General features: G+C 70.1%; 55 protein-coding genes and 1 pseudogene (1 of these 56 running past the window's edge). 35 read left to right on the forward strand and 21 right to left on the reverse strand.

Annotation, left to right across the window (positions count from 1 at the left end):
- The 7 genes from QMK24_RS02325 to QMK24_RS02355 all read left to right on the forward strand — a co-directional run.
- Positions 1-345, forward strand: the 3' portion of a protein-coding gene (locus QMK24_RS02325; RefSeq protein WP_283463317.1) for a DUF3151 domain-containing protein. 69 nt of this gene lie to the left of the window's left edge; the window shows 345 of its 414 coding nt (coding positions 70-414); its start codon lies beyond the left edge, outside the window; it ends in the stop codon at positions 343-345.
- A gap of 295 nt (positions 346-640) precedes the next feature.
- Complete coding sequence (locus tag QMK24_RS02330; RefSeq protein ID WP_283463318.1) at positions 641-1,429, forward strand: DUF3152 domain-containing protein; 789 nt, start codon at positions 641-643, stop codon at positions 1,427-1,429.
- Positions 1,430-1,512: 83 nt separating this feature from the next.
- On the forward strand, positions 1,513-2,358 hold the full coding sequence (locus QMK24_RS02335) for a tryptophan 2,3-dioxygenase family protein (protein WP_283463319.1): 846 nt from the start codon (positions 1,513-1,515) through the stop codon (positions 2,356-2,358).
- Positions 2,351-3,712, forward strand: a complete 1,362-nt coding sequence (gene kynU / locus QMK24_RS02340; protein ID WP_283463320.1) for a kynureninase — start codon at positions 2,351-2,353, stop codon at positions 3,710-3,712. Before QMK24_RS02335 ends, kynU begins: the two co-directional genes overlap by 8 nt.
- 3 nt (positions 3,713-3,715) lie before the next feature.
- Entirely contained in the window at positions 3,716-4,690 is a 975-nt protein-coding gene (locus QMK24_RS02345) for an alpha/beta hydrolase (protein ID WP_283463321.1), read from the forward strand.
- A gap of 143 nt (positions 4,691-4,833) precedes the next feature.
- Complete coding sequence (locus tag QMK24_RS02350) at positions 4,834-6,252, forward strand: sensor histidine kinase (RefSeq protein WP_283463322.1); 1,419 nt, start codon at positions 4,834-4,836, stop codon at positions 6,250-6,252.
- Entirely contained in the window at positions 6,249-6,908 is a 660-nt protein-coding gene (locus tag QMK24_RS02355) for a response regulator (RefSeq protein WP_283463323.1), read from the forward strand. The genes QMK24_RS02350 and QMK24_RS02355 overlap by 4 nt, the downstream gene beginning before the upstream one ends.
- Positions 6,909-7,024: 116 nt before the next feature.
- On the opposite strand, the gene QMK24_RS02360 is transcribed toward QMK24_RS02355, so the two are convergent.
- Entirely contained in the window at positions 7,025-7,699 is a 675-nt protein-coding gene (locus QMK24_RS02360) for a Crp/Fnr family transcriptional regulator (protein ID WP_138357072.1), read from the reverse strand.
- A 229-nt stretch (positions 7,700-7,928) separates the two neighbouring features.
- Here QMK24_RS02360 and nth point away from each other — a divergent pair, with 229 nt between their 5' ends.
- The 3 genes from nth (at position 7,929) to QMK24_RS02375 (ending at position 10,825) form a co-directional block, all read left to right on the forward strand.
- Positions 7,929-8,846: an endonuclease III gene (gene nth, locus QMK24_RS02365; protein WP_502962424.1), complete on the forward strand. Its 918-nt coding sequence runs from the start codon at positions 7,929-7,931 to the stop codon at positions 8,844-8,846.
- Positions 8,843-9,520 carry an NUDIX hydrolase gene (locus QMK24_RS02370; RefSeq protein WP_283463324.1) on the forward strand — a complete coding sequence of 226 codons (678 nt, stop codon included), beginning with the start codon at positions 8,843-8,845 and terminating at the stop codon, positions 9,518-9,520. The genes nth and QMK24_RS02370 overlap by 4 nt, the downstream gene beginning before the upstream one ends.
- Before the next feature lie 105 nt (positions 9,521-9,625).
- Positions 9,626-10,825 carry a MarP family serine protease gene (locus QMK24_RS02375; RefSeq protein ID WP_283463325.1) on the forward strand — a complete coding sequence of 400 codons (1,200 nt, stop codon included), beginning with the start codon at positions 9,626-9,628 and terminating at the stop codon, positions 10,823-10,825.
- Between the two features lie 376 nt (positions 10,826-11,201).
- On the opposite strand, the gene QMK24_RS02385 is transcribed toward QMK24_RS02375, so the two are convergent.
- From QMK24_RS02385 to QMK24_RS02405, 5 genes are all read right to left on the reverse strand, one after another.
- Complete coding sequence (locus QMK24_RS02385) at positions 11,202-12,125, reverse strand: alpha/beta fold hydrolase (RefSeq protein ID WP_283463327.1); 924 nt, start codon at positions 12,123-12,125, stop codon at positions 11,202-11,204.
- A gap of 13 nt (positions 12,126-12,138) precedes the next feature.
- Complete coding sequence (locus QMK24_RS02390) at positions 12,139-12,588, reverse strand: phage holin family protein (RefSeq protein WP_283463328.1); 450 nt, start codon at positions 12,586-12,588, stop codon at positions 12,139-12,141.
- A gap of 122 nt (positions 12,589-12,710) precedes the next feature.
- Positions 12,711-14,099, reverse strand: coding sequence for a Na+/H+ antiporter NhaA (gene nhaA / locus QMK24_RS02395; RefSeq protein ID WP_283463329.1), 1,389 nt, complete (start codon positions 14,097-14,099; stop codon positions 12,711-12,713).
- A gap of 288 nt (positions 14,100-14,387) precedes the next feature.
- On the reverse strand, positions 14,388-16,346 hold the full coding sequence (acs, locus tag QMK24_RS02400; protein ID WP_283463330.1) for an acetate--CoA ligase: 1,959 nt from the start codon (positions 16,344-16,346) through the stop codon (positions 14,388-14,390).
- Between the two features lie 146 nt (positions 16,347-16,492).
- A complete protein-coding gene (locus tag QMK24_RS02405) occupies positions 16,493-18,694 on the reverse strand; it encodes a SulP family inorganic anion transporter (protein WP_283463331.1) in 2,202 nt (733 codons plus the stop codon).
- 246 nt (positions 18,695-18,940) lie between these two features.
- Here QMK24_RS02405 and QMK24_RS02410 point away from each other — a divergent pair, with 246 nt between their 5' ends.
- Positions 18,941-20,338, forward strand: a complete 1,398-nt coding sequence (locus QMK24_RS02410) for a polysaccharide deacetylase family protein (protein ID WP_283463332.1) — start codon at positions 18,941-18,943, stop codon at positions 20,336-20,338.
- Between the two features lie 5 nt (positions 20,339-20,343).
- On the opposite strand, the gene QMK24_RS02415 is transcribed toward QMK24_RS02410, so the two are convergent.
- Complete coding sequence (locus QMK24_RS02415) at positions 20,344-21,357, reverse strand: ATP-binding protein (protein WP_283463333.1); 1,014 nt, start codon at positions 21,355-21,357, stop codon at positions 20,344-20,346.
- A gap of 106 nt (positions 21,358-21,463) precedes the next feature.
- Between QMK24_RS02415 and QMK24_RS02420 the strand changes: the two genes are divergently transcribed.
- A complete protein-coding gene (locus tag QMK24_RS02420) occupies positions 21,464-22,285 on the forward strand; it encodes a Fic family protein (protein ID WP_283463334.1) in 822 nt (273 codons plus the stop codon).
- Positions 22,286-22,627: 342 nt separating this feature from the next.
- Here QMK24_RS02420 and QMK24_RS02425 read toward each other — a convergent pair whose 3' ends face one another.
- Positions 22,628-23,461 carry an HAD family hydrolase gene (locus QMK24_RS02425; RefSeq protein WP_283463335.1) on the reverse strand — a complete coding sequence of 278 codons (834 nt, stop codon included), beginning with the start codon at positions 23,459-23,461 and terminating at the stop codon, positions 22,628-22,630.
- A 419-nt stretch (positions 23,462-23,880) separates the two neighbouring features.
- Between QMK24_RS02425 and ssd the strand changes: the two genes are divergently transcribed.
- Together ssd and QMK24_RS02435 are read left to right on the forward strand one after the other, a co-directional pair.
- Positions 23,881-24,990 carry a septum site-determining protein Ssd gene (gene ssd, locus QMK24_RS02430; RefSeq protein WP_283463336.1) on the forward strand — a complete coding sequence of 370 codons (1,110 nt, stop codon included), beginning with the start codon at positions 23,881-23,883 and terminating at the stop codon, positions 24,988-24,990.
- Positions 24,987-25,991 (forward strand): TadA family conjugal transfer-associated ATPase, encoded by a 1,005-nt coding sequence (locus QMK24_RS02435; RefSeq protein ID WP_283463337.1) that lies wholly within the window; start codon positions 24,987-24,989, stop codon positions 25,989-25,991. Before ssd ends, QMK24_RS02435 begins: the two co-directional genes overlap by 4 nt.
- Here the strand turns inward: QMK24_RS02435 and QMK24_RS02440 are convergent.
- Together QMK24_RS02440 and QMK24_RS02445 are read right to left on the reverse strand one after the other, a co-directional pair.
- On the reverse strand, positions 25,988-27,082 hold the full coding sequence (locus QMK24_RS02440) for a TniQ family protein (protein ID WP_283463338.1): 1,095 nt from the start codon (positions 27,080-27,082) through the stop codon (positions 25,988-25,990). The genes QMK24_RS02435 and QMK24_RS02440 overlap by 4 nt on opposite strands.
- 152 nt (positions 27,083-27,234) lie before the next feature.
- Complete coding sequence (locus QMK24_RS02445) at positions 27,235-28,140, reverse strand: DUF5710 domain-containing protein (RefSeq protein WP_283463339.1); 906 nt, start codon at positions 28,138-28,140, stop codon at positions 27,235-27,237.
- Between the two features lie 337 nt (positions 28,141-28,477).
- Here QMK24_RS02445 and QMK24_RS02450 point away from each other — a divergent pair.
- A pseudogene (locus tag QMK24_RS02450) lies at positions 28,478-28,742 on the forward strand (DUF2267 domain-containing protein); the annotation flags it as partial.
- 25 nt (positions 28,743-28,767) lie between these two features.
- Here the strand turns inward: QMK24_RS02450 and QMK24_RS02455 are convergent.
- Both QMK24_RS02455 and QMK24_RS02460 read right to left on the reverse strand, forming a co-directional pair.
- A complete protein-coding gene (locus QMK24_RS02455) occupies positions 28,768-28,941 on the reverse strand; it encodes a hypothetical protein (RefSeq protein WP_283463340.1) in 174 nt (57 codons plus the stop codon).
- Positions 28,942-28,968: 27 nt separating this feature from the next.
- Complete coding sequence (locus QMK24_RS02460) at positions 28,969-29,325, reverse strand: PRC-barrel domain-containing protein (RefSeq protein ID WP_283463341.1); 357 nt, start codon at positions 29,323-29,325, stop codon at positions 28,969-28,971.
- Positions 29,326-29,820: 495 nt separating this feature from the next.
- Between QMK24_RS02460 and QMK24_RS02465 the strand changes: the two genes are divergently transcribed.
- On the forward strand, positions 29,821-30,057 hold the full coding sequence (locus tag QMK24_RS02465; RefSeq protein ID WP_283463343.1) for an XRE family transcriptional regulator: 237 nt from the start codon (positions 29,821-29,823) through the stop codon (positions 30,055-30,057).
- 2 nt (positions 30,058-30,059) lie between these two features.
- Positions 30,060-30,245, forward strand: coding sequence for a hypothetical protein (locus tag QMK24_RS02470; RefSeq protein ID WP_283463344.1), 186 nt, complete (start codon positions 30,060-30,062; stop codon positions 30,243-30,245).
- A 417-nt stretch (positions 30,246-30,662) separates the two neighbouring features.
- On the opposite strand, the gene QMK24_RS02475 is transcribed toward QMK24_RS02470, so the two are convergent.
- Positions 30,663-31,142 (reverse strand): Asp23/Gls24 family envelope stress response protein, encoded by a 480-nt coding sequence (locus tag QMK24_RS02475; RefSeq protein ID WP_283463345.1) that lies wholly within the window; start codon positions 31,140-31,142, stop codon positions 30,663-30,665.
- A gap of 637 nt (positions 31,143-31,779) precedes the next feature.
- On the opposite strand from QMK24_RS02475, the gene QMK24_RS02480 reads away from it, so the two are divergent.
- Both QMK24_RS02480 and QMK24_RS02485 read left to right on the forward strand, forming a co-directional pair.
- Positions 31,780-31,902, forward strand: a complete 123-nt coding sequence (locus tag QMK24_RS02480) for a hypothetical protein (protein WP_283463346.1) — start codon at positions 31,780-31,782, stop codon at positions 31,900-31,902.
- A gap of 50 nt (positions 31,903-31,952) precedes the next feature.
- Complete coding sequence (locus tag QMK24_RS02485) at positions 31,953-32,636, forward strand: restriction endonuclease (protein WP_283463347.1); 684 nt, start codon at positions 31,953-31,955, stop codon at positions 32,634-32,636.
- Between the two features lie 149 nt (positions 32,637-32,785).
- Here QMK24_RS02485 and QMK24_RS02490 read toward each other — a convergent pair whose 3' ends face one another.
- Complete coding sequence (locus QMK24_RS02490) at positions 32,786-33,016, reverse strand: DUF397 domain-containing protein (RefSeq protein ID WP_283463348.1); 231 nt, start codon at positions 33,014-33,016, stop codon at positions 32,786-32,788.
- A complete protein-coding gene (locus tag QMK24_RS02495; protein WP_283463349.1) occupies positions 33,017-33,886 on the reverse strand; it encodes a helix-turn-helix domain-containing protein in 870 nt (289 codons plus the stop codon). It abuts the gene before it with no gap.
- Positions 33,887-34,153: 267 nt separating this feature from the next.
- On the opposite strand from QMK24_RS02495, the gene QMK24_RS02500 reads away from it, so the two are divergent.
- From QMK24_RS02500 to QMK24_RS02545, 10 genes are all read left to right on the forward strand, one after another.
- Complete coding sequence (locus QMK24_RS02500) at positions 34,154-34,651, forward strand: ATP-binding protein (protein WP_283463350.1); 498 nt, start codon at positions 34,154-34,156, stop codon at positions 34,649-34,651.
- 237 nt (positions 34,652-34,888) lie between these two features.
- Positions 34,889-36,202 carry a carboxyvinyltransferase gene (locus QMK24_RS02505; protein ID WP_283463351.1) on the forward strand — a complete coding sequence of 438 codons (1,314 nt, stop codon included), beginning with the start codon at positions 34,889-34,891 and terminating at the stop codon, positions 36,200-36,202.
- On the forward strand, positions 36,199-37,437 hold the full coding sequence (locus QMK24_RS02510) for a bifunctional UDP-sugar hydrolase/5'-nucleotidase (RefSeq protein ID WP_283463352.1): 1,239 nt from the start codon (positions 36,199-36,201) through the stop codon (positions 37,435-37,437). The genes QMK24_RS02505 and QMK24_RS02510 overlap by 4 nt, the downstream gene beginning before the upstream one ends.
- Entirely contained in the window at positions 37,434-37,979 is a 546-nt protein-coding gene (gene dcd / locus QMK24_RS02515) for a dCTP deaminase (protein WP_283463353.1), read from the forward strand. Before QMK24_RS02510 ends, dcd begins: the two co-directional genes overlap by 4 nt.
- Positions 37,976-38,512 (forward strand): dCTP deaminase, encoded by a 537-nt coding sequence (locus tag QMK24_RS02520; protein WP_283463354.1) that lies wholly within the window; start codon positions 37,976-37,978, stop codon positions 38,510-38,512. Before dcd ends, QMK24_RS02520 begins: the two co-directional genes overlap by 4 nt.
- Entirely contained in the window at positions 38,509-39,636 is a 1,128-nt protein-coding gene (locus QMK24_RS02525) for a glycosyltransferase family 4 protein (protein ID WP_283463355.1), read from the forward strand. The genes QMK24_RS02520 and QMK24_RS02525 overlap by 4 nt, the downstream gene beginning before the upstream one ends.
- Before the next feature lie 937 nt (positions 39,637-40,573).
- On the forward strand, positions 40,574-41,617 hold the full coding sequence (locus QMK24_RS02530) for a serine hydrolase domain-containing protein (RefSeq protein WP_283463357.1): 1,044 nt from the start codon (positions 40,574-40,576) through the stop codon (positions 41,615-41,617).
- Positions 41,618-41,837: 220 nt separating this feature from the next.
- The gene (locus QMK24_RS02535) at positions 41,838-42,071 is read left to right on the forward strand and encodes a hypothetical protein (RefSeq protein WP_283463359.1); all 234 of its coding nucleotides are present in this window, start codon (positions 41,838-41,840) and stop codon (positions 42,069-42,071) included.
- Between the two features lie 29 nt (positions 42,072-42,100).
- Entirely contained in the window at positions 42,101-42,292 is a 192-nt protein-coding gene (locus QMK24_RS02540) for a hypothetical protein (protein ID WP_283463360.1), read from the forward strand.
- A 188-nt stretch (positions 42,293-42,480) separates the two neighbouring features.
- A complete protein-coding gene (locus QMK24_RS02545; RefSeq protein ID WP_283463361.1) occupies positions 42,481-42,750 on the forward strand; it encodes a hypothetical protein in 270 nt (89 codons plus the stop codon).
- On the opposite strand, the gene QMK24_RS02550 is transcribed toward QMK24_RS02545, so the two are convergent.
- The 3 genes from QMK24_RS02550 to QMK24_RS02560 are packed head-to-tail and all read right to left on the reverse strand — an operon-like array spanning position 42,705 to position 45,278.
- Entirely contained in the window at positions 42,705-43,838 is a 1,134-nt protein-coding gene (locus QMK24_RS02550; RefSeq protein WP_283463362.1) for a TniQ family protein, read from the reverse strand. The two genes, QMK24_RS02545 and QMK24_RS02550, sit on opposite strands and share 46 nt — an antisense overlap.
- A gap of 11 nt (positions 43,839-43,849) precedes the next feature.
- Positions 43,850-45,016 carry a TniQ family protein gene (locus tag QMK24_RS02555; RefSeq protein WP_283463363.1) on the reverse strand — a complete coding sequence of 389 codons (1,167 nt, stop codon included), beginning with the start codon at positions 45,014-45,016 and terminating at the stop codon, positions 43,850-43,852.
- Positions 45,017-45,023: 7 nt separating this feature from the next.
- The gene (locus QMK24_RS02560; RefSeq protein WP_283463365.1) at positions 45,024-45,278 is read right to left on the reverse strand and encodes a helix-turn-helix domain-containing protein; all 255 of its coding nucleotides are present in this window, start codon (positions 45,276-45,278) and stop codon (positions 45,024-45,026) included.
- Between the two features lie 181 nt (positions 45,279-45,459).
- On the opposite strand from QMK24_RS02560, the gene QMK24_RS02565 reads away from it, so the two are divergent.
- The 5 genes from QMK24_RS02565 to QMK24_RS02585 all read left to right on the forward strand — a co-directional run bounded on the left by QMK24_RS02565 (position 45,460) and on the right by QMK24_RS02585 (position 51,841).
- Positions 45,460-47,205: a TniQ family protein gene (locus QMK24_RS02565; protein ID WP_283463366.1), complete on the forward strand. Its 1,746-nt coding sequence runs from the start codon at positions 45,460-45,462 to the stop codon at positions 47,203-47,205.
- Positions 47,202-47,978 carry a TnsA-like heteromeric transposase endonuclease subunit gene (locus tag QMK24_RS02570; protein WP_283463367.1) on the forward strand — a complete coding sequence of 259 codons (777 nt, stop codon included), beginning with the start codon at positions 47,202-47,204 and terminating at the stop codon, positions 47,976-47,978. Before QMK24_RS02565 ends, QMK24_RS02570 begins: the two co-directional genes overlap by 4 nt.
- Complete coding sequence (locus tag QMK24_RS02575; protein ID WP_283463369.1) at positions 47,975-50,137, forward strand: TnsB C-terminal domain-containing protein; 2,163 nt, start codon at positions 47,975-47,977, stop codon at positions 50,135-50,137. The genes QMK24_RS02570 and QMK24_RS02575 overlap by 4 nt, the downstream gene beginning before the upstream one ends.
- A 1-nt stretch (position 50,138) precedes the next feature.
- The gene (locus QMK24_RS02580) at positions 50,139-51,275 is read left to right on the forward strand and encodes a TniB family NTP-binding protein (RefSeq protein WP_283463370.1); all 1,137 of its coding nucleotides are present in this window, start codon (positions 50,139-50,141) and stop codon (positions 51,273-51,275) included.
- 143 nt (positions 51,276-51,418) lie between these two features.
- On the forward strand, positions 51,419-51,841 hold the full coding sequence (locus tag QMK24_RS02585; RefSeq protein ID WP_283463371.1) for a hypothetical protein: 423 nt from the start codon (positions 51,419-51,421) through the stop codon (positions 51,839-51,841).
- Positions 51,842-51,914: 73 nt separating this feature from the next.
- Here the strand turns inward: QMK24_RS02585 and QMK24_RS02590 are convergent, their stop codons facing one another.
- The 3 genes from QMK24_RS02590 to QMK24_RS02600 form a co-directional block, all read right to left on the reverse strand.
- On the reverse strand, positions 51,915-52,376 hold the full coding sequence (locus tag QMK24_RS02590) for a hypothetical protein (protein WP_283463372.1): 462 nt from the start codon (positions 52,374-52,376) through the stop codon (positions 51,915-51,917).
- A 231-nt stretch (positions 52,377-52,607) separates the two neighbouring features.
- A complete protein-coding gene (locus QMK24_RS02595; RefSeq protein ID WP_283463374.1) occupies positions 52,608-53,261 on the reverse strand; it encodes a hypothetical protein in 654 nt (217 codons plus the stop codon).
- A 29-nt stretch (positions 53,262-53,290) separates the two neighbouring features.
- Positions 53,291-54,889 carry an IS1634 family transposase gene (locus QMK24_RS02600; protein WP_283463375.1) on the reverse strand — a complete coding sequence of 533 codons (1,599 nt, stop codon included), beginning with the start codon at positions 54,887-54,889 and terminating at the stop codon, positions 53,291-53,293.
- A gap of 913 nt (positions 54,890-55,802) precedes the next feature.
- Here QMK24_RS02600 and QMK24_RS02605 point away from each other — a divergent pair.
- Positions 55,803-56,582, forward strand: coding sequence for a site-specific integrase (locus QMK24_RS02605; protein ID WP_283463376.1), 780 nt, complete (start codon positions 55,803-55,805; stop codon positions 56,580-56,582).
- Positions 56,583-56,626: the final 44 nt, after the last annotated feature.

Genomic DNA, 56,626 nt, shown 5'->3' on the forward strand with positions numbered 1-56,626 from the left:
GAGCTGCTCGCCTCCGGAGCGGCGCCCTCCGAGGTAGCCGCGAAGTACCCGGCCTCGTCCCTGGTCTGGGCCCAGCTCGCCGACGACGCCTTCGAAGCGGGCCGGGTCGTCGAGTCGTACGCCTATGCGCGTACCGGCTACCACCGAGGCCTGGACGCGCTGCGCCGCGCCGGCTGGAAGGGCCACGGCCCGGTGCCGTTCGAGCACGAGCCGAACCGCGGCTTCCTGCGCGCGCTGCACGCCCTCGCCCGCGCCGCGCAGGCGATCGGCGAGCAGGAGGAGTACGAGCGCTGCTCGTCCTTCTTGCGCGACAGCTCGCCGACCGCGGCCGACACCCTCAGCTGACGTACTGAGCTGAGCCCGGTTCCCGCCCGGCTCCCCGCCGACTGCCCCTGAAACCGCTGTGAAACGAACAGAGATGCTCTTGACTTGGCGTTCTGCCGAACCCATGTGTGATTGTGAGCGTCATTGTCTGTGAGCACCGTGGGGGCAGTCGGCGGCCGGGGAGGCCGCCACTCCGGTGGCGCCATCAGGGGGAGCCTTGACCCATCACGCACCGGCAGCGCGCGGCGACCAGCGGAGAGGTCGCGGCAGCCGCCAGGGCCGGAGCATGCGCCGGCGCAGGAGGGCCCAGCGACGCATGCGTCTGCTGCTGACCTTCACCGCGCTGGCGGTGCTGGTGAGCGGCGTCGCCGCCTGGTGGAGCGGCGGCTCGGACGACATTGCCGAGGCGGTTCCCCCGACGGCCCCGCCAGCCCAGGTCACCCCGGGCGCCATCGCGTCGCAGGACGATCCGCAGCCGAGTTCGGCCCCCTCGTCGTCCTCGTCCTCTCCCACGACCGGCGGCGGCACGATACCGGTGCCGAAGTCCGGCCCCGGCACCTTCAAAGGAGGCACGGGCAACGGCACCACGGCGGGTCACGGCACCATCCGCACGTACAAGATCCAGGTGGAGGACGGCATCACGCTGTCCGCCGACCAGGTGGCGACGGATGTGGCGGCGATCCTCGCCAACCCCCGCAGCTGGGCCCGGGACGGCAAGCACGGCTTCCGCCAGGTGTCGTCCGGCAGCGCGGACCTCGTCATCCGGATAGCCACGCCCGACACCGCCGACCAGCTCTGTCTGGAGGCCATCCACATGGACACCGAGAACGAGCTGAACTGCGAGGTCCCCGGCGGCGTGGTGGTGAACCTCCGCCGGTGGATGCTGGGCTCGCCCACGTTCACCGGGCCGATCTCCGACTACCGCGCCCTGATCATCAACCATGAGGTCGGACACAGTCTCGGCCACGGCCACGAGGGCTGCCCGGGCCGCGGCAAGCCGGCGCCCGCGATGATGCAGCAGATCAAGGGTCTCAATGGCTGCAAACCGAACGCCTGGCCATACGACGGTCAGGGGCACTACCTCGGCGGCCCGCCGGTGACCTGATGCTCTTGCCGAATCTCCGCACTCGACAGATGATCTCGGCGTGGCCCGGCGACCCCGGGCACGAGATCCTGAAGGGAACGGAAATGTCCGAAACACCAGCCGAGAGTCCGGAGACCCCGAACCTCGACTTCCAGGGCACCACCCCTTACGAGGACTATGTCCAGGCGGACGTTCTCACTCATCTGCAGCACACCCTCTCCGACGATCCCGGCGAGATGGTCTTCCTGGTCACCACCCAGGTCATGGAGTTGTGGTTCACCGTCCTCGTCCATGAATGGCACACCGCGGGGCAGGCGCTCCGCGAGGACGACCTCCCGACGGCGATGGCGGCGCTCAAGCGGAGCACGTACGAACTCGAATCGCTCAACGCCTCCTGGAAGCCGCTCGCGCACCTCACTCCCGGGCAGTTCAACGCCTACCGCAGCGCACTCGGCGAGGGTTCCGGATTCCAGTCCGCGATGTACCGCCGGCTGGAGTTCCTGCTCGGCGAGAAGTCGGCGTCCATGCTCGTGCCGCACCGCGGCTCGCCTCGGGCGCACGCCGAGCTGGAGAAGGCCCTGGACGAGCCGAGCCTGTACGACGAGGTGCTCGGTCTGCTGCACCGCCGCGGCCATGACATCCCCGCCCAGCTCCTCGAACGCGACCTCTCGCAGCGCTACGAGCCGGACCCGGCCGTCGAGCGCGTCTGGCAGCGGATCTACTCCAACCCCCAGGCCACCGGCGGAGAGGCCGAACTGCTGCGGCTGGGCGAGGCGCTGACCGAGGTCGCCGAGCTGGTCTGGCGCTGGCGCAACGACCATCTGGTGGCGACCCGCCGCGCGATGGGCTCCAAGACCGGCACCGGCGGCTCCGCGGGGGTGGCCTGGCTGGAGAAACGTGCCGCCAAGAACGTCTTCCCCGAGCTGTGGACGGCGCGCAGCCATGTCTGACGCCGCCGCCATCGCGGCCGCCGCTTCCGACGACGCCCTGCGAGTGCGTGCCGGGCGGCTGGACGCCGCCGACGGGCTCGCCGGCATCCGGGACCGCTTCACCCTCGACGAGACCGTCTATCTCGACGGCAACTCGCTGGGCGCCCTCCCGGCCGCTGTGGCGCCCCGGCTGCGCGACGTGATCGAGCGCGAATGGGGAAGCCTGCGCATCCGCTCGTGGGACGAGAGCGGCTGGTGGACCGCCCCCGAGCGGATCGGCGACCGCATCGGCCGGCTGATCGGCGCGGCCCCCGGCCAGGTGGTGGCCGGCGACTCCACCAGCGTGAACGTCTTCAAGGCGGTCGTGGCCGCCGTCCGCATGTCGGCGAACGACCGCACCGAGATCCTCGTGGACGCCGCGACCTTCCCGACCGACGGCTACCTCGCCGAATCCGCGGCCCGCATGACGGGCAGGACCATCCGGCCCGTCGAGGCCGGGGCCATGGCGGACGCCATGAGCGACCGCACCGCTGTCGTGCTGGTCAACCACGTCGACTACCGCACCGGGCGGCTGCACGATCTGCCCGGCACGACGGCCGCCGCACACGCGGCGGGCGCCCTCGTCGTTTGGGACCTGTGCCACAGCGCGGGCGCGCTGCCGGTCGGCCTCGACGCCCACGGGGTGGATCTCGCGGTCGGCTGCTCGTACAAGTACCTCAACGGCGGCCCCGGCGCGCCCGCGTACCTGTACGTCCGCCGTGATCTGCAGTCCCGCTTCGACTCCCCGCTGCCCGGCTGGAACTCCCACGCCGATCCCTTCGGCATGACCCCTGCCTACACCCCGGCGGACGGCGCCGTACGAGGCCGTGTCGGCACCCCCGAGATCCTGTCCCTGCTCGCCCTCGACGCCGCGCTCGACGTCTGGGACGGCGTCGCCATCGAGGACGTACGGGCCAAGAGCCTGGCTCTGACCGACTTCTTCCTCGAATGCGTCGCGCGGTACGTGCCGTCCGGCGGCGTCTCGTCGATCACACCCGTCGCGCACGAACACCGCGGCAGCCAGGTCGCACTGCGCTGCGCCGGCGCCGGCGAGGTCATGCGCCGGCTGACCGCACGTGGCGTCGTGGGCGACTTCCGGCGCCCCGACGTGCTGCGCTTCGGCTTCACCCCGCTCTACACGCGCTACGCGGACGCGGAGCGCGCCGCACGCGTACTCGCCGACGTTCTCGAAGAGGTCGGCCGCGAAGGGGGCGTTCTCGATGGGACCGGCCTCGACGGGGTTGTTCTCGAAGACGCCGGCGAAAAGACCGGCGAAAAAGCCAGCGAAGAATCCGGTGGAACGGCCGTCCGGGCCGCCGGCGAAGGGACCAGGTAACCGATGCCGGCCTCCACGCCCGAGCACGCCGCCCACCGCGCGCGGCCCCCGGCCGGTCCCGGCCCGGCGGACGCCGCCGCGAAGCGCGCGGAGGCGGAGGAGGCGTCGCTCTTCGCGCATGCGGCCGTCCGCCCGGACGCGACCGCCGCCTACGGCGAACTGCCGGACCAGATCGTCGACTTCTACCGTCCCCGCGCCGCCCCCGGCGCCACCGGGCGGCCCGCGCCACTCGTCGTGGTCCTGCACGGCGGTGCCTGGCGCGCGCCCTACGACCGCAGGCACATCTCGCCGTTCGCCGCCCACCTCGCCGGGTGCGGGTTCGCCGTGGCCTCGGTGGAGTACCGGCGCGGCGGCGAGGAGCCGCCGTCCGAAGGCGACGGCAGCGCCTACCCGCGCGAGGGCGCGCCGGCCGCGGGCCGCTGGCCGGACACGTTCGACGACATCGCCACGGCCGTCGACGCCGTCCCCGCGCTCGCGATGCGCGCGCTGGGCGCGGACAGCGTGGACCCGCGGCGGGTCGTGCTCACCGGTCACAGCGCCGGTGGTCATCTGGCGCTGTGGGCCGCCGCCCGCAACGCGCTGCCACTCGATTCCCCCTGGCATCGCACTTCGCCTCCCCCATTGCGCGGAGTCGTCGCCCTCGCGCCGATCGCGGACTTCGCGTCCGCGATCCGGCTGCGGGTGTGCTCCGACGCCGTCGTCCAGTTCCTCGGCGGGCCCGAGCACGTCACGGCGCGGCTGCCCCACGCCGATCCCGCCGCGCTCCTGCCCACCGGTATCGCCACAACCATCGTGCAGGGCACCACTGACAATGTGGTTCCGCCGCAGGTCGCGCAGGCTTTCGCCGAGGCTTCGGCACTGTCGGGAGAGGAGGTCACCGAGGCGGTGCTGGACGGCATCGGGCACTTCCCGCTGATCGACCCGGCCGCCGGTGCGTGCGCCGTCGTCACCGAGGAGATAGCGCAACTCGCCTGGTAGCAGCCCCGCAACCCGCCCGGCGGCCGCCCCGCCCACGATCTCCCGGCCGCCTTCCGGCGGACCCGTGTAGTCCTTGAGACGGATGCCGGGAGATCGGCTGCGCTGTGGACGACGCGGCCCCGCGCGCTGCCTAGTGTGTGAGCGTGACCGACACCAGCCAGACCACCCTGCGAAGCGAGCTCCGCATAGCCCGGAGCGCACTGAAGGGGCTGCGAGACGACCTGATCACCGATGCCTTCGCCTTCCGGCCGCTGCCGCCCCGCCGTATCGACGGACCGGTCGTGAGCAGGCTCCCGGACAGGTTCCGTGAATCCTCGCGCTGGCTCCCGCATGCCACCCTGACGGCCTTTGCCTGCTTCCTCATGCTGGCCGGCTACGAGTTCGAGAGCGAACGGGGCGGATCGGGCCTGGCCGCCGCGCTCCTCACCGGGATTCCGCTGGTGACGGTGCTGTTCCGCCCCGTCGGCGGCTGGTGGCTGTCGCTCGCGGCCGGCTTCCTCGGCGGCGCCGCGGGCCATGCGTTCTCGGAGTGGCCGTGGACGGCCACCGGATTCGTCTCGCACGTGGTGGTGATGGCCGTGGTGGCGGGCCGTACGCGGCCCCGGGTGGCGGCCGAGATGTGGCTGCTGACGACGCTGCTCGGCGTCGGGTTCGCGTCCATGGACCCCTGGCAGGAGTCGGACGGCCTCGCCATGTCGGTCGTCTCGTTCCTCGTCCTGCTCGCCGTGGTCCTGGTCAGGGGCTGGCGGGAGACGCAGCAGAAGGTCGTCGAGCAGGTCGCGGTCACCGAGGTGGAGCGGTCGCGCCGTACCGTCCTGGAGGAGCGCACCACCATCGCCCGTGAACTGCACGATGTCGTCGCGCACCACATGTCCGTCATCGCCATCCAGGCCGAGGCCGCGCCCTATCGCGTCGACGACCCGCCGGCCGAGCTCACCAGGAGCTTCGCGATCATCCGCGAGAACGCGGTGGCCGCCCTCACCGAGCTGCGCCGCGTGCTGGGCGTCGTACGGGCCGACAACCCGGACGCTTTCACCGACAGCGCCCCCGAGGCCCCGCAGCCGACCCTCGCCACCCTCGACTCGCTGCTGGCCAACGTCCGGGACACCGGTGCCGTCGTCGACAAGGTGGTGACCGGGGCCGTCCGTACGCTTCCACAGGGCGTGGAGCTGTCCGCGTACCGGATCGTCCAGGAGGGGCTCAGCAACGCGCTGCGGCACGCTCCGGGCGCCGATATCCGCGTCGAGATCGGCTACGTCCTCAGCGGCCTCGGCCTGCGCGTGGTCAACGGCCCGGCCACGGTGGAGATCAGGCCCTCCCACGGCGCCGGTCACGGCGTGCTGGGCATGAGGGAGCGGGTGTCGATGCTGGCCGGCGAGATGACGGCGGAACCCACCGCCGAAGGCGGCTACGAGGTGACGGCCTTCATCCCGGTCGCAGCCGAGCCGAAGCCGGAGCCGGACGCGTACCCGGACGTGAAGCCGGACGTGAAGCCGGAGGTGAAGCCCGGGCCGGTTTCCGCCGTGGAAGCGTCCGACACGACCCCCGGGGACCCCGTATGACGATCCGGGTGCTGATCGTCGACGACCAGATGATGGTCCGCGAGGGTTTCTCGGTCCTGCTCAACGCGCAGCCGGACATCGACGTCGTGGGAGAGGCTGTGGACGGCCGTGAGGCCATCGCCCAGGTGGCCGCGCTGCGACCCGATGTCGTCCTCATGGACATCCGGATGCCCGAGGTCAACGGCCTGGAGGCGACCCGTGAGATCGTCGCGGCCGACGCCGCTGCCAAGGTCCTCGTCCTGACCACTTTCGACCTGGACGAATACGTTTACCAGGCGCTCCGCGCCGGAGCCAGCGGCTTCCTGCTCAAGGACGCCTCGGCCCGGCAGCTGGGCGACGCTGTCAGGATCGTGGCGGCCGGCGAGGCGCTGCTCGCCCCCACCGTCACCAAACGGCTGATCGCCGAGTTCTCCCGGCTCGGTACGCCCAAGCCGCCGGCCCAGGACCGCATCGGCGATCTCACCGAGCGCGAGACCGAGGTCCTCGTCCTGGTCGCGCAGGGCCTGTCGAACGCCGAGATCGCCGCCCACCTCGTCGTCGCCGAGTCCACCGTCAAGACCCACGTCAGCCGGGTCCTGGTCAAGCTCGGACTCCGTGACCGCACCCAGGCCGCTGTCTTCGCCTACGAGGCCCGCCTGGTGACGCCCGGCCGCTGACCGCCGACCCCGCCGCCGACCGCCGCCGACCGGCCCAGGACGTGCAGAAGGCCCCGCCCCGATGGGGGCCGGGCCTCCTGCACGCAGCGGAGCCGCAGAACTCCGGGCAGCGCCTGTCAGCGGCTGCGCTTGGCGAGCCGCTCGACGTCGAGCAGGATCACCGCGCGCGCCTCCAGACGGAGCCAGCCACGTCCGGCGAAGTCCGCGAGCGCCTTGTTGACCGTCTCGCGCGAGGCGCCGACGAGCTGGGCCAGCTCCTCCTGCGTGAGGTCGTGCACCACGTGGATGCCCTCCTCGGACTGCACACCGAAACGGCGCGACAGGTCCAGGAGCGCCTTCGCGACGCGGCCGGGCACGTCGGAGAAGACGAGGTCCGACATGACGTCGTTGGTACGCCGCAGCCGTCGCGCGACGGCACGCAGCAGCGCGGTCGCGACCTCGGGCCGGGCGTTCAGCCAGGGCTGCAGGTCGCCGTGGCCCAAGGCGAGGAGCTTGAGCTCCGTCAGGGCCGTGGCCGTGGCGGTCCTGGGGCCGGGGTCGAAGAGCGACAGCTCACCGATCAGCTCGCCGGGGCCGATGACCGCGAGCATGTTCTCCCGGCCGTCGGGGGAGGTGCGGTGCAGCTTCACCTTGCCCTCGGTGACGACATACAGCCGGTCCCCCGGGTCCCCTTCGTGGAACAGCGCGTCTCCACGCGCGAGCGTGACCTCCGTCATGGAGGCGCGCAGTTCAGCGGCCTGCTCATCGTCGAGCGCCGCAAAAAGCGCTGCGCGCCGCAGAACGTCGTCCACGAGCTCTCTCCTTGTCGACATCGCCGGATGATCCCCGTGATGCCCGCTGGCAAAACAGTGCGATCAATCACAAGTCTGTCTTATGTATCGCCGAGCACGTGCCCCGGGGGTCCGATTGGGGGTCGGTTCCTTGTGGTCAAGGGTGGATGTCAGTGCCGAGGCTTAGGCTGGCCGGGTGTCTGATACGCCGAGTTCGCAGAAAAAACGGCAGGGTGGGACCGCCAAACGGGTGATCCGGAACCCTGATTCCGCTGTAAGCGAACAAGCTTCGCCCAAGCCCGCCGGAAAGCCGGAATCCCGGATCGCGCTGGTCCGCCGGGCGCGGCGGATCAACCGTGAGCTCGCCGAGCTCTACCCGTACGCCCATCCGGAGCTGGACTTCGAAAATCCGTTCCAGCTCCTCGTTGCCACCGTCCTCTCCGCGCAGACCACCGACCTGCGCGTCAACCAGACGACCCCCGCCCTCTTCGCCGCCTATCCGACGCCCGAGGACATGGCGGAGGCCAAGCCGGAGGAGCTCGAGGAGATCATCCGGCCGACCGGTTTCTTCCGCGCCAAGGCGAAGTCGCTGCTGGGCTTGTCCACGGCGCTGCACGACCGGTTCGGCGGCGAGGTGCCCGGCCGGCTGGAAGACCTGGTGACGCTGCCCGGCGTGGGCCGCAAGACGGCGAACGTCGTCCTGGGGAACGCGTTCGGGGTGCCGGGAATCACCGTCGACACCCACTTCGGCCGGCTGGCCCGCCGCTTCGGCTGGACCACCTCCGAGGATCCGGAGAAGGTCGAGCAGGAGGTCGGCGCGCTCTTCCCGAAGAGCGAGTGGACGATGCTCTCGCACCGCGTGGTCTTCCACGGCCGCCGTACCTGCCACTCCCGCAAGCCCGCCTGCGGCGCCTGCCCGATCGCCCCGCTCTGCCCCGCGTACGGCGAGGGCGAGACGGACCCCGAGAAGGCGAAGAAGCTCCTGAAGTACGAGCTGGGCGGCGCCCCGGGCCAGCGCCTGAACCCACCGCCCGGGTACCCGGGCGACCCGGCGCCACCACTGGGCGCCACGGGCCCGGCAGCACCGGCAGCACCGGCAGCACCGGCAGCACCGGCAGCCCCGCCGGGCAAGACGGGTAAGCCGGGCACGACGCAGGGGAGCGTATGACGACGACACGTGGCGGCGAGGCCGCCGTATCGATCCAGGGGCTGCCCCAGTGGCTGCATCCGGTGGCCCGCGCTGCGGGCGATGTGTTGCCCGAGCAGCTCAGCCGTTTTCTGCCGCCCCCGTCCGGCCGCGGCAGGCAGTCGGCCGTGCTGATCCTCTTCGGCGAGGGTGAGCACGGCCGGGACCTGCTCCTGATGGAGCGCGCCACCTCGCTGAGGTCGCACGCAGGCCAGCCGTCCTTCCCCGGCGGCGCCCTGGACCCCGAGGACGGCGATCCGGAAGGTGACGGCCCGCTGCGCGCGGCCCTGCGCGAGGCGGAGGAGGAGACCGGCCTGGATCCGTCGGGCGTGCAGATCTTCGGTGTGCTGCCGCGGCTGTACATCCCGGTCAGCGAGTTCGTGGTGACGCCCGTGCTCGGCTGGTGGCGGACTCCCAGCCCGGTCGGCGCCGTCGATCAGGCCGAGACCGCCCGGGTCTTCCGGGTCCCTGTAGCGGATCTCACCGACCCGGCGAACCGGGCGACCATGACGCATCCCAGCGGCTTCCGCGGCCCGGCGTTCCTCGTCGAAGGCGCGGTCGTCTGGGGCTTCACAGCCGGTCTGATCGACAAGATTCTGCACTTCGCGGGCTGGGAGGTGCCCTGGGACCGGGGTAGGACGGTGCCGCTCGCATAGGACGGCATGAGACCGTGTGCAGGTGCTGTGTCTTCCCGGGGGACATCCCCGGGACCTCCGGGGATGTCCCGGTCGAGCTGGACCGTCCTCGCGAGGTCAACCTAGATGAACGTGCTGGACTTGTTGCTGTTGCTCGCCGCCGTGTGGTTCGCGGTCGTCGGCTACCGCCAGGGTTTCGTCGTCGGCGTCATGTCGGTGATCGGCTTCCTCGGCGGCGGGCTCGCCGCGGTCTACCTGCTGCCCATGATCTGGGGCAAGGTCACCGGCGACTCGGCGCCCGGTTCCGTCGCGGTGGTGATCGCCGTCGTCCTGGTGATCGTCTGCGCCTCCGTCGGCCAGGCTTTCACCACCCACCTGGGCAACAAGCTGCGCACCCACATCACCCGGTCCCCGGCCCGCGCGCTGGATGCGACCGGCGGTGCGCTGGTCAACGTCGTCGCGATGCTGCTCGTCGCCTGGCTGATCGGCTCCGCGCTGGCCACCACCGCGCTGCCGACGATAGGCCGCGAGGTGCGGTCCTCGAAGGTCCTGCTCGGGGTCTCACGGGTCATCCCGCAGCAGGCCGACACCTGGTTCACGGACTTCAGCTCCACTCTCGCGCAGAACGGCCTCCCGCAGGTCTTCAGCCCGTTCGGCGGCGAGCCGATCACGTCGGTGCCGGCGCCCGACCCCAAGCTGGCGAGCAGCGCGGTGGTCAACGACGCCCGCCGGAGCATCGTGAAGGTCGTCGGGACCGCGCCGAGCTGCGGGAAGGTGCTGGAGGGCACCGGCTTCGTCTTCGCCAAGGACCGGGTGATGACCAACGCCCATGTCGTCGGCGGGGTCAGCGAGCCCACCGTGCAGATCGGCGGCGAGGGCAAGCTGTACGACGCCCGCGTCGTGCTCTACGACTGGCAGCGCGACATCGCCGTACTGCAGGTGCCCTCGCTCAGCGCCCCGGCGCTCAACTTCACCTCGGGCGACGTGCACAGCCGCGACGACGCGATCGTGGCGGGCTTCCCGGAGAACGGCGGCTTCGACGTCCGTGCGGCCCGGGTACGCGGCCGTATCCAGGCCAACGGTCCGGACATCTACCACCGGGGCACCGTGCACCGCGACGTCTACTCGCTGTTCACCAAGGTGCGCCAGGGCAACTCCGGCGGCCCGCTGCTCACCCCGGACGGCAGGGTGTCAGGAGTCGTCTTCGCCAAGTCCCTCGACGACGCCGACACCGGCTACGCACTGACCGCTGACGAGATCCACGAGGACGTCACCGCCGGCCGTACCGCCAACCGCCAGGTCGACAGCCAGGGCTGCGCACTCTAGGACCGCCTGCGATCGGCCCGACCGCCTGCGACCGGCCGGGAGGGACCCGTCCGCGGCCGGCCGGAATGGCCCTGGCTAGTCGCTGCGGGGGTGCCGCAGACGGGCGCCAACCCACCGGGCGCGCCGCCGCAGAATGCGCGGGATTCCGAGTTGGTGCTCCCCCTCGGGGAGTACGGCCACAGGCGTCGCGCGGTTGACAGCGGCGACGAGATTGCGGCGGGTGCGTGATACATCACAGTAGTCGTGCGTCCAACCCATACCGAGCTACGTGCCCGCGCCCCAAGGTCGGTAATCGCGCGGCGGTCGCCCAATTGGCTTATGCGCCCGGCATTTGGCTGATAGTCAGACAGTGGTACCGAGGTATCCACCGGGCTGTCTACCGGTCCGGCTCGGGGTCCTTCAGCCAGTTGATCAGCTCGGTCGAGAACGCGACCGGGTCCTCCTCGTGCGGGAAGTGCCCCAGCCCGTCGAAGAGCCGCCAGCGATACGGCGCCTCGACGTACTCGCCGCTGCCCGCCGCGCTGCGGGTGCGCATCGCGGGATCCAGCGAACCGTGCAGATGCAGCGTCGGCACCCGCACCGGCCGCTTCATCCGCCGGTTGAACTGGATGCCGTCGGGCCGGGCCATCGACCGCACCATCCAGCGGTACGGCTCCAGGGCGCAGTGGGCCGTCGACGGGATCTGCATCGCCCGCCGGTACACGTCGATCGTCTCGTCCTCCGGCAGCAGCGGCCCCGACCAGTCCCGGATCAGCCGCCCCACCAGGGCCGAGTCGTCCGCGACCAGCTGGCGCTCAGGCACCCACGGCCGTTGGGAGCCCCAGATGTACGACCCGGCTGAGGTCTGCTTCATGTCCGTGAGCATCGCCGTGCGCCAGCGCCGGGGGTGCGGCATCGAGCACACCGCCAGCCGGCGCACCAGCTTCGGACGCATCACCGCCGCCGTCCAGGCGAGATAGCCGCCGACGTCATGACCGACCAGCGCGGCATCCGGCTCGCCGAGCGAGCGGATCACACCGGTCACGTCCAGGGCCAGGTTCGCGGGGTCGTAGCCGCGCGGCGTACGGTCGCTGCCGCCGACGCCGCGCAGGTCCATCGCGACCGCGCGGAAGCCCGCGTCGGCGAGCGCCGTCAGCTGGTGCCGCCAGCTCCACCAGAACTGCGGGAAGCCGTGCAGCAGCAGCACCAGCGGGCCGTCGCCGGCCTCGGCGATATGGAAGCGCGCGCCGTTCGCGGCGACATCCCGGTGCGTCCAGGGCCCGTCGAGCCGTGCAACCGAGGAACTTCCAGCGACCGTCATGCAGCTGAGCGTGTCACACCTTGAGGTCGACGGTGTTACCGGACTCCAGGGGCCGCGGATGCGGTTTGACGCTCTGCAGTACGGCTGCCGTCTGCTTGGCCGAAGCGATACTGCGCACCGGCTTCTTCACCTTCTTGAACTTCGCGCGGGCGAACAGTCCGAGGACCATCGCGATCACCACGTACGCGCCGCCGACGATCAGGAACGACCAGCCGAGGCCCAGTCCGAGGGCGTGGACGCCGTAGGCCGCCGCCATGCTGAACATGGGCAGCGCGAAGAACGCCAGGCCCGCTGCGCCCGCGATCGCGCCGCTGCCGAGGCCGACCCGCTTGACGTCCTGCCGGATCTCGGCCTTCGCGAGGGCGATCTCGTCGTGCACCAGGGCGGACATCTCCGCCGTGGCGGAGGCAACCAGTTGGCCGAGACTGCGACTCGCGCCCTCGATCTCGTCCGCTGCGCTCATCGCATCCTCCGTCGTCGTCATCATCCGTCGGTGTCCATTGCCGTACGCCGGTATCCGTCGTCCCGGGCTACCGGATGGGTTGGGCTACCAGATGGTAGGGACCGCTACTACCAGATCATGCCTCAGTCCCCGCCGCGCGCGCTTCCGCCCCGGGCCAGTTCGGCGAGCCTGCGGTGTTCCCCGGCCTTCCGCTCCAGGATCTCGGCCATCCTGAGGTGGTACTCCGGCTTGTCCTGTTCGTAGATGTCCGGGATCCCGTCCCCGTCCTCGTCGCGCTCCTCGTCCTCACACATCACGCGGTACTTGTTGTTGCGGAGCTTGAGCAGGATGCCCGAGAGCACGGCCGCGATGAGGGAGCCGATCAGAACGGCCGCCTTCACCTCGTCTGCCAGCACCGTGTTCTCGGTGAAGGCGAGTTCGCCGATCAGCAGGGACACGGTGAAGCCGATCCCGGCCAGTGAGGCGACGGCGAGCACATCAGGCCATTTGAGGTCGGGGTTGAGCTCGGCCCTGGTGAAGCGGGCGGCGATCCACGTGCCGCCGAACACGCCGACCGCCTTGCCGGCCACCAGACCGAGAACCACACCGAGCGTCTCGGGCTGGGAGAAGACGTCGGTGAGCGCCCCGCCGGAGACGGCGACACCCGCGGAGAAGAGCGCGAACAGCGGCACCGCCAGGCCGGCCGAGACGGGGCGTACGAGGTGCTCGATGTGCTCGCCGGGGGAGTGCTGCTCGCCGTCCCGGCGGTGGCAGCGCAGCATCAGGCCCATGGTGACGCCCGCGATCGTGGCGTGCACGCCGCTGTTGTACATCAGCCCCCAGTTGACCAGGGCGAGCGGTACGTAGATGTACCAGCCGCGTACCCCCTTGCGGAGCAGCAGCCAGAAGACCAGCAGGCCCAGCGCCGCGGCGCCGAGCGCGACGAAGTCGATCGACGAGGTGAAGAAGACCGCGATGATCAGGATCGCGAAGAGATCGTCCACGACGGCCAGCGTCAGCAGGAAGGCACGCAGTGCGGACGGCAGCGAGGTGCCGATGACCGCGAGGACGGCCAGCGCGAACGCGATATCGGTGGCGGTCGGGACCGCCCAGCCGTTCAGCGCGCCGCCGCCGACGGCGTTGACCACGGTGTAGACGAGGGCGGGCACGGCCATGCCGCAGACCGCCGCGATGACCGGGAGCGCCGCGGCGGACGGCGTACGCAGCTCGCCCGCGACCAGCTCGCGCTTGAGCTCGATGCCGGCCACGAAGAAGAAGACGGCGAGCAGTCCGTCGGCCGCCCAGTGCTGGACGGAGAGGTTCAGGCCCGGGGAGGCCGGGCCGAAGTGGAACTCCCTGACCGTCTCGTAGCTCTCGTGCAGCGGGGTGTTGGCCCAGATCAGCGCGACGACGGCGGCGATGAGCAGCAGGACGCCGCCGACGGTCTCGGCGCGCAGCGCGTCGGCGACGAAGGTCCGCTCGGGCAGGGACAGCCGGCCGAGGAGGACGGAACGGCGGCGGGGCTCAGTCACGGGGGGTTGACCTCCGGTCGGTTGGTCGACCACTGGACATGGCTGACTCCGTTGCCGACCAGACTTCCCGGCGCACCTGTCGTACTGTCGCGTTCCTGACGCGGTGGCCAGTTTATCGGTTCGCGCGCTGTGCCGTCCGGCGATCTTCACGATACGGGCAAAAGGGACCCCCGGCATGGCGCCGGGAGCCCCTTGTGAGCCGTACGGAGACCGTTCGGGGCCCGCTGGGAGATCCGCTCGGAGATCCGTTCGGAGCCCCGTTCGCGGTCTCGTCGAGGTCCGCCCGTCTCAGTCCTCGCTGCTCGCGCCCGGCAGGTTCGTCTGGATCAGGTCCATCACCGAGGAGTCCGTCAGCGTGGTGACGTCACCCAGCTCGCGGTTCTCCGCGACATCCCGCAGCAGGCGGCGCATGATCTTGCCGGAACGGGTCTTCGGCAACTCGCTGACGATCAGGATCCGCTTCGGCTTGGCGATCGGGCCGAGCGTCCTGCTGACGTGGTCTCGCAGCTCGGCGACCAGGGTGTCGGAGTCCGAGGCGGTGCCGCGCAGGATGACGAACGCGACGATGGCCTGCCCGGTGGTCTCGTCCGTCGCGCCGACGACCGCGGACTCGGCGACCTTCGGGTGCGAGACGAGCGCCGACTCGACCTCGGTGGTCGAGATGTTGTGGCCGGACACCAGCATCACGTCGTCGACCCGGCCGAGCAGCCAGATGTCGCCGTCGTCGTCCTTCTTGGCGCCGTCACCCGCGAAGTAGCGGCCCTCGAACCGCGACCAGTAGGTGTCGATGTAACGCTGGTCGTCGCCCCAGATGGTGCGGAGCATCGACGGCCACGGCTCGGTCAGCACCAGGTAGCCGCCGGAGCCGTTCGGCACCTCGCGCGCCTCGTCGTCCACGACGGTCGCGGCGATGCCCGGCAGGGCGCGCTGCGCGGAGCCCGGCTTGGTGGTGGTGGCGCCCGGCAGCGGGCTGATCATCATCGCGCCGGTCTCGGTCTGCCACCAGGTGTCCACGATCGGGCAGCGGTTGCCTCCGATGTGCTCGCGGTACCACATCCACGCCTCGGGGTTGATCGGCTCGCCGACGCTGCCCAGCACCCGCAGCGAGGACAGGTCGAACTTCGCGGGGATGTCGTCGCCCCACTTCATGAAGGTGCGGATCGCGGTGGGCGCCGTGTAGAGGATCGTGACGCCGTACTTCTGGATGACCTCCCAGAAGCGGCCCTGGTGCGGGGTGTCCGGGGTGCCTTCGTAGATCACCTGGGTGGCGCCGTTGGCCAGCGGTCCGTAGACGATGTACGAGTGGCCGGTCACCCAGCCGATGTCGGCCGTGCACCAGTAGACGTCGGTCTCCGGCTTGAGGTCGAAGACGGCGTGGTGGGTGTAGGCGGTCTGGGTGAGGTAACCGCCCGAGGTGTGCAGGATGCCCTTCGGCTTCCCTGTCGTACCGCTCGTGTAGAGGATGAAGAGCGGGTGCTCGGCGTCGAACGCCCGGGGGGTGTGCTCGGCGGACTGGCGGGTGACGATGTCGTCCCACCACACGTCGCGGCCCTCGGTGAAGGCGGTGTCCTGGCCCGTGCGCCGGACCACCAGGACGTGCTCGACCTGCGGGCACTTGGTGACGGCCTCGTCGATGGCGGGCTTGAGGGCGGTGGGCTTGCCCCGCCGGTAGCCGCCGTCGGCGGTGATGACGAGCTTGGCGTCGGCGTCCTGGATGCGGGAGGCGACGGCGTCGGCCGAGAAGCCGCCGAAGACCACGGAGTGGGCGGCGCCGATCCGGGCGCAGGCCAGCATCGCGACCACGGCCTCGGGAATCATCGGCAGATAGACCGCGACCCGGTCGCCGGCCTGTACGCCCAGCTCGGTGAGCGCGTTGGCGGCCCGGCTGACCTCGTCCTTGAGCTCGGCGTAGGTGATGGCGCGGCTGTCGCCGGGCTCGCCCTCGAAGTGGATGGCGACCCGGTCGCCGTTGCCTGCCTCGACATGCCGGTCGACGCAGTTGTACGCCACGTTGAGCTTGCCGTCGGCGAACCACTTGGCGAACGGCGGGTTGGACCAGTCGAGGGTCTCGGTCGGTTCGGTGGCCCAGCTCAGGCGGCGCGCCTGCTCGGCCCAGAAGGCCGGGCGGTCGGCCTCGGCCTGTGCGTACGCATCCGCGGTGACGTTGGCGGATGCGGCCAGCTCGGCCGGCGGAGCGAAACGACGCTCCTCCTTCAACAGATTGGCCAGGCTCTCGTTGCTGCTCACGCCAACTCCTTGTCAGACTGTCCCAGATGTCCCGGCCATAGCTCATCAGGCCGCGGGCGCGATGACAAGGGTCGCCGGATAATTGGTTTAGACCTGTAGCGTGAGCAGCGACGAGTGCGGTGGTGCGGCGCGCCGCACCACCGGTGTCATACCGCGTCCAGCACCTCCGGGTGAACCGCGGAGAACGTGCCCGTGGCGTGGTCCAGTACGTACGCCTGGGCCTCGGCGACATGGAAGTACATGCCCTGGAGCTGGAGCTTCCCCTCCGCGTAGCGGCGGGCCACGCACGGGTGGGCCAGCAGGTGCTCCAGCTGCTGGACCACGTTGGCCAGGCTGAGGCGCTCCAGGTCGTCGGTCACCGCACGGTCCGTCAGCCCCGGTCCGCCGCGCGCCAGCCGCTCCAGGCTGGGCTGCCCGTGCCGGAGCCAGCGCGCCAGCGGGGTCTGCGCGCCGGGCGGATGGTCGCTGCCGAGCAGCGCCTGCATCGCGCCGCAGCCGGAGTGCCCGCACACCGTGATGCTGCCGACCTTCAGGACGTCCACCGCGTACTCGACGGCCGCGGCCACCGAGTCGCAGGAGCCGTCAGAGCCGGGCGGCGGCATCAGGTTGCCGATATTGCGGACGGTGAAGAGATCACCGGGACCGCTGGAGGTGATCATGCTGGTCACCAGCCGGGAATCGGCGCAGGTCAGGAAGAGCTGAGTGGGCCGCTGACCCTCCCGGGCCAGCCGCGCCAGCTCATCGCGCACCAGGGGTGCCGTATTGCGCTGGAAGTTGCTGACACCCCCGAGCAGCTGGTTGCCGGCCGGAGCGGTGACGGTGGCGGCGCTCGGCTGGGTGCAGTGGTGATTGCGCCACGGCGTCCAGGGACGGCAGGCGTGGGCGCTCGCCGGTTCGCTGACCGTACGCCCGGTGCGGTCGCCGAGCATGGCCCAGCCGCCACGGGCGCGGTGCCGGTTGCACCACGACTGCAGCGCCTCGTACGCGGCATGGTCCATGAAGGAGCCGTCCAGTTCGACGACGGCGTGCGCCCCGTCCGGGACCAGCGCGAACGCCCGGGTCAGCCGGGGAACCGCGAGGAACGTCAACTGCCCGCGCGCCCGGACCCGGTAGCCGCCCGCCTCCTGCGAGACGGTGATCCGGGTGCGGGTGAGACGGCGCAGCGACGTGATGACCGCGACCACGATCCCGGCCACCACGCCCTGAAGGACGCCGAGGAGGACGACCCCGCCGATGGTGGCCGCGTACACCGGGAACTCCCGGTGCCGCCGCACATGCCTGATGTGGGCGAAGCTCACCATCTTCACGCCGACGAGCAGCACCAGGACGGCGAGGGCGGCCAGCGGGATCAGATCCAGCACCCCGGCGAGCAGGCTCGCGCACAGCACCACCCACACCCCGTGCAGGACCGTGGCGTACCGCGTCGCGGCGCCGGCCCGGATGTTCGCGGTGCCGCGGATCGCCCCGCCGGCCACCGGCAGTCCGCCGAGCAGCCCGGACACCACGTTCGACGCGCCCTGGCCGAGCAGTTCGCGGTCGAGCCGGACGGGTCCGGCCCGCGTGCCCGGCTGCTCGGCCTGCAGTTTGTCGAGCGCGACCGCGGACAGCAGCGACTCCATGCTCGCGACGAGCGTGACGGTGACGATCGCGGCGAGCAGGCCGAGCACCGGTCCTTCCGGCAGCCGGGGCAGCAACGGGGCGCTCCACGACGGCAGATCGACCCGCGGCACGGTCAGCGCGAGACCCGCGGCCGTGGCGGCGGCCACGGCGGCCAGCGGCGCCGGGACGGCCCGCAGCGCGCGCCCGGCTCTGCCCCTGCCGGGCAGCCGTGGCCAGCTGACGAGGACGGCCGCGGTGAGCGCGCCGATCCCCAGCGTGGCCGGACTGGTGGCCGCCAACTGGTGCGGCAGCGCACCGACGTTGGCGAGGGCGGAGCTCTGCGCGCTGCCGCCGAGGATGACATGCAGCTGACCGATGGCGATGGAGGCGCCGATGCCGGCGAGCATGCCGTGCACGATGGCGGGACTGATGGCGAGCGCCGCCCGCGCCACCCGCAGCGCGCTGAGGGCGAGCTGGGCGAGGCCGGCGAGCACGGTGATGGCGCAGGTGCTGCGCCAGCCGTAGCGCTGTACAAGTTCGGCAGTGACGACGACGAGACTGGTGGCAGCCCCGCTGACCTGCAACGGGGCCCCGCCGAGCAATCCGGCGACGATGCCGCCGACGGCCGCGGCGACGAGGCCGGACTGGAGTGGCGCGCCGGTGGCCAGGGCGATACCGAGCGACAGCGGCACGGCGATCAGAAAGACAGTGATCGAGGCGGACAGGTCGGACCTGTGAAGCGTCTGCATGGTTCCCGTCTCCTTCAGGGCGGCGGGACGTGGTAGCCGTACGTAACTGTATGGCTACGCTCAAGCGTCAGTAAAAGGAGAGTAATGCGGATATACGTTCCCGTGAAGTCCGTAGATCCACTCGGGCGGTGATTTGCTCCTATCGGGTGAATCCCGGAGCGGTTTGGCCGGTCGGCACGGCCAAAAGACGGGAGCATGTCAGTTTTTGCTGAAATCTCCCTGCTCCCCCTTTGGATCGAGGTTCGTATGCATTCCGTGCGGAAGACCGCGGCCCTGGCTGCCGTAACCGCGTTGGCTTTTGCCGCTGTGGGCTGCTCGGGTGGTTCGGACGGCGTGGAGAAGAACAGCGACCGTGGCAACGGCCCGCGCAGCGGCTCCCGTGGCGGCCCTCAAGGCGGCCCCCAGGGCGGCTCGGCCGCGGGGGTGAAGCGGCCGCCGGCGCGGGTGGTCACGCTGATCGGCGACGGGTCCACCGCCGAGACCGGGGAGCAGCCGAACCAGCCGAAGTTCGAGCGCCTCAAGCCGGGCGAGAAGCCTCCGCAGTTCGTCGTCTTCTCCTGGGACGGCGCGGGCGAGGACAGCCAGAAGCTGTTCTCGCACTTCCGTGCGGTCGCCAAGGAGAACAACGCGGCCATGACGTACTTCCTCAGCGGCGTCTACCTGCTGCCCGGCGACCGCAAGGACGTCTACGATCCGCCGAAGCACCCGCGCGGGGCCTCCGACATCGGCTTCACCGACCGGCCGGAGATGACCGACACGCTGGAGCAGCTCCGGCTGGCGTGGCAGGACGGCAGCGAGATCGGCACCCACTTCAACGGCCACTTCTGCGGGCCGAACGGCGGCGTCGGCACCTGGTCGTCCGAGGAGTGGAAGAGCGAGATCGAGCAGGCCGAGGGCTTCGTCAAGAACTGGAAGACGAACAGCGGCCTCACCAAGCTCGCCCCGCTGCCGTTCGACTACGGCAAGGAACTGGTCGGCGGCCGCGCCCCCTGCCTGGAGGGCCAGAAGAACCTGATCCCGGCCGCCAAGGAGATGGGATTCCGCTACGACGCCAGCTCGGTCGGCGGGCGGCAGGTCTGGCCCTCGCAGATCGACGGCGTCTGGGACTTCCCGCTCCAGGAGATCCCGGTGCCCGGCCGCGCCTTCGAGACGCTGTCCATGGACTACAATTTCCTGGCCAACCAGTCCGGCACCACCAAGGGCGACCCGTCGATGCGCGAGGCCTGGGGCCGGCAGATGCAGGACGGCCTGGCCGCCGCCTTCGACCGCGCCTACACCGGCAACCGGGCGCCGATGTTCATCGGCAATCACTTCGAGTCGTGGAACGGCGGCGTCTACATGAAGGCCGTCGAGGCCACCATCGGGGCGGTGTGCCGCAAGGAGGGCGTGCGCTGCGTGTCGTTCAAGCAGATGTCGGACTGGATGGACGCGCAGGATCCGGCGGTACTGGCGAAGTTGCGCACGCTGGACGTGGGACAGACGCCGAAGGAGGGCTGGACCGCCCTCCTTTCGACGGCTCCCGAGGGCAGGCGGGCGGCGCCTCCCACGTTCGCGCCGGCTCCGGAGCCCACGTCAGTTCCTGAATCCGCGTCCGCGCCGGTATCCGCGTCCGCGTCGGAGCTCAGCCCGACGTCAGAGCGGTAGCGGTATCAGCCCGACGTCAGAGCGGTAGCGGTAGCGGCGGCGGTCACCGACCCGGCCTCGCCGAGGACGAAGACGGGGTCGACCTGGGACGCCAGGTCGGCGCCCGTCTTCGCGTTTCCCCAACTCTCGGCGTTCTTCAGATGGAAGTGCACCATCTGGCGCGTGTAGCGCTCCCAGTCGCGGTTCCCGTACGAGGCGTCGGCCGTCTCGTGCATCGTGCGCAGCGTGCGGCGGTTGGTGTCCTCCAGCAGTTCGAAGCGGGGCGGGCGGCCCTTCTCCATCGCGCGCACCCAGTCGGAGTGGCCGACGGTGGCCAGCAGGTCCTCGCCGGTCTCGTCGCGCAGGAACGCCAGGTCGTCGGGGCCCTGCACCTTGTTGCCGATGACGCGCAGCGCGACGCCGAAGTCGCGGGCGTACTCCTTGTACTGGCGGTAGACGGCGACGCCCTTGCGGGTCGGCTCGGCGACCAGGAAGGTCATGTCGAAACGGGTGAACATCCCGGAGGCGAAGGAGTCGCTGCCGGCCGTCATGTCCACCACGACGTATTCGTCGCGGCCGTCGGCCAGATGGTTCAGGCACAGCTCCACCGCTCCGACCTTGGAGTGGTAGCAGGCGACGCCGAGGTCGGACTCGTTGAACGGGCCGGTCGCCATCAGCTGAACGGCGGCGCCGTCGTCCAGGGGGACGGTCCGGGAGCAGGCGGCGTAGACGGGGTTGTCCTCGACCACCCGCAGCAGGCGCGAGCCGCTGCCCGGCGGCGTTGTCTTGATCATGGTCTCGGCGGAGCCGATCCGGGGGTTGGTGCCCCGCAGATACCCCTTGATCTCCGGCAGGTGGGCGCCCATCGCGGGGAACGCGGCGGCCTCCTCCTCGCTCAGGCCGAGGGCCGGGCCCAGGTGCTGGTTGATGTCGGCATCGACGGCGACGACGGGGACACGGATGTCCGCGAGGTGGCGGATGAACAGGGAGGACAGCGTGGTCTTGCCGCTGCCGCCCTTTCCAACGAAAGCGATCTTCATGTTCGCCAAGGGTAGTCGGATCTCTACGTGCAGTGACGGTTTGGAGTGGGGAAGGCCACTCGATCGGGGTCTATGGGGCCGTTGTGCGGTGCGTAGGGTCGTACTCATGGGTACGAACGCTGATCCGCTCGCCATCCTCGGTTCTTTGCCCGGCGTGGCCGAGGCCGTGGACTCCGTACGGCAGTCCGTGGACAAGGTCTACGGCCACCGGGTGATGCGCCGCCGTTCCGACGAGGTGACGTCGGAGGCGGCGCTGCGCGGCGCGCGCGGTTCCGCCGCGCTGGCCGGGGCCGACTGGCCGCTGGAGGAGATGCGCCGCCGCAGCGACTTCTCCGCGGACGACGAGGCCCGCACGGTGGGCGCCGCGCTGCGGCTGACCGCCGAGGCAGGCCAGCTGCTCAGCGTGTGGCGGCAGTCGCCGGTGCAGGCGCTGGCCCGGCTGCACCTGGTGGCGGCGGGCGGTGGCGCCCCGGCGGACACGGTCGGCCGGCCGCGGCTGGCCGGCGAACCGGTCGTCGAGCCGCTGGTGGAACTCCCGCTTCCGGAGTCGGGAGAGGTCGCCGCCCGGCTGGACGGCCTGGTGGGGCTGTTGCGCGCGGGGAGCGCGGCGCCCGCGCTCGTCGTCGGCGCGGTGGTGCACGGCGAACTGCTGTCACTGCGGCCGTTCGGCTCCTTCAACGGGCCGGTCGCGCGCGCCGCGGAGCGCATCGTGCTGGTGGGCAGCGGTCTGGACCCCAAGTCGATCTGTCCCGCCGAGGTGGGACACGCCGAACTCGGGCGGGCCGACTACCTCAAGGCGCTGGAGGGTTACGCGTCCGGGACGCCGGAAGGCATGGCGTCCTGGATCGGGCACTGTGGGAAGGCGCTGGAACTCGGCGTACGCGAGAGCGTCGCGGTGTGTGAGGCGCTGCAGCGCGGCGCGGCCTGACGTCTGAGCCCTGAAAGGCCTGAAGCCTGAAAGGTCGAAGTCTGAGCTCTGAAAGGGTTGCGGCGGCACCCTAGGGTGCCGCCGCTGGCATGTCCGTCGCGTTACCATGCGTGCTCGATTTTTGCCGATCAGGTCGGGGACTTTGCCCGTCACCTGGTGCGGCTGGCCCGGTTAGCGGGTCGGCTGCGCGTGGGTGCCCGACTTCCATGCTGGGTCCGTGTGGCCAGATTCTCTACGGTCTTCCTCTCGGAACGTCCGTGGTCTCGCGGGCCTGATTCCTTTCTACCGCTGATGCGGCCGAAGTGGAACCCCAGGCCACAGTTCTTTACATTTAATATTCAATCAGGACAAAAGCGATGGGCGTCGTCTGCGGGCGGCGTACCAGACGAGTCCGGCGGTGGCGGCCGCCGCTCCCACGGCCGCGGCGGCGAGCACCGGGCGCGGCGGCATCGACAGCGTCGGGATCCGCTGATTGAGCCGTACCGGCCGGTTGAAGGTGAGGACCGGCCATTCCCTGCTGGTCGCCTCCCGGCGCAGCCCCCGGTCCGGATTGACCGCGTACGGATGACCAACGACCTCGAGCATGGGGATGTCGGTCACCGAATCGCTGTACGCGAACGACCGTTCCAGGTCGTACCCCTCGGACGTGGCGAGCCCGATGATCGCCTCCGCCTTGGCCGGGCCGTAGACGTAGTGCTCGATCTCGCCCGTGTAGCAGCCGCCCTCGGCGACCATTTGGGTGGCGATCACATGGTCGGCGCCGAGCATCCGGCCGATCGGCTCGACGACCTCGGCTCCCGAGGCGCTCACGATGACGACGTCCCGGCCGGCGGCGTGATGCTCCTCGATGAGGGACGCGGCCTCGTCATAGATGATCGGGTCGATGAGGTCGTGCAGCGTCTCGGCCACGATCTCCCTGACCTGCTGAACGTTCCAGCCGCGGCACAGTTCGGAGAGGTACTTGCGCATCCCCTCCATCTGGTCGTGGTCGGCTCCGCCCACGAGGTACACGAACTGGGCGTAGGCGGTGCGCAGCACGGCCCGGCGATTGATCAGGCCGCCTTGGTAGAAGGATCTGCTGAAGGCCAGGGTGCTCGACTTGGCGATCACGGTCTTGTCGAGGTCGAAGAATGCTGCGGTGCGCGGAGACAGGTGGTTTTCCACGAGCACGAGCATAAGCAACCACCATTCGGCGTAAGCTGAGGCGCGTGGGTTTGCCTGAGAAGGCTCTCGGGTACACCATGGAAGTCACGGATCGTTCGCGACCGTGCTAACCCGGTCTGGCTCCTCCCCCCCCGAGTCGGACTGTGGGGACGACCCCCGCTCTCCCCCCCGGCGGGGGTCGTCGCATGTCCGGATGTCTTTCCGGAGCGACTTCCCGGTATCTCTCCTTCCTCTTGTGATGACTACGACGTGTCACGTTCCGTAATCGTTGCGCTCCGGTGGAGAAGTCACCCATGTGGGTGGCGGAGTTATCCACAACTGCCGGGTTATCCACGGAATCCGACCAAGATCATCAGAAATCCCCCGACGGCCGGACTCTGTTCGCAGGCGATGCACACCGTGCACGCGGGACGAACGAGGGGGACAGGGCCGTGGCTGAATCCATCACACCCGACCGGAGGCCGGCAGCCGCCGATGAACCGGGCGGACCGCTGATCGTCACTCAGGACGAGGCGCTGCTCGACGATCTGCTGCGGCTGTGCGCCGCGGCCGGCGCGGAACCCGAAGTGGCTTTCGGAGCCCCGCCGCGAGCGGGCAGCTGGGAATCCGCACCGTTGGTCCTCGTCGGCACCGACGACACCACCCGGGTACGAGGCGCCGTCCGGCGCAAGGGCGTGCTGCTCGTCGGCCGGGATCTGGACGACCAGGACGTGTGGCGCAGGGCCGTCGACATCGGCGCCGACCATGTGCTCTTCCTGCCCGACGCCGAGACCTGGCTGGTAGACCGGATCGCCGATGTGGCCGAGGGAGTCACAGAACCCGCCCTGACCATCGGCGTGGTGGGCGGCCGCGGCGGTGCCGGGGCCAGCACCCTGGCCTGCGCCCTCGCGGTCACCGCGGCCCGCGACGGCCGGCGCGCGATGCTCATTGACGGCGATCCGCTCGGCGGAGGCCTCGACATCCTGCTCGGCGCGGAGCGCACCGGCGGACTGCGCTGGCCCGACCTCGCCGACTCCCGCGGGCGCGTCAACAGCGGTGCGCTGGAGGAGTCGCTGCCGCGGCTGGACGCGCTCAGTGTCCTCAGCTGGGACCGCAGCGATTCGGTCGTCATCCCGCCGCAGGCCATGCGGTCCGTGCTGGGCGCGGCCCGGCGGCGGGGCGGGGTCGTCGTCGTGGACCTGCCCCGCCGGGTCGATGAGTCGGTCGCGGAATCACTGGCCCAGATCGACGTGGGACTCCTCGTCGTTCCGGCCGAGTTGCGTGCGGTGGCCGCGGCCACCCGGGTCGCGGCGGCGGTCAGCATGGTCCTCAAGGACCTGCGAGTGGTCGCCCGGGGGCCGTTCGCCTCCGGACTCGGCGACGAGGAGATCGCCAGACTCATCGGCCTGCGGCTGGCCGGCGAACTCCCGCCGGAACCAGGGCTGCTGGATGCCCAGGACGGCGGACGGCCACCCGGCGCGAGCGGCCGTGGGCCGCTGGCCCGCTTCTGCTCCGCGTTCCTGGCCCAGGCCCTGCCCAGCGGCGGGGGCGTGCCGGTATGAGCGCGGACCGACCGGAACCACGAGCGGCGCTCCTGGACGCCGTCAGGCTGCGCCTCGCGGAGTACAGCGGGGATCCGACGCCCAGCCGGGTGGCGGCCGCGCTGCGCGCGGAAGGGCGGCTGCTGGGCGACACCGAAGTGCTCGGCGTCGTCACCGCGCTGCGGTCCGAGATGGTCGGTGCCGGACCGCTGGAACCCCTGCTCGCCGACCCGGACGTCACCGATGTGCTCGTCAACGGGCCGGCCGAGGTGTGGGTCGACCGGGGCGGCGGGCTGGAGCGCAGTGATGTCGGCTTCAAGGACACCGCCGCCGTGCGCCGGCTCGCCCAGCGGCTCGCGACGACCGCCGGCCGAAGGCTGGACGACGCCCGGCCATGGGTCGACGCCAGGCTCCCGGACGGCACCCGGCTGCATGCCGTGCTGCCGCCCGTCGTCGTCGGCTCGCCGTGCCTGTCGCTGCGCGTCGTGCGGGCCCGGGCCTTCGGTCTGGACGAACTCATCGCCGCGGGCACCATGGACGCCGAGACCGCCCGGCTGCTGCGAGCCGTCCTGGACGCCCGGCTCTCGTTCATGATCAGCGGTGGCACCGGCTCAGGCAAGACCACGCTGCTCAGCTGTCTGCTGGGGCTTGTCGAACCGCGTATGCGCATCGTGCTCGCTGAGGACTCCGCGGAACTGCGGCCCGACCACCCGCATGTCGTACGCCTGGAGACACGACCGGCCAACCAGGAGGGCGCCGGTCTGGTGGAACTGCGGGATCTGGTGCGGCAGGCGCTGCGGATGCGACCGGACCGGCTGGTGGTTGGTGAGGTCCGCGGACCGGAGGTCACCGATCTGCTCGCCGCGCTGAACACCGGGCATGAGGGCGGTTGTCGGACATCGCTGAGTGCTTCAGCATCTCACTCAAGATTTCAGCGGTTGGTTCAGCGTCTCGTGCAGTACTTCAGCGGCCCGAGGGAAGTCAGGCTTCCCCGGCTTCAGTTCCGGGCGAGCAAGCGTTAGTAGCCGCTGCTGTCCTGGATGACTCCGCGGTCGACCAGGGTCGCGAAGACGGCCGGGTAGATGTACCGCGTGAGGCGTCCTGGCACGGGCAGCGGTTCGTAGGGTGACCACTTTGACGTGCGAGCTTCCAGTTCTGCGTGTGCGAGGTCGGCGAACGTCGCAGCCGCTTCGCGCCGGTCCTGTCCTCGGGTGAGGTGGTCGGCCAGACCGATTGCTCCAGCGATCAGCAGCGGGTGGGCCATCTCTGTGCTTCCGTGAAACTTGGCCAGGTCGTTGTACAGGCGTGATGGGTCTGCGGTGGCGGCAGCGATGGCGGGGTCTGCCGTTGTGAACATTTCCGGCGTGCGGAGCTGTAGCGCCACGGAGACCGTGACGGGGAAGGCGAACAACGCCTGCGCCGATGGGCCAGTGGTGGGCCGGGGGCCGTCCCCCAGGCCGTGGTCGATCCATGCTTGGAGCTGGAGAAGTCGCCTGTCGGTGACGGGTATGACTGGGATGTCCGTGAGGGGCTGTCCGCAGGGGCGTGTGCTGCGTCTTGCATCCAAGGGAATAGAGCAGGTAAGACGCCTGCTGGGAGGGCCGGTGCGGGTGTCCTGGGGGCTTCGGCATGAGGGGCAGCGGAAGGCGAGGAAGACTTCGTGGATCGGGCATGCGTACGACCAGGCCAGCCGCCAGCGCAGCATCCAGCGGCCGCCGTTCTCGCGGATGCAGTGCGGGCACCAGCGTGAATGGTGCGTGAGGCGAAATTCCGTCCCTATGAAATCGCGGGCGCCATCGGTCCACGGGTCATTGACGGGGAGGGCGGGGAAGCCGGCCTCGAAGTAGCGATTGAGCAGCATCGCGGCGAGGTCATCCTCGGTGATGCCGGTGGCGATGCTGATATGGGCGAGGTCTGTGCTGGAGCCGGGCTCCCAGCCTCCGGCATAGGGGACCGCCCGCAGGCGCCAGTACTTCGCGAGAAGCGTGGACCGCCAGCAGAGGTTCTCGAGGGCGACAGCGTCCATCCAGCTGCTGAATGACTCGCCTGGGACGGGCAGCGGTACGAGCGCCATCCGGCGGGGCCGCTCCAGCGGTCGTACAGAGGTGGGCACGATGTGGAGCGTAATGCGCCTGGCTACCTCGGCTCCCTGGTAGGAGACGGGTTAACCCCACAGGCGCCTCACCCGAGTACGAAGCACTGGAACGTACCGTGGCCTGCGGCGAAGCCCCGCAGCCCCCGGCCAGTAGCAGCCGAGCGGCCCGGTCAGCGACTGCGGCGAAAGATCCGCCGCAGCAGCGAGGGCGATTCCGCGCGCGGGCCTGGCACCACCGGCGTACGGGCCGGCGCAGCCGCCGGAGGCATTGACCGGGGACTCCTGGTAGAGGGGGTGGGCAGGGCGATGCCGCGTTCGACGGCGATCCGCGCCACGATCTCCCCCGCGTCCACACGGCCGGGAGCTGTGCGAGGGACGCCGCGTTCAGCAGCGAGCGTCGCCGCGGCGACCCCGGAACGCTTCTCCGCGCTGGGAGGCCGCTTCAGGGTGACCCCGGCGTCGGTGAGGATGCTCAGGTTCAGCTTCCAGGTGATGGTCGAGCGGCGCCGCCACAATGCGAACGCGGCGTCGATATGGCGGCGGGCCGTCACGCCGTCCATCTTTGTGACCTTTGTCAGATGCGCGAATGCCTTGGACTCCAGGCCACGGATCTGGGCGTATCCGTAGTGGGTGACGGTGTGGCAGTCGGTGCACAGACAGATAAGCCGCTTCAGTGACTGCACGCGGGCCGCGTCGTCGTACAGCCACCGCTCGTGTGCCTCCAGCCACCGCTGGGCCTGCCGGTCCTCGCCAGCGCCGCATGCCTCACACCGCATCCCGGCCCGGCGAGTAATCATCCGGCGGAGCCGTTCCCAGTCCCGAGGGGTCACGCAGGAGCGGACGTTGGTGAACCAGCAGCTAGAGGGCACGAGATCGACAAACAGCCCGTTGCCCAGCGTGCGGTCCTCGCCGGGCAGCAGGTCGGCCACGTCCGGGGCTGCCGCCCACGGCTCCAGCATCGTCATACCGTTGCGGGGCGCGTACCAGCGCTTGGCGGCCGGGTCCCACCGGGCCCCTGCCTGCTTGGCCTGATCCTTCTCCGCGTACGGAACATCCAGCCAGATCCGCTCGACCACCGGTTCTCCCCCTCCATGGCGACGAAGCTGTCGCAGTGCTCTCGGCGGGTTCCGACGCTACCTGCCGCCCGGGGCAGCCACAGAGCGGTTCACCGATCTTCACGGGCGCGGAATGACTTCACGCCAACTGTGCGTACAGGCTCCCGCCTGTGGGGAGCATTTCCGCAGGCAGCCGCCCGGCCGGTCGCTTCATTCTGGGTCCCACCCATGTGCAGGGTGCATCTGCGGGGTGGGGGATGGTTGAGAACCTCAAGGTCACAGCGTTGTCCTCGCGGATTCGCGGATGCAGGTCCGGGGCACGGTGGCCGGATCGGAGATGTGGACGGCGGATCTCAACGAGCTGGCCGCCCGGCTCCCCGAAATGCTGGCCCTGGTCCTGCTCAACCCCCTCCAGTCACACGAACGAACCTCTCCCGCCCGAGCGGTTCATACGGGCGGCAGCGGCCTGGATCGAAGGTGCCACCGAGAAGACCGCGACCTGGGGACGTCAGCGCGTGCTAAGCGTCGTGGCCGACACCGCGGGCGAAGACCTGACGAGGCGGATCCTGCTCCAGCTCCCCGTGGGCTACGACCTGCTCTTCGGCCGCCCGCAGCCGCTGTAACCGAAGAGCTTCTCCAACGAGAGCGTCAGCGCAGCGTGCGGTGATGCCGCCCGGAGCGCCGGATGTGCAGGACCAGGTACACCAGCGCCGCGACGAACACCACGATGCCGATGATCAGTAGGTAGAACAGGCCTTCGGCGACAGCGCCGATGATGCCCAGCACCATCGCCACGATGACCAGGCTCAGGAAGAGCGTCATGACGTAAGGCACCTCCTTTGCGGCCGGTCAGCGGCGGGCGAGCTGCCGCTCACCGTTCGCACCGGGCTGGTAGGGCAGGCCGTAGTGCGCGAAGACCGCCGCCTCGTCCTCGGCGGGCAGGACATCGTCCGTGCCGATCGGCGGGCACTTCTTCACCAGCGACCGGTCGTAGTCGACCTTGACGTAGCCGGGCCCGACGATCGCGCCGTTCAGCGGGACGAAGACCAGGTGACGCCGGGTGGGCAGCCCGACCTGGATGGTGGCCATGGCAGGCTCGTCGGTGCTGGTGTCCACGTAGACGGCCTCCAGCGTGCCGATCTTGTGGCCGCCTGCGTCGACGACGTCGTGGGTGCGCCACTCACGGATATCCGCGCTCTGGATCATTCCCGGGGTTCCCCTTTCGCGTGGCCGGGTGCCCGAAGCCGGTGCACTCCTCAGCCTGCCCGGCAAAGCCCGTCCCCACCAGCCTGGGCCCGCATTCTTCGCTGTCAGCGACTGAATACATACTCTCAGGCAAGGACTCCGCGTGCCCCTGATGCGACTCCTCGGCACCACCGCGCCGGATCCTGTTGTTACGGGCGTCGGCGAAGCACCATGGGGTCGGCCTGAGCGTTCTGGCCGAGCGGGACCGCCGCGGGAGGGATGAGAGCCAGTGGCGGACGGCCATCCGCCCCCGGCAGCCGGTGGAACGGCCGTGCGTGGGTGCGGCAGCCCCGGCGCCGGCGAGCACGGTGGCCGGGCGGGCGGTAGCGGGACTGCCGGCCAGCGCAGCGTAGTGAGCAGCCCGGCCACCGGCCACCGGCCAGCCGCCACGCCGCTTCCCGTAGGTGTCGCGTCCCATGAGGGCATGGGGGCGCCGGTGGGGGGCAGGGGTAGAAGATGGACGCTTTGGGAGAACTGCTGCAGGCCGCCATGCGCACCCGGCACCTGAATGCGCAGGCGGTCGCCGACCGCACCGGCATCCGTACCCCGCGTATTCGCGCGTTCGCCCAGGACGGTGCCGGCGGGCCCGTCCACCCCACCGGGCCAGAACTGGCCGAACTCGCCGCCGCGCTGGCCCTGCCGCTGTCCCAGGTTCTGGCCGCCGCCCACGTTCCGGCCAGGGTGCCGGCCTGACAGTGGCCCTGGCGGGCCCCGGTCCGGCCCTGATCGTCGTGCTGCTGCCCGTCATCCTCCTCGGCCTGCTCCTCGCCCTGGGCCGGTACGAAGAACACCTCTTCACCCCCAAAGCGCTGCGCTCTCACCGCCACCACGCTCAACACGCCCGCCACCCCCACCGGTGGAAGCGTCCCGGCCACAAGTGACCGGCACCCGACCCCGTCAGGGAGGGTGGAAGGCGAGCAAGAAGGTGCGGGGACGTTGCAGCGGGTGTAGAAAACACGCACGGTACGAAGCGACGCCTGCCTCGCCACCCCCCCCGTCGAGGCAGCGCACGATCCCCCGGTCAGCTTCGTGCCCCACGGATGGCCGCCAGCCCTCAACAGGCCGGTGGTCATCCGTGCGTGGCGGCCCGATCCCAGCCACCCCAACGTTTTCAGCTCCCGGCCGGGGCAGCCCCGCCCTGCGCACCGCGCGGGGCGTGCGCCGTGACGGCGGCGAGGTCCAGATCAAGGCGCCGGATCATGTCCAGCCCGGAACGGGGTGATAACCGGCGCGCGACACGCATCGGGAGGTTCCGGTTCGACCGGAATGGTATGTCCCCTGGTGGAGGGGACGGCTGACTACTGCACGCGTCCTTCGGTCGCCGTCTCGTCCTCGTCTTCGTCGGGCAGATGAACGTCGTTGACGGCGATGTTCACCTCGACGACTTCCAGACCCGTCATCCGTTCGACTGCTGCGATGACGTTCTCGCGGACCTCTGCCGCGAGATCGGCGATGGCGACCCCGTATTCCACGACGACCGCGAGGTCGATGGCGGTCTGGATCTCGCCGACCTCGACCTTGACCCCCTGGGTGACGCCCGCGCGTGCGCCGGGGACCATGCCGCGCACCGCGCCCATGGTGCGGGCGAAGCCACCGCCCAGAGCGTGGACACCTGGCACCTCCCGCGCCGCCATCCCCGCGATCTTCTCCACCACGCCGTCCGCGATGGTTGTCCTGCCCCGGGTCGCCGCAGCCGCGTCCGCTCCGGTCTTTCCCTGCAAGGTCGTCGCGCCAGAGGCGTGAGGTTCGCTCTTGGCTGCGCTGGTCGCCTCCGTCACGGGAAGCCACCTCCTCGATCAGGCGGGCCCACAGGGGCCCGCGAAGGTATCGGCCACACTCCTACTCCTACCCGCCCGGGCCCGCACCCGCTCGTTGAGGGTCCGATCGCGCCGGGCACTGGGTGTCGCTGTCATCGCAGGTTGCCTCTCCTCGAACCTCGATGCGAACCAGACCAGCGCACCGCGACGAAGGCCCAGGTGGCACCCGGCCAGCGCGAGGGCGGCCGCCAGCAGTGTGGTGAAAGGGAGAAGGCGGCTTGTGCGGCGGGCGAGGCATCACGGCGGCCAGAACGAGGAGGATCAGGGACGAGTGGTCGGCGGGCCTTCGTCACCATGGACGACAGGGCGGCAAGCAACTGGATGACGGCAGCCGACGCCGCAGGTGAACGTCGGTCGGCCGTGCGGCGGGGAGGGAGGATTTGCGTGCCCCGTGCCGGGCCGGAGATCCTTTGCGGGCAACTACCGGGCGGAGTGTCAGTGTCGCGTGGTGTGATGGTTGATTGACACGTGGACGTCAACTGCCTTGGGGGCGTATGTGGTTGCGGTCAGCGGTTACGAAAAGCAAGACGGCACGAAGGTCCAGGCCCATTCACGGTCGGCTCCGGGTTCGGGACGGCAGCTGACGATCTTAGGGATCGTGGTGATCCTGGTCTGGGGTGCTTCACAGGGCGGCATCAAATTCAGCGGTGAGATGGGCAACTCCCATGTGAAGCCGCTGCCCTCGGCGCCGGTGGTTCCCCGCGAGGGAGGCATGCGGTGACCGGCCGGCCGCCGCGCAGGGGGAGTGCGGTAGCCAGGAGGCGCCGGCCTGTGCGGCGCAGGCGTCACAAGACGGCCTTGTGGTGGGGGTTCGAGCCCGCGTCGGTCGTCGGCGGAGGGATCGTGTTCTTCCTGGCCTGCCTGTGGGTGGGCCAGTGGCTGTTCGAGCACGCGTGGGTGCTCGGCCTGGCCCTGGCCGTTGCCCTGTTCCTCTTCGCCCTCTGGCTTCAAAAGCGCCTGGACCGGGCCAAGTGGGCAGAAGCTCGGGCCCGGGGGCTGCGGATGCAACTGGATGAACTCGACAGCCTCCACCACCGCCAGTTCGAGACCGCCATACGCGACCTGATGCGCCGGGACGGTTTCAAGGCCGAGCAGATGGGCGGGGCCGGAGACGACGCCTGCGACGTCCGCGCGGTGGACGCCGACGGCCGTGTCTGGGCAATTCAGGCCAAACACCGGCGTGATGGGATGCGCGGATCGGCCACGGGAACCCCGGTGCTGCAGCAGGTCAAGGGAACGGCGGGGCCCGTCCACGGCGCCCAGTTCGCGGTGGTGATCACCAACGGCCGGTTCACCGCGAACGCGGTGGCCTGGGGCAAAACGCACGGCATTCACCTGGTCGACCGGCACAAGCTCGCCCAGTGGGCCGCGGGTTCCCAGCCGCTGTGGGAGGTGCTGGGCCGCATTTCGCCACCACGGCGTCTGCCCAATCGTCCCGGCTCCTTCGCGCCGTAGCGAGCGGGCTGCCGTACGTTTGGGCCCGCTTCAGGGCTGAGGTCACAGCGGTCTGGGAAGATGACAAAAGGCGGCGGCCGGCCCCACTACCGCGGGGGCCGGCCGCCGCTTTTTCGTACCTCAGACCGACAGGTTGCCGTTGTCTGCTGTCACACCAGGTGGTCGAAGGCCCCTGCCTTCGCACCGGAGATCATGGCCTTGATCTCGCTGCGGGTGTAGACCAGCGGGGTCTGTTCGGGCCGCTTGGAGTCGCGCACGGCGATCAGGTCGCCCTTCACGCCGAACTCCATGCAGTTGTCGTTGCCCCCGCTGAACGGGGACTTCTCCCAGGTGACACCGGAGAAGTCCATCTCGGCGGGGTCGGGCTTGGTGGCGCTCACTTACAGCTCCTTGATCATTTCGTTGATCCGGTTGCGGGTCTGGGGTGGGCCGAGGGCCCGTGCCCGCAGATGGTCGAAGACCTCGGTGTAGCGTTCCACATCCTCGGATCCCTCGAAGTACACCGAGTTGGTCAGATTCTCCACCCAGACCACGTCCGGGTTGGGCTCGGGGAAACCCATGAGCATGAACGATCCGTACAGTCCCGGATGGAATCCGGCGTCGAACGGCATCAGCTGCAAGGTGAGGTTCGGACGGTCGACGCTCAGCAGATGCTCCAGCTGTCCCCGCAGGACGCCCGGTGATCCGCTCATCCGCCGTATCGCGGCCTCGTCGATCACCGCCCACAGCTTGGGGGCGTCCTCACCCTCCAGCAGGGACTGCCGGTTCATCCGCACGTCCACCAGGTCGGCGACCTGCTTCGGGCTCAGGTCGACGCGCATCTCGCCGATGACCTGCCGCGCGTAGTCCGGGGTCTGCAGCAGGCCCGGCATCAGCAGCGGCTCGTAAGAGCGAAGCGTCGTGGCGCTCGATTCCAGCGTCAGGTAGCCGCCGTACTGGGTGGTGTTGATGACGGCGGAGTACTTCCGCCACCACGGCTTGCGCTGGGCCTGATCGGCCCTCACCAGGTCCAGGATGTCCTCGCGGATCACCGGGTCGGTGACCTCGTAACAGTCCAGCAGGGCCTTGACCAGGACGGGGGTCGTGCCCCGGTCGCCGTTCTCGATACGGCTCAGCGAGCCCTGGTTGACCTCGACCTTCTGGGCGACCTCGGTCAGCGTCAGGCCGGACTGCTCCCTCAACTGCGCCAGTCGCGCCGAGAGCTGACGGCGGTACACCGACTGGGGCACGGGCTTCTTCTTCCACGCCATGGCGTCAGTGTGGACCGCAACACCGGGTAGGACAACCGATCTGAGTAAAACTGGGTCAGGCATATTGCCTCAGACGGTTTTGCCGGAGCATGCTGATCCCCGGTAGCGAACAGTGATGAACCCATCGCTGTTCGTGTCATATGCCGATGCCTTGCGCCGACTGCCCGGGGACGGATCCGCCCTCGGGGGCCGACGTGCCGACCCACAGCGCGAGCCCGGCCGGTGATCTTGCGGTCGGCGGCCCGCCTGTCGACTGGGGAGCACGCGATGCACCAAGACCAGGCCCGTCCCGGGCTGGTGGAGCCGCCGCCGTCCGTGCCGCAGGCGGCCACCTGCGGTTTCTATCTGCTGCACCGTCCCGGCGGGTTAGTCCTGCACATGAGCGCCAGCGCCGAGCATCTGCACGAGATGCGGTCCGAGGTGTTCAAATCGGTTGCCTCCGCGGGGATAGGGGAGGACGTCGCGGAGGCGGCCCGGCTGGTGGCCAGCGAACTGGTCGGTAACGCGGTGCGGTTGTGCGGCCCGTGGACGCCGGTGATCGTCCAGGTCTCCCGTGGCGAGGGGCAGGTCCTGGTCCAGGTGCACGACCCCGAGCCCGCCGCGGTACCCAGCCGAGGCGAGAGGGCGCCGGACAACGCGGACGCGGAGACCGGCCGGGGACTGTGGATCCTCGATGCGCTCGCCCCGGGCTGGACGGTGGAGTCCACCCCGGTCGGCAAGCAGATCACCTGCGCGCTGACCTGCAAGGACCTCACCGCCGCCTGAACTTAGCTGGTCTTCCGGTACGGGAAGCCGCCGTCCTTGGCGATGTGTGCCCCGTGCCGGGGCCGCTCGGCCGTTTCCCGTGGGACCGCCGGGCGGCAGACACCCCCTCGAGAGGGGGTGGTGTCCCTCGCGGCCTGGCCGCTGCCGCACCGACGTGCCGGCGGCCGGGCCGCCCCTTGTCAGCACAGCACGACCGGCACCGACCACCCGCATCCGTGCACCGCCTGGAGGCTGTTGATGTCCCTCGCCCCGACACCGTTGACCGGCGTCGATGCCGTCACCGTCCGCCCCGGCCGCCCGCTGGCCGGCACCGTGCGGGTGGACGGCTCGAAGAACGCGGCCCTGCCGCTGCTGGCCGCCGCCGCGGCTCTTGGCCGCAGCGTCCACTTGACCGGCGTCCCGGCCAGCGCGGATGTGCAGCACATGCTGGCCCTGATCCAGCACAGCGGCTACCGCGTCGCCCACCCGGTCGCGGAGCCCACCACGGTCATCGTTCTGCCCCACCGCTCGGGCACCGCCGTGCCCGAGCTGCCGCAGGCTGCCCGCATCCGGGCCTCGTACTACCTTGTGCCGCCGCTGCTGGCCGCCTTCGGGCAGGCCGAACTGCCCTGGCCGGGCGGCTGCCAGGTCGGCGACCGTGGCATGGACCAGCACTTCACGGTCTATGAGGCGTTCGGTGACACCGTCCACGTCGCCGACACCGGATACCGCGTTCGGGCCGGCACCCCCCGGGCCAAGGTCGCCCTGCACCTGCCCTTCCGGTCGCGCGGCGCGAGCATCGCCGCGATCCTGCGCACGGTCGTCGCGGGCTGCCGCCTGGAGCTGGCCAATCCGAACCTGTCGCCGGAGACCACCGGCGTGCTGGCCGCCCTGCGCGAGGCCGGGTGGGACGCTCACGCCAGTGCGGAGAGGCTGACCCTCGCGCCGCCGCCGGGTGATGCGGCCGCCGCCGTGTCGTGGACGGTGCCCGGTGACAAGATCGAGGCAGGCACGCTGGCCTGCGCGATCGCGGCCACCGGCGGGTCGGGCCGCATCGAGGGCGTGAACGGGCCGGACGTGCGGGCCCTGGCCGACTGCCTTCAGTGGCTCGGCGTTCCGGTCACCCTCACCCCCGACGCCGTCACCGTCCACCCGGCTGCGCAGGTCAGCGGGCGCCCGCTGCGGGCGATTGCCTCGCTGGCGCCGGACGGCCTGGACGCCGACTTCGAACCGCCGCTGATGGCTCTGGCCCTCGGGCTGCCGGGAACCCACCTGTTCGCCGACGCCATCAATCCCGGCCGCCACGGCAACCTGCTGCCCCAACTTGCCCGCCTCGGCGCCGAGATCGAGGAACTGGCGCCCACCCAGTGCCGTCTGACCGGGCCCCAGCGCCTGACCGGGACCGCGGTGAAGGCCACGGACATCCGCACCGGCTCCGCGCTACTTGTCGCCGCACTGACCGCCCGCGGCACCACGGCCGTGACGGGCCTGGGCCAGCTGCGGCGGGGACACGCAGACCTGCCCGCCAAGCTCCGCACGCTGGGCGCCGACATCACCGAGGGCGCCCGATGACGGCCCGGGTGCTGGAGCGGATCGTGGCGACCACCGACGTCCACTCCGCCCTCGACCAGGTCGGCCCGATGCTCGCCCACCTCCACCAGGCCCGGGCCACGTCGCTGGTGGTGGACTGCGGGGACTTCTTCGAGGGCACCGGCTACTACCGGCTCGGCGGCGGCACCATCGAACGCCAGATCCTGCTGTCGCTCTACGACGTCCTGGCCCCCGGCAATCACGGCTGGACCCACCACTTTGAGGCGGGCCTGCGCGAGAAGACCGTGTGCGCGAACGCCGTCGACGACGCCACCGGAAAGCCGCTGTTCCGCCGCCTGCACCTGGCGGAGATCGGCGGCCGCAAGGTCGCGGTCACCGCTGTGATCGGCCCGGGGGCTTTCAACGCCATCCCCTTCGGCCAGCGGGCCGGACACCGCGTCACCGACCCCGTCCGCGCGCTGGTCGAACTCCTGCTGGAACACCACCACGAGGCCGACGCCTGGATCCTGCTGTCGCACTCCGGCTTCGAGGAGGACCTGCACCTTGCCGACGCCTGCCCGTTCCTGGATGTCATCTTCGCCGGCCACTGCCACAGCGACTACTACGCGCCCGAGCCGGTCGGCAACACCCTCGTGGTCAAGGGCCGCGAACTGGGCGCCGGGTACGCGCTCACCGAGCCGGTCGGCTCCGGCTGGGCCGCCCACACCTGCCTCTTCCCCACCGCCGGCCAGGCCCCCGAAGAGTTGAAGGCCATCACACGGCAGATCGACCTGCTGCGCGAACGCCTCAACACCCCGCTCGGCCACGTCACCGACCGCTGGCGGGGCACCGTTCCCGGCCGCCGGGAATTGCTGGCCGAGGTCGCTGCCCGACTGCACACCGGGCTCGGCGCCGCCGCGGTGATCCTCAACGAGACGACCCTTCGGCCCACGCAATATCCGCTGGGGGAGGTATTGCACCTGGCCGATCTGCTGGCCATCGAGCCGTTCGGCAACCAACTCCTCCACGCACCCCTGCCCGAGGCCGACGCCGGCGACCTGCCCGGCCTGCTGGCCCGCCTCACCGAGCGGGCCGGCCCGCTGGTCACCGCCCCCGATCCGCTGCCCGCCGGCATCCGCACCGTGCTGACCACCGACTACCTCGCGGAAGCCTTCCTGGGAGGCCGTACCCATCAGGCCGGGATCCCCCTCGGCCAGGCCGTCCGGCACGTCCTGGCCGACCCCCTTCCCGACAGCGACGAAGGAGAGCCGCGATGATCCTCACCGGCCCCGAGATCACCGCCGCCGCGACCGACGGCCGGCTGCGGATCACCCCGTTCGAGCCCGGCCAGGTCAACCCCAACAGCTACAACGTCCGCCTCGGCCCGACGCTGCTGACCTACACCGAGCCGGTCATCGACGCCCACCAACCCAACCCCACCACGGCCCATCCGATCGGCGAAGACGGCTTCGTCCTGCAGCCCGGAGAGCTCTACCTCGGCCACACCCTGGAAGAAGTCGGCTCCGACACCTTCGTGCCGCTGCTGTTCGGCCGCTCCTCCGTCGGCCGGCTCGGCCTGTTCGTCGAAATCACCGCCCCCATCGGCGACATCGGCTTCCACGGCCAATGGACCCTGATGCTCTCCCCCATCCGACCGCTGCGGGTCTACGCGGGCATGAAGATCGGCCAGATCATGTTCTTCGTCTCCACCGGCCCCGTCGACCTCTACGCGGGCAAATACCAGGCCGCCCTGGGCCCCCAGCCCTCCGGCTACTGGCAGGACCTGCCCCAGGTCCAGCTCGGGGCGGTGGCCTCGTGATCCTCACCCAGGCCGCCATCGCCGCCGCCGTCGCCGCAGGCGAGATCACCATCGACCCCTACGACCCCGAACAACTGTCCCCAAACGCCTACGACTGGCGGCTCGGCGAGACCTTACGCACCTGCGACGGCGAACTGGATGCCGCCCAACCCACCACCTTCACCGAAACCACCATCCCCAACGAGGGAGTGCAGCTGCAGCCCGGCACGCTCTACCTCGGCGTCACCCTGGAGCGGACGGGATCGGAGACGTACGCACAGATGCTCAACGGCAACCGCACCACCGGCTCCCTGGGCATCTGGGTCCACGTCTCCGCCCCGCTCGGCCACGTCGGACACGCGATCCGCTGGACGCTGGAAATCCGCGCCGCCAAACCCGTGCGGGTCTACCCGGGCATGACGCTGGGCAAGCTGGTCTTCCTGACGACTTTCGGCCGCCGGGCCAGCTACCAGAGGCACGGGCTCAAATACATGGACAGCGACGGCATCGACATGTCCCGCCTGTACGAGGAGATCCCCGGAGGCACCCGGTGAGCCCCCTGATCAGCCCCGTGCCCGGCCCGCTCGTGGCCACCGCCCTGGACCTGCCCGCCGGCAGCCCCGGCGGCAGCGTCGAACTCTTCCTCGACCTCTACACCGGCCCCGAACCGCTCCTGCCCGCAGCCGCGTTCATGCTCACCCCCACCGGACCCGGCCCCCGCCCCCGCACCCGGGCCGGGCTGGACCTGTTGAGCGTCAGCGGGAAGTGCCTGAAGGGCCCCGCCTTCGGCCGGTACGTCACCGCCCTCCGCAAGGCCCTGACCGTGGCGATCGACCCGCACCAGATCGGCGTCCTGCACCTGCAGCACCTCGCCTTCGGCGCCACCCCGGCCCTGATCCGGGCCCTGCCCGCCCACCCCAGGATCGCCCTGGTCCACGGCACCGACCTGATCTTCGCCGAAGCCCACCGCGACCAGATGCAGATCCTGCGCGAGAGCGCGCGGGCCGCCGACGCCATCGTGGTCCCCACCGGCGCGATGGCCGACCACCTTCTGCGACTGGCTCCGCACACCGACCGCCGCAAGATCGAGACGATCCCGTGGGGCATCCCCGATCACCTGCTGGCCAGCCCCCCGCCCAGGCCGGCCCGCACCCACGCCAGTCATCTGCGGCTGCTGTACGCCGGGCGGCTGACCGCCGAGAAGGGAGGAGAAGCCCTGGTCAAGGGCCTGGCCCGAGCTCCGGGCGTCGAGCTGAGCATCGCGGCCCCCCGCGCCCAGTTCCACGCGTTGGCGCCGCTGCTGAAGCGGGCCGGCGTGCACGCCCGCTACCTCGGCTGGCTCCGCCGCCCGCAGCTGTGGAAAACCTTCGCCGACCACGACGTACTCGTCATGCCCTCCACCACCCTGGAAGCGATGGGCCTGGTCGCACTGGAAGCCCAAGCCTGCGGCCTGCCCGTCCTCTACCAGCCCGTACCCGGCCTGCGCGATGCCCTCGCGGCCTCCGCCATGGCCACCGACTTCACCAACACCGCCGCCCTGGCCCGTGACCTGGAACGTTTGCGAGCCTCACCCAGCCTGCTGCCCGCGATACGGGCAGCCGGACTGGCCAACGCCGCCCGCTACCCGCTGACCGCAACCGCCGAGGCTCTGGCCGGACTCGGCCGCCGGCTCGCCTGACCGATGACGCAAGCTGTCAGCCGTCAAGGCGTCCGGTGGGGAGTGTGCGGGTGCGCCCGCGGCCTGGAGGTTGCCATGACAGTAGCCGCGGGCGCACCCAGGCCCTTCTACCCAGGACGGTGCCCTGTACGCGGTCGTGGCGGGTTGTACAGAGGCATTGCGGGCACCCGCCCCCGCGCCGGGGCGGGTGCCGGGTCCGTGCCACAGCCAGGACTCGGCTGTTGTCCCAACCAGGCCCCGGCCCTGTGGCATCTCCGCCGGATGACCGGGTCACCCGAAAGCGCGTCATCAAACGTCCACCGCGGCACGGGGATGCGCCCAGCGGCGCACTGAGCGGCGGCCGAGCCCGCCGAGCCAGGGGACAGCGCGGGGCCGTTAGAGCGACCAGGGCCCGGGGCGGTTGGCTGGCCACACGGCTGGTGACGGAACACCCGGCCCGGGCACTACCTCTTCTGATCTGTGCTCTTCGCGGCAGGCTTCTCCTCCCGGCACTCCGGCGACAGTTTATGCAACGCTGCCTGCACCAGAAGATCACCCAGTGGCGGTGAACCGGCCTCCCAGCCGCTTCGCTCCCCCAAGCCTGCGGCCAAGTCCCCTTTGGGGACGGCCCATTACGCTGCCGTCCCGTCGCCTGGCCCGGTATCCGGGCTGTCACCGGGGAGAGCAGGTTTCAGGCCCTGCACCATCGCGCCACGCGAACGGATCGAGGCGATCGCCTCGGCCAGCTGATCGCACAGCAACCTGCCTGCATCCGCAGGCACGGCCGCTTCTGCGGCCGAACCCTGGACGTTCCCACTGCTGCCCTGGCTCACCCTCATGGCGTGCCCCGAAAACCTCGCTTTATGAGGACCACCCGGTTCGACGACGCGCCACTGCCGGACCGGAGCTGGCCACGTCACTACGCTGACGGGCGGGACACACGGCGAACAGGGAGACCATGACGCACCAGCCCGACCGCATCGAACAGCTGCTGCACGAAGGGGTGCGCGACAAGGTCTACCCCGGTGCGGTGTGGGCCGTGGGCGACGCCGACGGTACCCGCATCAGCGGCACCACCGGTGTCCTCGACCCCGACGAGCCCGGCCTTCCCATGCGCCGCGACACCGTCTTCGACGTCGCCAGCCTCACCAAGATCCTTGCCGTGTGGGCGTCCATCGGGGCCCTGTGGGAAGACGGCAAGCTGCCCCTGGACACCGCGCTGGGCACCCTGTGGCCGGAGGTCGAGGGCCGCCCGCTGGGCCAGGTCACCGCCCACCAGCTGCTGACCCACACCGCCGGTGTCCCGCTGCGGGCCAACCTGAAGAACCTCTACGGCACCGACCCGCAGGACATCCGCGACGGCGTCCTGCGCGAGGAACTGCACCGCCCGCCCGGCCAGGCCGTGGAATACACCGACCGGGCCGCCCTCATCCTCGGCTACCTCGCCGAACACCTCTCCGGCCAAAGGCTCGACCAGCTCGCCCATCGGCGGACCTGGCAGCCGCTCGGCATGACCGACACCCGCTTCGGCCCCCTGACCGCCGACATCGCGGCCCGCTGTGCCCCCACCGAGCTCGACCAGGACACCGACACCCACCTCAAAGGCACCGCCCACGACTTCTCCGCCCGCCTCCTCGGCGGCGTGTGCGGCATCGCCGGCGCCTTCTCCGTCCTCGACGACCTCACCCGCTTCCTGCGGTACATGCTCGACCGCACCACCGCACCAAGCCGGGCCGGGTTCGGGCCGGCCTGGGTGAAGGAGTCCTTGAGCGTCCACACCGGAGCCATGGAGCCCGCCCGGGGCCTGTTCTGGCACCCCGCCCCCGGCACCGACCCTGAGAGCCGCGTCTACGTGCACTACGGCTTCACCGGCACCGGCCTGTGGATCTCACCCAAACAGGGGACCTGGGCCGTGCTGCTGACCAACAAGCTCTACTACACCCGCGACCGCCAGCCCCTGACGGATATCCGCAACCAGTTCCGCGAGCTGGCGTTCACCTGATACCGAAGACGGACCAGCAGGAACCGAGGCCGCCACGGCGCCGGCCAGGAAGGGGCACGACGTTGATCTGGGACGAACACCGCCGCAAGGGGCCCGTCGCGCTCGGCGCGCAAGGTCCGGGCTGCCTCGGACCCTACGGCCGGTGGCCCGATGACGAAGAAGATCAGATGGAGCCGGCGGCCGAGCCCGCCTCCATTTCGGCGCCACGCGAGGCCAGCCGGTGAGCGGGGCCCTGTGGCGGCAGACCCTCACCGCCCTGACCACCGGAGCGGGCCCGGAGGGAAGTGACCGCGAACAGGTCCTCGCCCAGGCAGCCGCCGACCTCGCGCTCCAGGACGACGACGCGGCGAGCCCCGCCGACGTGCAGAGCCGCGCCCTCAAGGAATTCGGTGTCCTGCTCGGCGAGAACCAAGCCCGCACCGCACTGCACGGCCGCCGACGCCACCGCGGGTGACCTCAGCGGCGCTGACGCGTTAGACCGCCATGACCACGATGACGTTCCGGCCCGTGCCGGTCGTCGGCGGCACCACCGGAGGGACGGTTCGGCTCCCGGTGGACGAGCCGATCTTCGCCGAGCTGGCGGGCCGCTGGGCGGCGGCCGGGCGCCTGGTGCCCGGCCAGGACGACCGGGAATGGACCGCGTTGGCATCCCGCTGCCCGTGGCCCGTCCGATAGACCAGCGTGGTGCGGTCGCCTTCACCCCTCGTACCGCACCACGCTGCACCGGCCGGCAGCCCCGGAAGCCTGCCCGGCCACCCGGGGCTGCCGGACCGGCCGGTTCGTGGTTGGGCCCCGCCCTGGCCCGGCAGCCTCACCCGAACGAGCGACCCGTCCCCACGCGCCCGGGCGGGTAGCTACCAGTGATGGAGACCCACCACAGCACCGTGCCGGCATCCGTGCGCGAGACGATCGACGGCATCGTCGCGGCCGTCCGCACAGGAGACGACGCCCGCATCCGGGCCCTGATCGAACGCCTCACCCCCGACGCGGACGTCCCGGCACTCCTGTTGTTGCACGGCCGCCTCAACGAAGACCTGACCGGGCGGCCGGCTCCCGCCTGCGACACTGACCAGGGCGCCGGAGGCGATCAGGTGGTGGGGGTCGACGCCACCTTGCGTACGCAGGCCTCGTAGGCGCGGATGCCGATCGCACGACGAGCGAGCTGTTCGTACCGGGGGCTGACCTGAACCCAGTCGGTGCGGTCGAAGGCGAAGGACCGCTCGCGCCGCTGCGGCCCGTCGCAGGGGAGTACGGAAGCGAGAACGGCTGACGGGTCCGGCGATGTCACCATGAGGTGAGCGATTCGTACGCCCGCGGCCATCAAGAGTGGGTCGAACGGCGCTCGTGCCCCCCACACCCCGTAGATGTAGGCGTGGGGAAGCCCGTCCCGTCTCGTTGTGAACTCGTTGAAGCGGCTGCACACGGCGGGGTCGGCGTCCTTCAGATGCTCCAGACGTCCGAAGCGCAGGGCAACGGCCATCATCGTGCGCACGTCGATGAGGGCCTGCCGGGCAGCGGCGCCGCATCGGGTCGGCGCGTCGAGGAGATTGTTCACGTACTGCTGTGCGGCAGACACGCGGGTGTCCTCGACGGCGACCGCATGGGCTGTGCCCAGATCGGCGCCGCACCGGCGGGTGTAGCCCTCCGTATGGCCCGGGTGGCGGCGAGTGGGGCGGGACCCGGCCGGTATCGGCGCAGTGCAGCCGGATGTGAGAGGGCCGCGGCTGGGTGCGACGGCGTTCTGGCACGCCGGGCAGACGCCTGCCAGATAGCAGTGGTGCCGGGGGCACGTGAACGTCCACGGCAGGTGCCAGGCGATCGACCACCGCCCCTGCTCGCGCACGCACGTGGGGCAGTAGGTGATGAACTGGCGGTAGACGAACTGTCCGGACAGCATCCCCTGCGGGGACACGGGCCTCAGCTCGTCCGGGGGCGGGACGTCCGCCCTCAGGGCGGCGGGCTGGTAGCGCCGCAGGGTGAGGCTAAGGGAGGCGGCCCGCTGGATGCCGGTGGCGGCCTGGATGCGGGCGGCGGTGGCGTCCGAGATCCAGTGGGTCAGGTTCTGCAGGCGTAGACCGGTGGAAGGGCCGGCGGCCATCAGCCCAAGGGCAGTGGCGGTGCGCGAGCGGGTGAGGCCGAGTGCGGCGGTGTTGTGGTCGACCCAGCTGAGCAGGGCCTCGTCCGGCAGCGGCAGTTCGACCAGCGCCATACGGCGGGGCATCGCGACGCTCATCAGCGCTCGCCCAGATCTGTGGCGAAGGTCGTGGTGCGCGAGCGCCGCTTGGGGGGCGGGGCGTGGCCGGAGCCGGAGTAATCGGCCACGTCCATGACGGCCTTGATCCGGGCGGTGGTGTGACGCGTGACCAAGAACAAAGGACGCACGTTCCACGCCTTGCGCAGCGCGATGATCGCGGCCGAATGGGGATCACGGGACAGACCCGCCACCGTGTCGGCCACTGCGAGGGGATCCTCGGCGAAGACGATGCGAGCGGCTGTGCGGATCACGGCCGTCTGGACCAGCACAGGCGGGGTCCGCAGCTCCGAGGCCGTGAAACGGCGTCCGGCCGCACCGTCGTGGGTCCGGCAGAAGGCCGCGAATGCCTCGCGTACCACGGTGTCGGCACCACTGAGGTCCTCCGGGTGCGCGGTGAAAAGTGCGAGGCAGGCCATCGCCCACAGGTCCTGGAAAAGGCCGAACGACTCCGCGTGCCCCTCCGCGGGGGCGTGCAGAGCGTCCCAGAGCCGCTGCTGCAGCGCGAGGAGTTCGTCGTCCTGCGCAGGGACAGCGGGCAGCTCTCGCAGCCGGGCACCGCATTGACGCTGGCGCATGCCGTTCACCAGAGGCGGGTAGTGAGGTGCGCCGTGTAATGGGTTGGTGCCGTGTGCGGTGAACGCCCGGCCACAGACGGGGCAAGCGCCGACGAGATAACAGCGATGGGTGAGGCAGACGAAGACCCAGGGCAGCTGCCAGGCCAGCAGCCAGCGCCCGCCGGATTCGTCCACACAACGCGGGCATAGCCGCAGCGCGTTCGGGTCAATCCACCACTTCAACAGTGAGGTCCTGCTCGTCTCCTTCACCCACTGCGGGCCGAACGGGTACAGCGCGGTACCGCGAAAGCGGTGCCAGAGCATGTTGGTCACCTGGAGCTCGGTGAGTGCCGCTGCCGCCCGCATCCTGGCGACCTTCGCGGCATGGGGGTAATACAGCGCTGAGCCCGTCCCCAGCGCATGGCGGGACTCGTCGCCCGCCAGGACGCCGGTGATCTGCGCGGTCCGCAGACGGGGAAGACCGCCGTGCTCGGCGGACATGATGTTCAGCCAGCTCAGCAGGGCTTCCCCCGGCAAGGGCTCGACGACCAGCGCGAGGCGTCTGGGCAGCCCGAGGTCCAGTCGGCTCACCGGCGTTCTACGCGGTGACCGGCTGGCCGGCATTGTCGGGCAGCAGTTCGTGCACGGAGACGCCGAGCCCGTCGGCGATGGCGTACAAGCGGTCCACCGAGACGCTGTGCCGGGCGCTTTCCACCTCCGCGTAGAAGGAGCGGTCCAGCCCGCAGGCCTTGGCGGCAGCCGTCTGCGTCAGCCCTGCCCGCATGCGCACTTCGCGCACACGGTGCCCGAAGGCGATGCGGCGCTCGGCGGCGAGGTCACTGGTAGTCGGCACAGGAAAACGGTAGTGCATCAATGTGTAGGGTATATCCTACATTGCGGCCTGGGGAGGCCGCTGAGCTGTGCGTTTACGGGGGTGGGGTGTGTCCGCAGTTGAGTCCCTCCGGTTCTTGGCGCCCTCAGCCGTTGCGCTCACGGACCGCGTAGCCGCCCTGACGGTCAGGAGCGGTCCGCATGTGCTGCCCGCCGGGCCGCGACGGATGGCCCTGGTGCTCCTGCCGGAGGAGGGCGAGGCGCTCGCCTCGTGGGTGGACCGGCTGGCCGCCGATCACCTGGTGCCGCCCGGAGTGATCGGCCAGGCACTCGGGCTGCAGGCCCGGACCACCATCGGGGCCGAATTCCATCCAGTGTTCTACGGCATCGTCCCCACCCCCGTGACGCTGGCCCATATCCGTCAGGCGACCGGGATCCGCCCCACGGGGGTCCAGGCGATGCACCTGTCCCGCTACGCGGGCACGGCCCTGGACCTGAGCGGCATCGACATCGCGGACGAGCGGTCGGTGAACGTGATCAACCGGCAGGGGTGGGCCCTGTTGTCCGCGTCGCGGGCCTGCCCGCCGTGCCTGGCTGAGAGCGGGGGCGTGTGGCAGCTGGCCTGGCGGCTGGGGTCGGTGGCCGTGTGCCCCGTGCACCGGGTGCGGCTGGTAGAGGTGTGCCCGCGGTGCGGGATCCGGCTGCGGCAGGGGCTGCGCAGCCGGCCGCGCGGCCTGTCAAAGCGGTTTCGCACCGATCCCGTGCTCTGCGGCAACTTCCATGGGGGAACCCGCTGCACGCAAGACGTCCGCGATCTTCCCGCCGACCTGCTGCCGTCGGCGCTCGCCGCCTGGCAGAGCCACATCCTGAACGTCGCCAACGGGCAGACGGCCCGGATCGGCGGCCAGGCGGTGAGCGCATGGGAGTGGTTCACCGCCCTGTCCTCGCTGGCCGCCCTGATCCGCTTCGCCGCTCCGCTCTGCCCGCTGGTGGACGATCTGGCGGTGCCCGAGAGTGCCCGCCGGGAACTGGCCACTGCGACGCGCCAGCGGTCGCAGGGCGGCTTCGCCTCCGCCCTGCGCACGATGCCCCCGAGCACGGAGTTGACCATCGCGGTGCTGGCCGCCGTCGAGCCGATCCTCTCCGCGGCCAGCCCAGATGCTGTCGCGGCGGCCATGGAGGCGTGGGTGAAGGCGGCCGTGGCCCGCCGCCGGAAGGTCAAGCACAATCCGCTGCGGCACCTTCCCCTGCCCGGTCCGCTGGCCTGGGCGTACGAGCAGGCGATCCCGCCGCTGTCCCGGGTCGCCGGAAGGGTCCGCACCGTCACCGTCCCCACCGCGCTGGGCCTTGATCACATCCCGCAACTGCTGGACGAGGGCGACTACGCCGATCTCGTCGCCGCACACCTGCCGGGCACCGCGCCGGCCAGCGGACGGCGCCTGGCCGCTCTGGCCCTGGCCCGCCTGGCCGGCGCGGGAAGCTGGGCGGCTGCCGCCCGCGCCCTGGAGATGGACGCCCACCGGGCCGCCCGGGTCTCGGACGTGGTCGTGCGCCGCATCACCGACACCGACACGTTCTGGCAGGCGATCGCCCAGGCCGCACAGCGGCTGCTGCAGCGCGGTCCGGTCGACTACGCCCACCGGCGCCGCGCCCTGGCCCACCTTCACAAGATCCCGCACCTCGTGCTGTTCGCCGCCTACCGCCCCCTGGGCCTGCCCGTCACACCCCGCCGCCAGCGCAACGCGGCGATCTGGGTGTGGACCGCCCTGACCGGCGGCGACGCCCGTGACGCCCCCGCCTACGCCGCCGACAGCCGCGCGAACACCGAATCGGTAGCCGAGAACTGGCGCCGCTTCCGCACCCGCCTACCGCCGTCCGTCGCCACCGCCCTCCTCGCGTACGGCACGGACCTTCTCGCCCGACACCCCTACCAAGGAGCCGACTTGTGAGCCCTCCGTCTGCCCGTACGCGCCCCCTGCGCCGGATCGTCCCGTCGGCGCCGCGGCCACGGCTGACCGTCACCAGCCTCGATGCCGCCACCGGAGCACCGGTCACCCGCACGCTGGGCCAGGCAGGCGAGGTGGCGTTCGAGCACTGCCCGCCGATCCGCCGCATCCCGCACTACATCGGGCAGAAGCACACCCCCGGCTGGTTCTGGTCCGCCACCACCGGCACGCTGCTGGGCTACGAGAGCTATCTGGAGTCGCAGTGGCTGACGCTGTACGACTTCGACAAGGACATCGTCGGCATCTCCACCCAGTCACTGATCCTCGACGGGGTCGGCGTCGGCGAGGTGTGGGAACACACCCCGGACATCTTCTGCCGCCGCTCCGATGGCACCGCGCTGCTGGTCGACGTCAAAAATCCCCGCCTCCTGGACCACCCCGACGTCCTCGTACAGGCGAGACGCACCCGTGAGGCGTGCGAGGAACTCGGCTGGGACTACCACCTGGTGGGCGACGTCGACACGCAGCGGTTCGCCAACATCTCCTGGCTCGCCGGCTACCGCCGTCCCCTGTACGCCGGGGCCGATCTCGCCGACCGGCTGATCGCCCTGGCCGAGCGGCCGGTGGGCGCCGGGCAGCTGCTCAGCTTCATGGACGAGCCGGACCTCGCCTTCCCCGTGCTGTGCCACCTGCTGTGGCACCACCGCCTGCTCTGCAGCCTCGATGCGCCCCTGCGGGCCTCCACCACCGTGACCGCCGCGAAGGACCTCTCATGACGACCGCCCCCCGGCCCCCGGCCGCCGCCCGCCTGAAGCTGAGCGACTGGATCGAATGGGAGGACGAGCGCCACCAGGTGATCGGTTTCCTCGACACCGCCGTACGGCTGCGCTCCCAGGGCGGCTCCTTCCAGATCGTCCTGACCGCTGAACTGCTCGCCGACCCCACCTTCCGCACCGCCGCTGCCGCCGCCAGCCCCGAGAGCCCCGCGCGGGAGAACGAGGTGACCCTCAGCCCCGGCGCCCTCCTGGACGGCCTGCCGGACACGGAGATCGAACGCGTCACTGAACTCGAGGGCCATCTGCTGGAAGCCACCACCGGCTACCGGTCCCTGGCAGCGCAGGCCGAAGGCGCCGACCCGCACCCCGACTTTCACCCCGACCTTCCCCTGCGCAAGCGCATCGCCCGCAAGGCCCAGGAACTGGGCATGACCGACCGGCGGTTGTGGGACGTGCTCGGCGCATGGCGGGCGGAGGGGCTGTGGGGCCTGGTCGACCGGCGCAAACACAAGGTGTCCAACCCGCTCTCCGGTGTCGACGCCAGGATCATCGAGGCGATCCTGGACCAGCACACCGCCGAGATCGAGGACTCCACCGGCACCCTCGACCGCTTCCACCGGCGCGTACAGAACCGCCTGAACGCCAAGCACGGCGACGGCACCGTGCGACTGCCCTCCCGGGCGACCTTCCACCGCTACACCCAGCTCCTGCTCAAAGGCCGGCACACCTTCGGCGCCTCCACCACCCGCCGCACCACCGCCCAGCAACCCGACCGGCTCTTCGGACACCTCATCGCCCACCGGCCCGGTGAGGTCGTCCTGATGGACTCCACCCCGCTCGACATCCGCGCCTGGGACCCGGCCACCGACACCACCCACGGCGTCGAACTCACCGTCGCTCTCGACCTGGCCACCCGCTCGCTGCTGTCCTGGCGGATCACCCCCGAGGCCACCAAGGCCGTCGACGTCGGTCTGCTGCTGATCGATGCCATGACACCCGAGCCGATGCGGCCCGGCTGGGCCGACCGACTGCGCTACCAGATGGCCCGCATCCCGCTGCCCCGCAAACTCGACTACCACCAGCGCCTCGCCGACGGTGCCGCCCGCCCCGTGGTCTTCCCCGAAACCCTGATCATCGACCACGGCAAGCAATTCGACTCCGACGTCGTCCACCGCGCCTGCACTCGGCTCGGCATCAACCTGCAACTGGGCCGCAAAGGAAAACCGACCGACAAACCGCAGGTCGAGGCCGTGTTTGCCACGATCAACAATCAGTTCAGCAAGCACGTCGCCGGCTACAAGGGCAACGACGTCGTCCACCGCGGCAAGAACGTCGAGCAGAGTGCCCGCTGGTCGATCCCCGACCTCGAAGACTTCTTCGCCGAATACGTCGTCTCCGTCTACCAGCGCCGCCACCACGACGGTCTGGTCATGCCCGGCTTCCCCGACCTGCGGCTCTCCCCGAACGAGGCGTACGCCCTGGCCGTGACCCGCAGCGGCTACGTCGCCTGCCCGACCGATCCCGAGTTGTACTACGAGCTGCTGCCGATCCAGTGGCGCACCATCCAGCCCTACGGCGTCGAGTACCAGTACCTCACCTACGACGCGGACATCCTCTACCGCTACCGGAAATCCACCTCCCCCTACCCCGGCGGCAAGTGGCCCATCCGGATCGACCCCCGCAACGTGCTCCACGCCTATTTCCAGGACCCCGTCGACGGCACCTGGCACGTGCTGCGCTGGACCCACGCCGCCAACGACCACGTGCCGTTCACCGACGTCACCTTGCGCGAGGCCATTCGCCTGGTCACCGTCCGCCGCGGCAACCCGGACAACCAGGACGAAGTCGCCGACGCCCTGCGCGAGTTGCAGAACCGCACCGACGCCCCCGAAGCCTGGACCACCACCGACCGCCGCCGACGTGTCCGCGACGCCGAACGCGCCCGCACCGTCACCCGCGATCAGCACCGCGCTGCCGAGGCCGCCCAGGAAGCCGGCGCCTCTCGCCTGGACAGTCTTCCCTCGCTCAAGGCCGTCCCCGATGTCGAGGTTGACGACGACACCGACGATGAGGCGCCCACCCGGCCGCACCGCTTCGACCTCGGCGACCTCGGAACCCTGCCCGTCTGGTCACCTGGCGACGAGACGCAGGAAGGCTGACGTGATCCACCCCGGATTCTCCGAGCCCCGCACGAAAGAGGAATGGCGGGCCTATCTGGCCGCTATCGCTCACCCGCCGCGGATGCCCGCCATGCCGGCCTGGGCCGCCTACCAGGCCATGGACGATGCCGAACGGGAGATCTTCAACGAGGCCCGCGACGACTACCACTCCGCTTTCATCATCCTGCGCACCCCGCCGATGGACCGGATCCACGCGCAGATCACCAAGAAGCTCAAGCTCAACAAGGGTGCCCCGGCCGGAGCGCGACCGGGCATCGTCATCGACGGCCCGCCCACGGTCGGCAAGTCCACCCTGGTCAAGACCTTCGCCGCCGACTACGAGATGGGACTGCGCCGCAAATATCCCGAACGCTTCGACCCCGTGGGCCCCGACTACATCCCCGTCGTCTACATCAGCGTCCCGGCCGGAGCCACCCCCAAGATGCTCTCCGCCGCCATCGCCGAGTACATGAACCTGGAACTCCCCCGTGCCGGCGCCACCAGCACCGAGATCACGACCCTGGTCCTCAAGGCCCTGCGAAAGTGCGGCACCCAGCTGTTCATCATCGACGACATCCACTTCCTCGACGTCTCCGTCAAGGACGGCCGCCTGGCCAACGACCACCTGAAGAACCTCGCCAACTTCTGCGCGGCCACCTTCGTCTACACCGGTGTCGAAGTCCTCAAGTCCGGTCTTTTCCTCGAAGGCCGCAGCCCCATAGGTTCGCTGCCCGCGCACACCAGCGACGGACACACGGAACGCGCCACCCAGACCTCCGGCCGTTTCACCCTGTTCCAGTTGGACCGCTTCAAAATCGACACCCTCGAAGCGGCCCGGGAATGGGCCCTCGTGATCAAGTCCATGGAGGAAGAGCTCGGCCTGTTCAAGCACAAGCCCGGCAGCCTTGACTGGGAGTACCTCCACGATCGCACCGGCGGCAGCATCAACAGCCTCTCGATCCTGATCCGGGAAGCAGCCCTTGACGCGGTGGCCACCGGCAGCGAACGCATCACCAAGAAGATCATGAACCAGATCGTGCTGCCCCGCGCCAGCGAAGAGTCCTACCGCAACAAGCGCAAGCGCCGCCGGAACCCGCCGCCGACCCAGACGGCAGAAGGCGAGGCCGAGGCCATCTGACCTCCGCCCGCACGAAAACTGCGCAGGGGCCGCAGGCCCCGGCCCCTGCGCAGTGCCGGAGCCGGGGGCCGGGGCTGTGGACGGCCGTCAGGCGCCGCAGGAACGGCGGGGAGGAGGCATCCTCGCGCGGCATGGAGAAGCCCGTGAGTGACCAGCCCGCCCCTGACCTGATGGCGATCTGCGACATATGCATGCAGCCGGTCGGGGACGGCGACGGGCACGTATGGGCCGACCAGGAGGACGCGAACACCGCGTTCTACAACGCGGACGACGGCCACAGCCCGCTCGACTTCCTGGGACTGACCACACGGGCGGACCTCGTCGCCTGGCGCACGACACACACCATCTGCGGCCTGTCCGACTACGCCTACAAGATCGAGGTCGAGCGGATCCGCACATGGTCGGCGTTCCTGCACTGGTCCGCGCATCTGGCCGACAAGAAGTGGAACGCCGCCACCGACTGGCAGCTGTTCATCCTGCGCGCGCTGGAACCGAAGCTCGGCGCGGTCAGCGGGCTGCGGCCCGTGCGCCCGCAGGACCTGGACTTCGACGGCATCGGCGCCTGAGCGCAAGCGGCCCTGTCGCCGCCCTCCGGCGCCGTACGGTCTCGCCGTCCCCCAGAAGTCAGCGACCCGAGTGTCACGACGAGACGTTGTCGCCTCCGTTGAGGTGACTGCGTGCAGCAACGGTGAACGCGTCAACCGCCTGCAGCATGCGGTACCGGGCAGGAACAACGGGTTGACGTCCCTCAGCCAGGGCTGTCAGCACGCCTCCAGGGCCGTTGCCTGAGCGCGCGTCACCACGTACCAGGTCGGTGTGGTGGACAACGCTCTGAGCGAGTTCGGCGATGCGCTCGGGACCCTCAAGGAAGACCACGGAGGCAGCGGCACGTACGGGCGCGACCGGGACATCGGCACGGACGCGAGCGGCACGCTGGTTGACCTCCTGCTCGCGGCTCTCGTCGCTGAAGACCGTGGTTCCCACCTGACTCCGCGCCTCGCGGAGGCACACGCCCCAATCCGTATGATTGATGTACGTGTTCGCCGCCGTGAGCAAGGCGGCGTACGCCTCGCGCTGGTGCTGGCGACGCACCGCAGCCACAGGCCCTTGATAAGCACCGCGGCCCTGGACTCGGCCGGCCGCGTACGCAGCCACAGAGGCGAACAGGGCCACTGGGGTGGATATGAGAGCTGCTAACACAGAGGAGTCCATGGGAGGCGATACTGCCGTAGGCGAATCGCCTAGGAGCCGCATTCCCACAGATCCGGACCCCCACAGCAAGGCACGATTCCGACATCGAGACGCGTCGCGATCGAGCCCGCCCCCTACCGCCTAACTATCGCGATCACGCGCATCGGCGGTAGAGATGGCCACATCCATCCGGCCGTCGCCGCGGCTGCGGACGCTGGTGGTGATCCTGGTCGGCCTTCCGGGAGCGCTGTCCGGGCCGACCAGCTGGGCATCCGACCGTACGTCGATCTCCATATGCGCCACGACGTCGTACTCCGTGCTGATGTCGATCGGCTCGAAGGCATCTGCGGCCAGGACCTCGGCCTGCACAATCCTCCCGGAACCCACGTGAATGCCCACCCGCGGCTGGAACTTGGCATCTGACACCCAACCCAGCGTGACGTTCGGAAGCCTCAGCGTGGTGCCGGCCCGAATCACCAAGGGGAACTGGACACTGTCCTGATCATCCCGAAGCCATGCCTTACCAGTGATGTTCAGCGACGGCGGGACGGTGATGAGGAGGCGCCGGACATGAGCAAAACCGTACCGGGGCAGCATCCGGGCCTTCCACTTGATCCGCTTCCACCGCATACCGCTGGGCTCTAACCAGACCGTGTACCCGATCAGGGAGACGTCCTGGCGCCCGACGTTGACCACCGATGTCGAGACCACCCAGTCACGCCCGAGGCGCTCTCGCAGCGCAAGGACTTGCACCCGACCGCCGGTGAGTCGGTGACTCCATATCTGCCAGGTCACCCCTAGCCGGTGACTTCGCACATGGGGTTTTAGGTCTCCAGCCAGCGGGGCCGGGTTTCGTCGATGCCGAGGAGTTCGAGCAGGTGTGCTTGGACTCCTCGGCTGACGAGGATGACGGGTGGGTCGGTGGCGGTGCCGGGGCGGAGCATGAGGCCGTCGAGGTGGTAGAGGATCATGCGGCCGGTGGGGCGGACCTTGCGGTTGTCGGGGTAGAGGCCGGCCATGGTCTGCTCGGGGCCCAGAGCCTGGCGGACCTGGCGTTCAATCAGGCAGTAGACCAGCAGGGCGAGGCAGATCACGGTGATCAAGGCCGTGATGCGGCGGTTGTGCTCCAGGAACAGGGGCGCGACGGCCAGGGGTCCTTTGAAGTCGCCGTAGCGGCGTTCGATCACTCCCTGGCCTTTGTAGCGCCGGAAGACCTCGGCCGTGTCGGCCTGCTCCGGAGTCAGAGCGGTGACCAGGCAGTACCAGCCGTCGGCGGCGGCTTCGGCGGCCAGGACGTCCTCGTCGAAGTGCCAGGCCAGAGTGGGTTTCCCGTCGGGGCCGGCGGTGACGGTGGTACGCAGGCAGCTGGCGACCCGGCGGGACTTGGTGATCACCCCGATCCGGGCCTGGACCTTCTCGGCGGTGGTGTAGTACCGGCCGCCGGCCGAGTTCTGCAGTTTCTCCAGATCGTCGGTGGCTCTGGCCAGACGCTTGGCGCGTGCTTTGCGCTGGCCCTCCGCGTTGCCGGTGGAGTGGACCAGGATCCGGCGCAGGTGGTGGACCGGGTCGCGCTTGCGTGGTCCTGCCATGGCGTGGACGTCTTCCAGGACCCGGTAGGACTCGCGCTGGTCGGCGGGGGTCTCCCGCTCGCGGTCGCGGTCGTTGACGTAGTCGACCAGCTCGGCGGCCCCGAGGTCGGCAGTGGCGTAGAAGCCTGCTTTGACCTGGGCCGCGGGTATGGGGGCGACGAATCCGACCTGGGCGTCAAGCAGGGCGGTGATATTCGGGTAGGACACCAGTTTGGAGTCCGCGACGAGCAGGAAGTCCTTGCGGTCGGCGATCTTCCGCAGGGCCTTCATCGCGCCGACGACCTGGGCGACCTCGCCCGCTCCGCCGTCGTAGGCACGGTGGAAGACGGGGATGCCGCCGTCGCGGGTGACGGCCAGTCCGGCCTGGACCTGCTTCAGGTCGACCCGCCGGTCCTTGGGGTGACCGTATCTGACCTGCGCGTACTCCTCTTCCTGGTCCGGGTAGGCGCCGAACATGGAGATCGACGTCATGTCCCAGTGGATCTGAGCGGTATCGATGCCGAACTCCGCGATGGCCCGCGCGCCGACCGAGCCGGTGATCTCCTCCAGGTGCGGGGCGATCGCGTCCAGAGCGCGGGCGATACGGTCGTCGTTGAGCAGGTCCGGCTCGATGCCGAAGACCTCCTCGACAGCCCACTTCCGCGCCCAGTCCTCCACCCGCACCATCGAGGTCGGCGAGGACAGCCGGTTGGCGATCAGCGCCTCGACGACCTGCCCGTGCGTCAGATGAGCCACCTCACGGACAGGACACAGCTCGTCGATGATCCCGGCCACGTCCAGCCGGCGCAGAAACTCGGCAGAGGCAGGCAGAGCGCCCAGACGCCTCTCCACCACAGGCGCCAACTCCACCGACATGCGGGGGCGCTGGACCCGGGAACGACGCGAACGAGATATCGGCACGTCCAGAACAACGACCCGCACTGATCGAAGTACCGGCCAACTCATCAGTTCATCCGATTCAGCTATGTGCGGAGGATCGGCCTAGCGCGCCGGTGGCCGCACCAAATACCGCAAGCACAGCAGTCCAACTCATGGTTAGCGAACGTATAGACAGGATCGACAACACACCAGATGGCCTCCCGCTATCGCGCTGGCAACTCCACCGCTGATCCTGCCCACCAGCACCTCGGCCGACCGCATGCATTCGCATGCGCGCTGAAGCATTGCCTGAGACGAACGGTGGGATCGCGCCTGAAGTGGAAACTTCAGCACCCAGGTCAGGCCTACTGTCTGCTGAAGGAACGGATGGTGCCCGACAGCGGTTGTGTCGGACCGCACCGAAGATTTCAGTCGGCAGGGCTGTGACCAGGGCATTGAAATCTTTCGTGCGGTGGTCTGGGTCATGGTCGGCGCACTGAACACTTCAGTAGCCGCCGTCGCAGCCGAACCTCCGGTGCGCTGACCAGCGCTGACGTCCACTTAAGTTCCCCTCACTGAAATCTTTCGTGCGCTACTGAAGTCTTCGGTGCGGTCCGACAGGTTGCGGCGTGTTAACTAAACTGACTTGAGAGTTTTCGCAGGTCAGAGCCCTATCTGCTAGCTTCCCGTCATGGTTGACTCAAGAGGTCCCGGAAGGGATCTGAAAAGCCTTGCCCTGCCCGAGATCGGACAGTTATTCGAGACAGGTAACCCCTGGGAGCCCTACCAACTGCTCGACCAACATGGCGTCTTGGTCGAGCCGGCTGCGAGGTACTTTACGGAGCTCCAGGCTGCGAGTAGGCGCGCAACGACGATCAGGTCCTACGGCATGGACCTGCTTCGGTGGTGGCGCTTTCTATGGGCCCTAGACGTCGAGTGGAACCAAGCCTGCCGGGCTGACGCGCGCGACTTCGCCCGATGGATGCAGATAGCCGACAAGCCGGTGCGGGTGCACTGGCGGCACCGCGGCAAACCAGCCGTGGCCCTGCCGGCGAAGCCCAGGACGCTGGCCAAGCCGACGCCAGGCACACCGAACCCCGTCACCGGGAAGCCGACTCAGAGCACGAAGTACGCAGCCAGAACCCGTGCCCATTGCGAGACGGTTCTGCGGGCCTTCTACGACTTCCACCTGGACGAGGGCACTGGCCCGATCATCAACCCTTTCCCTCTGGACCGGTCACGCCACGGGCGCCGGGCCAACGCTCACCACAGCCCGAAGGGCGCTTTCAAGGACGAGCGAAAGGGCCGGTACCGGCCCACGATCCCCAAACGCATCCCCCGGCGCGTTCCCGATGAGCTTTTCAACCAGCTATTCGCACAGCTGAAGTACAACCGCGACCGGGCGCTCGTCGCCTTCTGGATCTCTACCGGAGCACGTGCCGAGGAACTCCTGACCAACCTGCAACGCGATCCTTCGCCGGGCGAGCAGGTCATCGGCGTGGTCCGCAAGGGCACACGTGATTACCAGCAACTACCGGCCTCAGCAGATGCGTTCGTATGGCTGCGGCTCTACCAGCAAGAGACCTGCCTCGTTGTTTCACCGCGTTGGTCGGCTGAGTCTGTGCCCGTGATGTCGCTTTCGCCGGTCCCCGTGGGTGGTGTCGGGTAGGGCTGCGCGTCGGCTGTCGTGCCGGGGACGCTGGGTTCCACGGT

Origin of the sequence: Streptomyces sp. PH10-H1, from assembly GCF_030063355.1 — a bacterium.
Taxonomy (GTDB): domain Bacteria; phylum Actinomycetota; class Actinomycetes; order Streptomycetales; family Streptomycetaceae; genus Actinacidiphila.

Coding starts and splice junctions, on each gene's coding strand:
- QMK24_RS02330 (WP_283463318.1), top strand. CDS start 641: ATGCGTCTGCTGCTGACCTTCACCGCGCTGGCGGTGCTGGTGAGCGGC.
- QMK24_RS02335 (WP_283463319.1), top strand. CDS start 1,513: ATGTCCGAAACACCAGCCGAGAGTCCGGAGACCCCGAACCTCGACTTC.
- kynU (WP_283463320.1), top strand. CDS start 2,351: ATGTCTGACGCCGCCGCCATCGCGGCCGCCGCTTCCGACGACGCCCTG.
- QMK24_RS02345 (WP_283463321.1), top strand. CDS start 3,716: ATGCCGGCCTCCACGCCCGAGCACGCCGCCCACCGCGCGCGGCCCCCG.
- QMK24_RS02355 (WP_283463323.1), top strand. CDS start 6,249: ATGACGATCCGGGTGCTGATCGTCGACGACCAGATGATGGTCCGCGAG.
- QMK24_RS02370 (WP_283463324.1), top strand. CDS start 8,843: ATGACGACGACACGTGGCGGCGAGGCCGCCGTATCGATCCAGGGGCTG.
- QMK24_RS02375 (WP_283463325.1), top strand. CDS start 9,626: ATGAACGTGCTGGACTTGTTGCTGTTGCTCGCCGCCGTGTGGTTCGCG.
- QMK24_RS02385 (WP_283463327.1), bottom strand. CDS start 12,125: ATGACGGTCGCTGGAAGTTCCTCGGTTGCACGGCTCGACGGGCCCTGG.
- QMK24_RS02390 (WP_283463328.1), bottom strand. CDS start 12,588: ATGAGCGCAGCGGACGAGATCGAGGGCGCGAGTCGCAGTCTCGGCCAA.
- QMK24_RS02405 (WP_283463331.1), bottom strand. CDS start 18,694: ATGCAGACGCTTCACAGGTCCGACCTGTCCGCCTCGATCACTGTCTTT.
- QMK24_RS02410 (WP_283463332.1), top strand. CDS start 18,941: ATGCATTCCGTGCGGAAGACCGCGGCCCTGGCTGCCGTAACCGCGTTG.
- QMK24_RS02415 (WP_283463333.1), bottom strand. CDS start 21,357: ATGAAGATCGCTTTCGTTGGAAAGGGCGGCAGCGGCAAGACCACGCTG.
- QMK24_RS02420 (WP_283463334.1), top strand. CDS start 21,464: ATGGGTACGAACGCTGATCCGCTCGCCATCCTCGGTTCTTTGCCCGGC.
- QMK24_RS02425 (WP_283463335.1), bottom strand. CDS start 23,461: ATGCTCGTGCTCGTGGAAAACCACCTGTCTCCGCGCACCGCAGCATTC.
- QMK24_RS02435 (WP_283463337.1), top strand. CDS start 24,987: ATGAGCGCGGACCGACCGGAACCACGAGCGGCGCTCCTGGACGCCGTC.
- QMK24_RS02455 (WP_283463340.1), bottom strand. CDS start 28,941: ATGACGCTCTTCCTGAGCCTGGTCATCGTGGCGATGGTGCTGGGCATC.
- QMK24_RS02460 (WP_283463341.1), bottom strand. CDS start 29,325: ATGATCCAGAGCGCGGATATCCGTGAGTGGCGCACCCACGACGTCGTC.
- QMK24_RS02465 (WP_283463343.1), top strand. CDS start 29,821: ATGGACGCTTTGGGAGAACTGCTGCAGGCCGCCATGCGCACCCGGCAC.
- QMK24_RS02495 (WP_283463349.1), bottom strand. CDS start 33,886: ATGGCGTGGAAGAAGAAGCCCGTGCCCCAGTCGGTGTACCGCCGTCAG.
- QMK24_RS02500 (WP_283463350.1), top strand. CDS start 34,154: ATGCACCAAGACCAGGCCCGTCCCGGGCTGGTGGAGCCGCCGCCGTCC.
- QMK24_RS02505 (WP_283463351.1), top strand. CDS start 34,889: ATGTCCCTCGCCCCGACACCGTTGACCGGCGTCGATGCCGTCACCGTC.
- QMK24_RS02510 (WP_283463352.1), top strand. CDS start 36,199: ATGACGGCCCGGGTGCTGGAGCGGATCGTGGCGACCACCGACGTCCAC.
- dcd (WP_283463353.1), top strand. CDS start 37,434: ATGATCCTCACCGGCCCCGAGATCACCGCCGCCGCGACCGACGGCCGG.
- QMK24_RS02530 (WP_283463357.1), top strand. CDS start 40,574: ATGACGCACCAGCCCGACCGCATCGAACAGCTGCTGCACGAAGGGGTG.
- QMK24_RS02540 (WP_283463360.1), top strand. CDS start 42,101: ATGACCACGATGACGTTCCGGCCCGTGCCGGTCGTCGGCGGCACCACC.
- QMK24_RS02545 (WP_283463361.1), top strand. CDS start 42,481: ATGGAGACCCACCACAGCACCGTGCCGGCATCCGTGCGCGAGACGATC.
- QMK24_RS02550 (WP_283463362.1), bottom strand. CDS start 43,838: ATGCCCCGCCGTATGGCGCTGGTCGAACTGCCGCTGCCGGACGAGGCC.
- QMK24_RS02575 (WP_283463369.1), top strand. CDS start 47,975: ATGACGACCGCCCCCCGGCCCCCGGCCGCCGCCCGCCTGAAGCTGAGC.
- QMK24_RS02605 (WP_283463376.1), top strand. CDS start 55,803: ATGGACCTGCTTCGGTGGTGGCGCTTTCTATGGGCCCTAGACGTCGAG.